This is a genomic window from Streptomyces sp. MK7, from assembly GCF_032658145.1.
Taxonomy (GTDB): domain Bacteria; phylum Actinomycetota; class Actinomycetes; order Streptomycetales; family Streptomycetaceae; genus Streptomyces; species Streptomyces spiralis.
Map to the genome: position 1 here is coordinate 115343 of NZ_JAVACL010000004.1, position 56910 is coordinate 172252.

51 protein-coding genes, 1 pseudogene and 1 riboswitch (2 of these 53 only partly in view) are annotated in these 56910 nt (G+C 71.1%); of the genes and pseudogenes, 30 read left to right on the forward strand and 22 right to left on the reverse strand.

All coding sequences use genetic code 11. From position 1 onward, the window contains the following. Both R2S09_RS07255 and R2S09_RS07260 read left to right on the forward strand, forming a co-directional pair. On the forward strand, nt 1-1435 hold the 3' portion of the coding sequence (locus R2S09_RS07255) for an ABC transporter permease subunit (RefSeq protein ID WP_316740190.1). The gene continues 515 nt to the left of window position 1, outside the view; only the last 1435 of its 1950 coding nucleotides appear in the window; the start codon falls outside the window, past its left edge; its stop codon occupies nt 1433-1435. A gap of 1 nt (nt 1436) precedes the next feature. Continuing rightward, nucleotides 1437-2393, forward strand: coding sequence for an ABC transporter substrate-binding protein (locus R2S09_RS07260; RefSeq protein ID WP_306186385.1), 957 nt, complete (start codon nt 1437-1439; stop codon nt 2391-2393). 6 nt (nt 2394-2399) lie between these two features. Here the strand turns inward: R2S09_RS07260 and R2S09_RS07265 are convergent, their stop codons facing one another. The 3 genes from R2S09_RS07265 to R2S09_RS07275 are packed head-to-tail and all read right to left on the reverse strand — an operon-like array spanning nt 2400 to nt 4107. Then, the gene (locus tag R2S09_RS07265) at nt 2400-3143 is read right to left on the reverse strand and encodes an isocitrate lyase/phosphoenolpyruvate mutase family protein (protein ID WP_306186384.1); all 744 of its coding nucleotides are present in this window, start codon (nt 3141-3143) and stop codon (nt 2400-2402) included. Further along, a complete protein-coding gene (locus R2S09_RS07270; protein WP_316740191.1) occupies nt 3140-3586 on the reverse strand; it encodes a carboxymuconolactone decarboxylase family protein in 447 nt (148 codons plus the stop codon). Before R2S09_RS07270 ends, R2S09_RS07265 begins: the two co-directional genes overlap by 4 nt. Next, the gene (locus R2S09_RS07275) at nt 3583-4107 is read right to left on the reverse strand and encodes a carboxymuconolactone decarboxylase family protein (RefSeq protein WP_316740192.1); all 525 of its coding nucleotides are present in this window, start codon (nt 4105-4107) and stop codon (nt 3583-3585) included. Before R2S09_RS07275 ends, R2S09_RS07270 begins: the two co-directional genes overlap by 4 nt. Nucleotides 4108-4153: 46 nt before the next feature. On the opposite strand from R2S09_RS07275, the gene R2S09_RS07280 reads away from it, so the two are divergent. Continuing rightward, a complete protein-coding gene (locus R2S09_RS07280; protein ID WP_316740193.1) occupies nt 4154-5542 on the forward strand; it encodes a PLP-dependent aminotransferase family protein in 1389 nt (462 codons plus the stop codon). Nucleotides 5543-5599: 57 nt separating this feature from the next. Here R2S09_RS07280 and R2S09_RS07285 read toward each other — a convergent pair whose 3' ends face one another. Next, the gene (locus R2S09_RS07285; protein WP_316740334.1) at nt 5600-6541 is read right to left on the reverse strand and encodes a hypothetical protein; all 942 of its coding nucleotides are present in this window, start codon (nt 6539-6541) and stop codon (nt 5600-5602) included. Between the two features lie 143 nt (nt 6542-6684). Between R2S09_RS07285 and R2S09_RS07290 the strand changes: the two genes are divergently transcribed. The 3 genes from R2S09_RS07290 to R2S09_RS07300 all read left to right on the forward strand — a co-directional run bounded on the left by R2S09_RS07290 (nt 6685) and on the right by R2S09_RS07300 (nt 9890). Beyond that, the gene (locus R2S09_RS07290) at nt 6685-7029 is read left to right on the forward strand and encodes a hypothetical protein (RefSeq protein WP_316740194.1); all 345 of its coding nucleotides are present in this window, start codon (nt 6685-6687) and stop codon (nt 7027-7029) included. Between the two features lie 7 nt (nt 7030-7036). After that, nucleotides 7037-8221, forward strand: coding sequence for a glutathionylspermidine synthase family protein (locus tag R2S09_RS07295; RefSeq protein ID WP_306186379.1), 1185 nt, complete (start codon nt 7037-7039; stop codon nt 8219-8221). A gap of 69 nt (nt 8222-8290) precedes the next feature. Next, a riboswitch (ZMP/ZTP riboswitch) is annotated at nt 8291-8403 on the forward strand. A 41-nt stretch (nt 8404-8444) separates the two neighbouring features. Continuing rightward, nucleotides 8445-9890: a glycine hydroxymethyltransferase gene (locus R2S09_RS07300; RefSeq protein ID WP_316740195.1), complete on the forward strand. Its 1446-nt coding sequence runs from the start codon at nt 8445-8447 to the stop codon at nt 9888-9890. 30 nt (nt 9891-9920) lie between these two features. Here the strand turns inward: R2S09_RS07300 and R2S09_RS07305 are convergent, their stop codons facing one another. Next, nucleotides 9921-10577 (reverse strand): hypothetical protein, encoded by a 657-nt coding sequence (locus R2S09_RS07305; protein ID WP_306186376.1) that lies wholly within the window; start codon nt 10575-10577, stop codon nt 9921-9923. Nucleotides 10578-10709: 132 nt separating this feature from the next. On the opposite strand from R2S09_RS07305, the gene trpS reads away from it, so the two are divergent. Both trpS and R2S09_RS07315 read left to right on the forward strand, forming a co-directional pair. Further along, the gene (trpS, locus tag R2S09_RS07310; RefSeq protein ID WP_306186374.1) at nt 10710-11723 is read left to right on the forward strand and encodes a tryptophan--tRNA ligase; all 1014 of its coding nucleotides are present in this window, start codon (nt 10710-10712) and stop codon (nt 11721-11723) included. A gap of 150 nt (nt 11724-11873) precedes the next feature. Further along, on the forward strand, nt 11874-12455 hold the full coding sequence (locus tag R2S09_RS07315) for a 2'-5' RNA ligase family protein (protein WP_306186373.1): 582 nt from the start codon (nt 11874-11876) through the stop codon (nt 12453-12455). Between the two features lie 21 nt (nt 12456-12476). Here the strand turns inward: R2S09_RS07315 and R2S09_RS07320 are convergent, their stop codons facing one another. Continuing rightward, nucleotides 12477-13259, reverse strand: coding sequence for an SDR family NAD(P)-dependent oxidoreductase (locus R2S09_RS07320; protein ID WP_372337668.1), 783 nt, complete (start codon nt 13257-13259; stop codon nt 12477-12479). A gap of 86 nt (nt 13260-13345) precedes the next feature. On the opposite strand from R2S09_RS07320, the gene R2S09_RS07325 reads away from it, so the two are divergent. Beyond that, nucleotides 13346-14308, forward strand: a complete 963-nt coding sequence (locus tag R2S09_RS07325) for a YihY/virulence factor BrkB family protein (RefSeq protein WP_306186371.1) — start codon at nt 13346-13348, stop codon at nt 14306-14308. Here R2S09_RS07325 and R2S09_RS07330 read toward each other — a convergent pair. Then, nucleotides 14256-15539 (reverse strand): D-alanyl-D-alanine carboxypeptidase, encoded by a 1284-nt coding sequence (locus tag R2S09_RS07330; protein ID WP_316740196.1) that lies wholly within the window; start codon nt 15537-15539, stop codon nt 14256-14258. The genes R2S09_RS07325 and R2S09_RS07330 overlap by 53 nt on opposite strands. A 91-nt stretch (nt 15540-15630) precedes the next feature. Between R2S09_RS07330 and R2S09_RS07335 the strand changes: the two genes are divergently transcribed. The 3 genes and pseudogenes from R2S09_RS07335 (at nt 15631) to R2S09_RS07345 (ending at nt 18001) form a co-directional block, all read left to right on the forward strand. Next, entirely contained in the window at nt 15631-15870 is a 240-nt protein-coding gene (locus R2S09_RS07335) for an SCO4848 family membrane protein (RefSeq protein WP_306186368.1), read from the forward strand. Between the two features lie 213 nt (nt 15871-16083). Continuing rightward, nucleotides 16084-16221, forward strand: a pseudogene (locus tag R2S09_RS07340) (metallophosphoesterase); the annotation flags it as partial. 238 nt (nt 16222-16459) lie between these two features. Then, a complete protein-coding gene (locus R2S09_RS07345) occupies nt 16460-18001 on the forward strand; it encodes an ABC transporter substrate-binding protein (protein ID WP_316740197.1) in 1542 nt (513 codons plus the stop codon). A 12-nt stretch (nt 18002-18013) separates the two neighbouring features. Here the strand turns inward: R2S09_RS07345 and R2S09_RS07350 are convergent, their stop codons facing one another. From R2S09_RS07350 to R2S09_RS07385, 8 genes are all read right to left on the reverse strand, one after another. Continuing rightward, nucleotides 18014-18610: a Uma2 family endonuclease gene (locus tag R2S09_RS07350; RefSeq protein WP_316740198.1), complete on the reverse strand. Its 597-nt coding sequence runs from the start codon at nt 18608-18610 to the stop codon at nt 18014-18016. A gap of 89 nt (nt 18611-18699) precedes the next feature. Then, a complete protein-coding gene (locus R2S09_RS07355; protein ID WP_316740199.1) occupies nt 18700-19419 on the reverse strand; it encodes a TetR family transcriptional regulator in 720 nt (239 codons plus the stop codon). Between the two features lie 46 nt (nt 19420-19465). Then, nucleotides 19466-19876: a VOC family protein gene (locus R2S09_RS07360; RefSeq protein WP_316740200.1), complete on the reverse strand. Its 411-nt coding sequence runs from the start codon at nt 19874-19876 to the stop codon at nt 19466-19468. Nucleotides 19877-20109: 233 nt separating this feature from the next. Further along, on the reverse strand, nt 20110-20889 hold the full coding sequence (locus R2S09_RS07365) for a succinate dehydrogenase iron-sulfur subunit (RefSeq protein ID WP_316740201.1): 780 nt from the start codon (nt 20887-20889) through the stop codon (nt 20110-20112). After that, on the reverse strand, nt 20889-22643 hold the full coding sequence (gene sdhA, locus R2S09_RS07370) for a succinate dehydrogenase flavoprotein subunit (protein WP_306186358.1): 1755 nt from the start codon (nt 22641-22643) through the stop codon (nt 20889-20891). The genes R2S09_RS07365 and sdhA overlap by 1 nt, the downstream gene beginning before the upstream one ends. Nucleotides 22644-22667: 24 nt before the next feature. After that, a complete protein-coding gene (locus tag R2S09_RS07375) occupies nt 22668-23150 on the reverse strand; it encodes a succinate dehydrogenase hydrophobic membrane anchor subunit (protein WP_306186356.1) in 483 nt (160 codons plus the stop codon). Between the two features lie 5 nt (nt 23151-23155). Then, nucleotides 23156-23536, reverse strand: a complete 381-nt coding sequence (sdhC, locus tag R2S09_RS07380) for a succinate dehydrogenase, cytochrome b556 subunit (RefSeq protein ID WP_306186355.1) — start codon at nt 23534-23536, stop codon at nt 23156-23158. A 168-nt stretch (nt 23537-23704) separates the two neighbouring features. Beyond that, nucleotides 23705-24292 (reverse strand): 2-oxo-4-hydroxy-4-carboxy-5-ureidoimidazoline decarboxylase, encoded by a 588-nt coding sequence (locus R2S09_RS07385; protein WP_306186514.1) that lies wholly within the window; start codon nt 24290-24292, stop codon nt 23705-23707. A gap of 177 nt (nt 24293-24469) precedes the next feature. Between R2S09_RS07385 and R2S09_RS07390 the strand changes: the two genes are divergently transcribed. The 3 genes from R2S09_RS07390 to R2S09_RS07400 all read left to right on the forward strand — a co-directional run bounded on the left by R2S09_RS07390 (nt 24470) and on the right by R2S09_RS07400 (nt 27428). Continuing rightward, the gene (locus R2S09_RS07390; RefSeq protein WP_399143927.1) at nt 24470-26122 is read left to right on the forward strand and encodes a family 20 glycosylhydrolase; all 1653 of its coding nucleotides are present in this window, start codon (nt 24470-24472) and stop codon (nt 26120-26122) included. Between the two features lie 166 nt (nt 26123-26288). Then, nucleotides 26289-26849, forward strand: coding sequence for a hypothetical protein (locus R2S09_RS07395; RefSeq protein ID WP_306186354.1), 561 nt, complete (start codon nt 26289-26291; stop codon nt 26847-26849). A gap of 177 nt (nt 26850-27026) precedes the next feature. Then, nucleotides 27027-27428: a hypothetical protein gene (locus R2S09_RS07400; RefSeq protein ID WP_306186352.1), complete on the forward strand. Its 402-nt coding sequence runs from the start codon at nt 27027-27029 to the stop codon at nt 27426-27428. 127 nt (nt 27429-27555) lie between these two features. Here R2S09_RS07400 and R2S09_RS07405 read toward each other — a convergent pair whose 3' ends face one another. Continuing rightward, the gene (locus tag R2S09_RS07405) at nt 27556-30324 is read right to left on the reverse strand and encodes an FG-GAP-like repeat-containing protein (protein ID WP_316740202.1); all 2769 of its coding nucleotides are present in this window, start codon (nt 30322-30324) and stop codon (nt 27556-27558) included. A 278-nt stretch (nt 30325-30602) separates the two neighbouring features. Between R2S09_RS07405 and R2S09_RS07410 the strand changes: the two genes are divergently transcribed. From R2S09_RS07410 to R2S09_RS07420, 3 genes are all read left to right on the forward strand, one after another. Further along, on the forward strand, nt 30603-31220 hold the full coding sequence (locus R2S09_RS07410) for an RNA polymerase sigma factor (protein ID WP_306186347.1): 618 nt from the start codon (nt 30603-30605) through the stop codon (nt 31218-31220). A 424-nt stretch (nt 31221-31644) separates the two neighbouring features. After that, nucleotides 31645-32307 carry an RNA polymerase sigma factor gene (locus R2S09_RS07415; RefSeq protein WP_306186510.1) on the forward strand — a complete coding sequence of 221 codons (663 nt, stop codon included), beginning with the start codon at nt 31645-31647 and terminating at the stop codon, nt 32305-32307. Continuing rightward, on the forward strand, nt 32307-33548 hold the full coding sequence (locus R2S09_RS07420; protein ID WP_316740203.1) for an extensin: 1242 nt from the start codon (nt 32307-32309) through the stop codon (nt 33546-33548). The genes R2S09_RS07415 and R2S09_RS07420 overlap by 1 nt, the downstream gene beginning before the upstream one ends. Nucleotides 33549-33787: 239 nt before the next feature. Here R2S09_RS07420 and R2S09_RS07425 read toward each other — a convergent pair whose 3' ends face one another. Then, a complete protein-coding gene (locus R2S09_RS07425; protein ID WP_306186337.1) occupies nt 33788-34720 on the reverse strand; it encodes a L,D-transpeptidase family protein in 933 nt (310 codons plus the stop codon). Between the two features lie 318 nt (nt 34721-35038). Here R2S09_RS07425 and R2S09_RS07430 point away from each other — a divergent pair, with 318 nt between their 5' ends. Together R2S09_RS07430 and leuE are read left to right on the forward strand one after the other, a co-directional pair. Beyond that, a complete protein-coding gene (locus R2S09_RS07430) occupies nt 35039-36619 on the forward strand; it encodes a methylmalonyl-CoA mutase (RefSeq protein WP_306186331.1) in 1581 nt (526 codons plus the stop codon). An 85-nt stretch (nt 36620-36704) separates the two neighbouring features. Further along, nucleotides 36705-37361 carry a leucine efflux protein LeuE gene (gene leuE / locus R2S09_RS07435; RefSeq protein ID WP_306186327.1) on the forward strand — a complete coding sequence of 219 codons (657 nt, stop codon included), beginning with the start codon at nt 36705-36707 and terminating at the stop codon, nt 37359-37361. 250 nt (nt 37362-37611) lie between these two features. Here the strand turns inward: leuE and R2S09_RS07440 are convergent, their stop codons facing one another. Then, nucleotides 37612-38949, reverse strand: coding sequence for an alpha-2,8-polysialyltransferase family protein (locus R2S09_RS07440; RefSeq protein WP_316740204.1), 1338 nt, complete (start codon nt 38947-38949; stop codon nt 37612-37614). After that, entirely contained in the window at nt 38946-39935 is a 990-nt protein-coding gene (locus R2S09_RS07445; protein ID WP_316740205.1) for a glycosyltransferase family 2 protein, read from the reverse strand. The genes R2S09_RS07440 and R2S09_RS07445 overlap by 4 nt, the downstream gene beginning before the upstream one ends. A gap of 199 nt (nt 39936-40134) precedes the next feature. On the opposite strand from R2S09_RS07445, the gene R2S09_RS07450 reads away from it, so the two are divergent. Genes R2S09_RS07450 through R2S09_RS07465 form a run of 4 tightly spaced genes read left to right on the forward strand, consistent with a single transcriptional unit; the run spans nt 40135 to nt 44818 of the window. Continuing rightward, nucleotides 40135-41502, forward strand: a complete 1368-nt coding sequence (locus tag R2S09_RS07450; RefSeq protein WP_306186313.1) for a DUF6716 putative glycosyltransferase — start codon at nt 40135-40137, stop codon at nt 41500-41502. A 20-nt stretch (nt 41503-41522) separates the two neighbouring features. Next, on the forward strand, nt 41523-42740 hold the full coding sequence (locus R2S09_RS07455) for an N-acylneuraminate cytidylyltransferase (RefSeq protein WP_316740206.1): 1218 nt from the start codon (nt 41523-41525) through the stop codon (nt 42738-42740). Nucleotides 42741-42752: 12 nt separating this feature from the next. Then, nucleotides 42753-43691, forward strand: coding sequence for an N-acetylneuraminate synthase family protein (locus R2S09_RS07460; protein ID WP_306186301.1), 939 nt, complete (start codon nt 42753-42755; stop codon nt 43689-43691). A 50-nt stretch (nt 43692-43741) separates the two neighbouring features. Further along, nucleotides 43742-44818 carry a hypothetical protein gene (locus R2S09_RS07465; RefSeq protein ID WP_306186295.1) on the forward strand — a complete coding sequence of 359 codons (1077 nt, stop codon included), beginning with the start codon at nt 43742-43744 and terminating at the stop codon, nt 44816-44818. A gap of 13 nt (nt 44819-44831) precedes the next feature. Here R2S09_RS07465 and R2S09_RS07470 read toward each other — a convergent pair whose 3' ends face one another. Beyond that, entirely contained in the window at nt 44832-45896 is a 1065-nt protein-coding gene (locus R2S09_RS07470) for a Tat pathway signal sequence domain protein (RefSeq protein WP_306186289.1), read from the reverse strand. Nucleotides 45897-46246: 350 nt separating this feature from the next. Here R2S09_RS07470 and R2S09_RS07475 point away from each other — a divergent pair, with 350 nt between their 5' ends. Further along, nucleotides 46247-52687, forward strand: a complete 6441-nt coding sequence (locus R2S09_RS07475) for an RHS repeat-associated core domain-containing protein (RefSeq protein WP_316740207.1) — start codon at nt 46247-46249, stop codon at nt 52685-52687. A 17-nt stretch (nt 52688-52704) separates the two neighbouring features. Further along, nucleotides 52705-52983 carry a hypothetical protein gene (locus R2S09_RS07480; RefSeq protein WP_306186268.1) on the forward strand — a complete coding sequence of 93 codons (279 nt, stop codon included), beginning with the start codon at nt 52705-52707 and terminating at the stop codon, nt 52981-52983. A gap of 29 nt (nt 52984-53012) precedes the next feature. On the opposite strand, the gene R2S09_RS07485 is transcribed toward R2S09_RS07480, so the two are convergent. Next, complete coding sequence (locus tag R2S09_RS07485; protein WP_306186262.1) at nt 53013-53204, reverse strand: DUF397 domain-containing protein; 192 nt, start codon at nt 53202-53204, stop codon at nt 53013-53015. Between the two features lie 8 nt (nt 53205-53212). After that, complete coding sequence (locus tag R2S09_RS07490; protein ID WP_316740208.1) at nt 53213-54049, reverse strand: helix-turn-helix transcriptional regulator; 837 nt, start codon at nt 54047-54049, stop codon at nt 53213-53215. A 204-nt stretch (nt 54050-54253) separates the two neighbouring features. Here R2S09_RS07490 and R2S09_RS07495 point away from each other — a divergent pair, with 204 nt between their 5' ends. The 4 genes from R2S09_RS07495 to R2S09_RS07510 all read left to right on the forward strand — a co-directional run. After that, nucleotides 54254-54676 carry an ATP-binding protein gene (locus tag R2S09_RS07495; RefSeq protein WP_306186252.1) on the forward strand — a complete coding sequence of 141 codons (423 nt, stop codon included), beginning with the start codon at nt 54254-54256 and terminating at the stop codon, nt 54674-54676. 33 nt (nt 54677-54709) lie between these two features. Beyond that, entirely contained in the window at nt 54710-55639 is a 930-nt protein-coding gene (locus R2S09_RS07500; protein ID WP_316740209.1) for a hypothetical protein, read from the forward strand. After that, nucleotides 55636-55890 carry a hypothetical protein gene (locus tag R2S09_RS07505; protein ID WP_306186244.1) on the forward strand — a complete coding sequence of 85 codons (255 nt, stop codon included), beginning with the start codon at nt 55636-55638 and terminating at the stop codon, nt 55888-55890. The genes R2S09_RS07500 and R2S09_RS07505 overlap by 4 nt, the downstream gene beginning before the upstream one ends. A gap of 421 nt (nt 55891-56311) precedes the next feature. Next, on the forward strand, nt 56312-56910 hold the start of the coding sequence (locus R2S09_RS07510; RefSeq protein ID WP_306186508.1) for an amidohydrolase. It continues 724 nt past the right edge of the window; only the first 599 of its 1323 coding nucleotides appear in the window; the start codon lies at nt 56312-56314; its stop codon lies beyond the right edge, outside the window.

Consider the following 56910-nt stretch of genomic DNA (forward strand, 5'->3'; position numbering starts at 1 on the left):
CATGGACCGCGCGCTGCGCCCGGTGCTGGACACCATGCAGGTGCTCCCGGCGTTCGCGTACCTCCTGCCCGTCGTCCTGGTGTTCGGCATCGGGGTGCCTGCCGCCGTCCTCGCCACCGTCGTCTACGCCGCCCCGCCCATGGCCCGTCTCACCGCGCTCGGCCTGCGCGGCGCCGACGCCGAGGTGCTGGAGGCCGTCGAGTCCCTCGGTGCCACCGCACGCCAGCGCCTGCTGACCGCACGCGTCCCGCTGGCCCGGAAGGAACTCCTGCTCGGCCTCAACCAAACGATCATGATGGCGCTGTCCATGGCCGTCATCGCCTCCGTCATCGGCGCCGGCGGCCTCGGCGACCGCGTCTACCAGGCGCTCGCCTCGGTCGACGTGGGCGCCGCGCTGGCGGCCGGCATCCCCATCGTGCTGCTGGCCGTCGTCCTGGACCGGGTGACCGGCGCGGCGGGGGAGCGTATCGGCGACGGACCCCGCACGTCCGCCGTGTGGTGGCTGCACGGCGCCCTCGCCGCCGCCGTCGTCGCCGTGGCGGTGGCCGTCCGTCTCGCGGCCCGTCCCGACTGGCCCACCGGCTGGACGGTGAACATCGCCGAGCCGGTCGACCGCGCCGTCGACTGGATGACCGCGCACCTGTACTCGGGTGTTCCGTACATCGGCGGCACCGCCGACTGGGCGGGCCACTTCACCACCTGGATCCTGGACCCCGTGCGGGCCGGACTGCAGTGGCTGCCCTGGTGGTCGGTGCTGCTGATCGTGGCCGCCCTGGCGTGGCTGATCGGCACCTGGCGCACCGCGCTGACCGCCGCGGGCGCCATGGCCGCGGTCGGGGCGCTCGGGGTGTGGAAGCCGGCCCTGGACACCCTGTCCCAGGTGCTCGCCGCCGTCGCCGTCACCCTCATCGCCGGCTTCGCGACCGGCATCGCCGCCGCCCGCAGCGACCGCTTCGAGAGACTGCTGCGCCCGGTCCTGGACGTCTTCCAGACGATGCCGCAGTTCGTGTACCTGATCCCGGTCGTTGCGCTGTTCGGCGTCGGCCGCGCCCCGGCCGTCGCCGCGGCCATCGTCTACGCCCTGCCCGCCGTCGTCCGGATCACCGCCCAGGGGCTGCGCCAGGTCGACCCGGCCGCCCTGGAGTCGGCCCGCTCGCTCGGCGCGACCAGGGGACAGCAGCTCCGGCAGATCCAGCTGCCGCTCGCCCGCCCGGCGCTGCTGCTCGCCGTCAACCAGGGCCTGGTCCTCGTCCTCGCCGTCGTCGTCATCGGCGGCCTGGTCGGCGGTGGCGCGCTCGGGTACCAGGTCGTCTTCGGCCTCGCCCAGGGCGACCTGGCGACCGGACTGGTCGCCGGCGTCGCGATCGTCTGCCTCGGCCTGATGCTCGACCGGGTGACCCAGCCCACCGCGCGGGGCGCGCAGAAGGGAACGTGACATGCGACTTCGTACGACATCCGTGGTGGCCGGCGCGGCCGCGCTCATGCTGCTGACCGGCTGCGGCGCCGCCGACATGACCAAGCAGGCCTCGCCGTTCGCGGGCGCGCGGGGCGCGAGGACCGTGACGCTGTCCGTCCAGTCCTGGGTCGGCGCCCAGTCCAACGTGGCCGTCGCCCAGTACCTGCTGGAGCACGAGCTCGGCTACCGCGTCGACACCGTCCAGGTCGACGAGGTCCCCGCCTGGGACGCGCTCAGCCAGGGCCGGGTCGACGCCATCCTGGAGGACTGGGGCCACCCCGACCAGGAGAAGCGGTACGTCCAGGACAAGAGGACGATCGTGCGGGGCGGCGACCTGGGGGTGACGGGGCACATCGGCTGGTTCGTGCCGACGTACCTCGCCAGGCAGCACCCGGACATCACGGACTGGAGGAACCTCGACAAGTACGCCTCCCTCTTCCGCACCGCGGAGAGCGGCGGCAAGGGCCAGCTGTTGGACGGCTCCCCGTCGTACGTCACCAACGACAAGGCCCTGGTGAAGAACCTGAACCTGAACTACCAGGTGGTCTTCGCCGGTTCCGAGGCGGCGCAGATCACGCAGATGAAGCAGTTCGCCAAGGAGAAGAAGCCCTTCCTGACCTACTGGTACTCACCCCAGTGGCTGTTCGAGAAGATCCCCATGACGGAGGTGAAGCTGCCGCCGTACAAGGCGGGCTGCGACGCCGACGCGGCCAAGGTCGCCTGCGCCTACCCGCACACCCCGCTGCAGAAGTACCTCAACGCCGGCTTCGCGAAGTCGGGCGGCAAGGCGGCGGCCTTCCTGAAGAGGTTCAGGTGGACGACCGAGGACCAGAACGAGGTCTCCCTGATGATCGCCGACCAGAAGCTGTCACCGCAGGAGGCGGCGAAGAAGTGGGTGGACAGCCACCCTGCCGTGTGGAAGCGGTGGCTGTCCTGAACCGCCTCAGCGCATCGGGCCGGCGGCTCGGCGCACCAGGCCGGCGGCGATGTCGCCGAGTGCCTGTGCGGCACGCCGCTGGAGCCCTGGCCCGAACGTGATCCTCGTGGCTCCGAGCTCCCCGAGTTCGGTGGGCGAGGGTCCCGTGCCGTCCAGCCGGGCCAGCATGTTCAGCGGGCCCTGGATGCCTGCCCTCAGCAACGGCAGTACGTCCGCCGGGGCGAGGATCGGGTACACGCAGTCCGCGCCCGCCGCCGTGTACAACGCGGCCCGCTCGACGGCGCGTTCGGGATCGCCGTCGCCGTGGGCGAAGACGTCGACGCGGGCGTTGAGGAAGAGCCGGTCGGCGGCGGCCGAGCGGACCTCGGCGAGGAAGCCGGCGTGCTCCTGCGGGTCCTTCAGCGTGCCCCCGCTCGAGTCCTCCAGGTTGCAGCCGACGGCGCCCGCCTCCAGCAGCCGCTCCACCAGCTCCTTCGGGGCGAGCCCGTAGCCGTCCTCGATGTCCGCCGACACCGGCACGTCCACCGCGCGTGCGATCCGGGCCACCGCCGCGAACATCTCGTCGGCCGGGGTCCTCCCGTCCTCGTACCCGAGCGAGGCGGCGACCCCGTGGCTGGGTGTCGCGAGCGCCGGGAACCCCGCCTCGGCGAAGACACGGGCACTGGCCGCGTCCCACGGACCGGGCAGGACCAGGGGGTCGCCCGGGGCGCGCCCCCGGTGCAGCGCGCGGAAGGCCTCGGCGCCGCTCACCACTTGGCGCTCCCGGCGGGGATCCGGCGGCTGACCATCAGGCGGTTCCAGGTGTTGATGACGCTGATCAGCGCGATCAGATGGGCCAGCCGGGGCTCGTCGAAGTGCTCGGCGGCCTGCTCGTGGACCGCGTCCGGCACGAAGCCGTCGGTGAGGACGGTGACCGCCTCGGTCAGGGCCAGCGCCGCCCGTTCCCGTTCGCTGAAGACGTCTCCGGCCTCCTCCCAGGCGTCCAGGAGATCGAGCTGCCGCTCGCTCACGCCGTGCTCGCGGGCGAGGGCCAGATGCATGTCGAGGCAGAACGCGCAGTGGTTGAGCTGCGAGGCGCGCACCTGCACCAGCTCGGCCAGGACGGGCTCGCCCAGGCCCCGCTTGGCGGCGGCGCCCAGTGACCGCAGGGCGCCGCGCACCGCGTCGTCCAGATGGGTGGTCCGGGCCGTCACTTGTACTGCCCCGGCGTGTAGTGGCCGGGGACGGCGCGGGTGGTCACGCCGAACCGGTTCCAGGCGTTGATCACCGCGATCGCGGCGATCAGCTGGGCGAGTTCCTCCTCGGCGAAGTGCTTGGCGGCCTTGTCGTACACCTCGTCCGGCACGAAGCCGTCGGTGAGGACCGTGACCGCCTCGGTCAGCTCCAGGGCCGCGAGCTCCCGCTCGGTGTAGAAGTGCCGGGACTCCTCCCAGGCGCCGAGCTGGATGATCCGCTCCACGCTCTCGCCGGCCGTGAGGGCGTCCTTGCTGTGCATGTCCAGGCAGAGCGCGCAGTGGTTGATCTGCGAGGCGCGGATCCTGACCAGCTCGCGCAGCCGCGGCTCCAGACCCTGCCCGGCGGCCGCGTCCAGCCGGATCATCGCCTTGTAGACCTCGGGGGCGTGCTCGGCCCAGCGCATCCGGGGGCTCTGCTCCGGGGCGTACTCGGCGGTCGTCTCGCTCGTCGTCCCAGGGGTGTTCCGGGTCGTGGTCATGATTCGATCATAGGCGCGAAGCAGCCCAGCGGTATGGTCCATTTCCATGGCGAGGACATGGGCCACTCTGGGCGTCGACCTGCATCTGGAACCGGCCGGACCGCGTGTGCGCCGAGGGCTGACCGACGCCCTGCGCGAGGCGGTCCGCTCCGGCCGCCTGGCCCCCGGCACCCGGCTGCCCTCCTCCCGTGTCCTCGCCACCGACCTGGGCGTCGCCCGCAACACGGTCGCCGACGCCTACGCCGACCTGGTCGCCGAGGGCTGGCTCACCGCCCGCCAGGGCTCCGGCACCCGGGTCGCCGACCGGGCGGTGGCCGCCCCGCCCGCCGACGCGGCCCAGCCGCCCCGCGCACCCCGCCGCCCCGTCTTCGACCTGCGCCCCGGCACCCCCGACCTCGCCTCCTTCCCCCGTGCGGAGTGGCTCAGGGCAGCCCGCCGCGCCCTGACCACGGCCCCGAGCGACGCCCTCGGCTACGGCGACCCGCGCGGCCGGCCCGAACTGCGCACCGCCCTCGCCGGCTACCTGGCCCGGGTGCGCGGCGTACGCACCACCCCGGAGCGCATCGTGGTGTGCTCGGGCTTCTCGCACGGTCTGAGGATCCTCGGCGAGGTACTGCGGGCGCGCGGCACGGCCACGGTCGCCGTCGAGTCGTACGGCCTGGACCTGCACTGGGGCCTCCTGACCCGGGCGGGACTACGCACCCTCCCCCTGCCCCTCGACGAACGCGGCACCCTCACCGGCGAGTTGCCGGACGTCGGCGCGGTCCTCCTCACCCCCTCCCATCAGTTCCCGATGGGTGTGTCCCTGCATCCGGACCGGCGCGCGGCCGTGACGGACTGGGCGCGGCGCACCGGCGGCCTGATCCTGGAGGACGACTACGACGGCGAGTTCCGCTACGACCGGCAGTCGGTCGGCGCGCTCCAGGGCCTGGACCCCGACCGCGTGGTCCACCTGGGCACGGCGAGCAAGTCCCTGGCCCCCGGTCTGCGCCTGGCCTGGATGGCGCTGCCGCCGTCCCTGACCGAGGAGGCCGCGGCGGCGAAGGGACCCTCCGACACCTGCGGGGTGCTCGACCAGCTGACCCTGGCGGAGTTCATCACCTCCGGCGCCTACGACCGCCACGTACGCTCCGCCCGGCTGCGCTACCGGCGCCGCCGCGACGCACTGGTCGAGGCGCTCGCCGCCCGCGCCCCCGACGTCCGCCCCACCGGGATCGCCGCCGGACTGCACGCCGTACTGCGGCTGCCGCCCGGTGCCGAACCGGCCGTGGTCCAGGCGGCGGCCTGGCAGGGGCTCGCCCTCCACGGTCTGTCCCGCTACCGGCACGAGCAGGCCGCCGTCAGCCCCGTGGACGGCCTGGTCGTCGGCTACGGCACCCCAACGGACCATGCCTGGGCGGCCGCCCTGGACGCGCTGTGCCGGGTCCTGCCCTGACCGAGGCACACCGGACGGCCCCGCACCACGCGGCCTGGTTCGCGCGCGCCGTGCCGCTCAGCCCCGCTCGGCCGGTTCCGCCCCGGCCGCAGCCGCCCCGTCAGCCGTCGCCCCCTCCGGTGCCGTCCCGTCCGGTGCCGTCCCGTCCGGCGCCGTCCCGTCAGCCGTCGGAGCCGCCGGTGCCTCCCCGAACCGTGCCAGTGCCAGCGCGCCGGCCACCGCCACCGCGAAGCCCAGTAGCGCCAGCCAGCTCAGGCCCTCCCGCGTGCGGTCGCCCAGCCACACCACGCCGATCGCGGCGGGGCCGATCGTCTCGCCGATCACCATGCCGGCGGTGGCCGTCGTCACCGAGCCGCGCTGGAGCGCCGAGGTGAGCAGCAGGAACGCGGCACCGCCGCCCAGCACGAGGGCGTACGAGGCCGGGTTGGTGAACAGTTCCGCGGGGCTCAGCGAGTCGATCAGCCGCACCGTCACCTCGACCACACCGAAGCCGAGGCCCGCGCCCAGGCCGAGCAGCAGGGCCCGGCCGCGCTCGGGGAGACGGCCGGCCATCCCGCCCAGGGCCGGCACGGCCAGCGCCGCCGCGAGCATCGCCCACCTCAGAACCGTGGAGCCGTCCCGGCCGCCCTCCGTCCCCGAGGCCAGGCCCAGCATCGCCAGGCCGGCGCAGACCACGCCGACCGCGGCCCACTCCGTCCCGCTCAGCCGCACCCTCAGCAGCCGCGCCGCGGCCACCGCCGTCACCGCGAGGCTGGACGCCAGGGCCGCGCCCACCGCGTAGATCGGCAGCGACCGCAGGGCCGCGATCTGCAGCAGGAAGCCCAGCCCGTCCAGGGCCAGACCCGCCAGATACCGCCACTGCCGCAGCGCCCGCAGCAGCAGCGCCGCATCGGCGCCGCCGCCCTGCGCGCCACCCGGCTCCGCGGCCGCCCGGGCGGCGACCGCCTGGAGCACCGTCGCCGTACCGAAACACACCGCCGCGCCGAGTGCGCACACCATTCCCAAGAGCACGACCCGACTGTAGGTGAGCGGCGGCGTTCCAGGGGCCCCTGAGCGGACGCTCACACCTGTCTCTAGGCTGTCCGTCGGAAAACCGGCCGGCCACACCCGGCCGGCAGCCGACGACAACGGGGGAGACGTACATGGCGGACACTCGGCGGCAACTCAGGTCGGGCGCGGTGGTCCTCGGCGGGATGGGACTGCTCGCCTCGGCGCTCACCGCCTGCTCCTCCGACCCGGACAAGCGCTGCGTCGACCGCGACAGCTACACCTTCTCCAAGGGCTACAAGGTCGTCTCCGACAAGAACTGCAAGTCCGCGAAGACCTCCGTCGACGGCGCCTGGTACTACGGCGGCAAGAAGAAGAGCGGCTGGGTGGACGGCGGCTCCTTCACCAGGCCCCACAAGAGCTCCGGCGGGTCCGGCGGCAGCCACGGCGGGGTCGACCGCGGCGGCTTCGGCAGCGGCCACGGCACGTCCGGCGGCTGAGCCGGGCATGGAACGCCGCACCGTCGAGCCCCGCCCCGGCTGGCAGCGGACCGTCGAGGCACAGGGCCTGATCTACCCGCTCACCCGCTACCCCGACGACTCCCTGCGCCCCTACTGGGACGAGAGCGCGTACTACGTCTTCTCGCTGCCCGAGGTGGAGGCGCTGGAGGAGACCGTCGAGGAACTGCACCGCATGTGCCTGGCCGCCGCGGACCACCTCGTCACCACGGGGCGCTTCGCGGACCTCGGCATCACCGACCCCCGAGTCGCCCATGCCGTGGCCGAGTCCTGGCGGCGGCGCGCCGAACTCCCCTCCGTCTACGCCCGCTTCGACCTGCGCTACGACGGCACCGGCCCGGCCAAGCTCCTGGAGTACAACGCGGACACCCCCACCTCCCTGGTCGAGGCCGCCTCGCCCCAGTGGTTCTGGATGGAGGAACGGTTCCCCGGCGCCGACCAGTGGAACTCCCTGCACGAACGGCTCGTCGCCGCCTGGAAGAAGCAGGCCGGCCTGCTCCCGCCGGGCAGTCCGCTGCACTTCGCGCACTCCGCCGCCGACGAACTCGGCGAGGACCTGATGACGGTGGCCTATCTGAAGGAGACCGCCGAACAGGCCGGCCTCGACACGGACTGGATATCCATGGAGGAGATCGGCTGGGACCCGCTCTCCGGCCGGTTCGTCGACAACGGCCTCCGCTTCATCCGCAGCATCTTCAAGCTGTACCCGTGGGAGTGGCTCACCACCGACCGCTTCGCCGGCCACGTCCTGGACACCCTCGACAACGGCGGCGGCACCGGCTCCACCCTGTGGATCGAGCCCGCCTGGAAGATGCTGCTGAGCAACAAGGCACTGCTGGCGATCCTCTGGGAGCTCTATCCCGGCCACCCCAACCTGCTTCCCGCGTACCTGGACGGGCCCCGCGAGCTGGCGGACGGCGCCGGCTGGGTGGCCAAGCCGCTGCTCGGCCGCGAGGGCGAGGGAGTGACGGTCCACGAACCGGGGACCGAGCCCGTCGTGCGCGACGAACCCTGCTGCTACCAGGAGCTCGCCCCGCTGCCCGCCTTCGACGGCAACCACGTCGTCCTCGGCGCCTGGGTCGTCGAGGACGAGTCCGCGGGCCTCGGCATCCGGGAGTCGGCCGGGCTGGTCACCGACGAGTACGCTCGCTTCCTGCCGCACGTGATCCTCTGACGGCCCTGCTCGGCCCGGCCCGCATGGTGGACGTGGCAGAGCCCCCGGGCAGGCCAACCGGTAGGCTGACGTGCGGGCCGTGACTGGCGCGTCAGGTCCTGGCGAGGCCAGGACCCAAAGATGGGACCGACCATCGGGGAGCGGCCCGAGCAGCGAGTGTGCCGTGCGCCTGGGCCGTACCGTGAACGCCGAACGCCGAACGCCACGCCCGGAGGTCCCCGAGATGTCTGCGCCCCTCTCCCACGAGTCCACCGCCTTCCGCGCCGCCCTCGACGTGATCCGCGCCGTCGAGCCGCGCGTCGCCGACGCCATCGGCCAGGAGGTCGCGGACCAGCGCGCGATGCTCAAGCTGATCGCCTCGGAGAACTACGCCTCCCCGGCCACCCTCCTGGCGATGGGCAACTGGTTCAGCGACAAGTACGCCGAGGGCACCGTCGGCCGCCGCTTCTACGCCGGCTGCCGCAACGTCGACACCGTCGAGTCCCTGGCCGCCGAGCACGCGCGTGAACTCTTCGGCGCCCGCCACGCCTACGTCCAGCCGCACTCCGGCATCGACGCCAACCTGGTCGCCTTCTGGGCCGTCCTCGCCGACCGCGTCGAGGCCTCCTTCCTGGAGAAGGCCGGCGCCCGCCAGGTCAACGACCTGACCGAGTCCGACTGGGCCGAGCTGCGCCAGGCCTTCGGCAACCAGCGCATGCTCGGCATGTCCCTGGACGCCGGCGGCCACCTCACCCACGGCTTCCGCCCCAACATCTCCGGCAAGATGTTCGACCAGCGCTCCTACGGCACCGACCCGGCCACCGGCCTGATCGACTACGACGCGCTGCGTGCCCAGGCCCGCGAGTTCAAGCCGCTGATCATCGTCGCCGGCTACTCGGCGTACCCCCGTCTGGTGAACTTCCGGATCATGCGCGAGATCGCCGACGAGGTCGGCGCCACGCTCATGGTCGACATGGCGCACTTCGCGGGCCTGGTCGCCGGCAAGGTCCTCACCGGCGACTTCGACCCGGTCCCGCACGCTCAGATCGTCACGACCACCACGCACAAGTCCCTGCGCGGCCCGCGCGGCGGCATGGTGCTGTGCGACGACTCCCTCAAGGACCAGGTCGACCGCGGCTGCCCCATGGTCCTCGGCGGCCCCCTCCCGCACGTCATGGCCGCCAAGGCGGTCGCCCTCGCCGAGGCCCGGCAGCCCACCTTCCAGGACTACGCCCAGCGCATCGTCGACAACTCCCGCGCTCTCGCCGAGGGCCTGATGCGCCGCGGCGCCACCCTCGTCACCGGCGGCACCGACAACCACCTCAACCTGATCGACGTCGCCACCTCCTACGGCCTCACCGGCCGCCAGGCCGAGGCCGCCCTCCTCGAGTCCGGCATCGTCACCAACCGCAACGCGATCCCGGCCGACCCCAACGGCGCCTGGTACACCTCCGGCATCCGCATCGGCACGCCCGCGCTCACCACCCGCGGCCTCGGGACGGCGGAGATGGACGAGGTCGCCGGCCTGATCGACCGCGTCCTCACCAGCACCGAGCCCGGCACCACCAAGTCCGGCGCCCCCTCCAAGGCCGCCCACGTCCTCGACCCGAAGATCGCCGACGAGATCTCCCACCGCGCCACCGACCTGGTGGCCGCCTTCCCGCTGTACCCGGAGATCGACCTGGGCTGACCCGGCCAGGGGGTGTCCCGCCCGGGGAGCTCAGAGATCGATCAGCTCCTGACGCGGCTCCTCACGCGGCGGTCCGGCCTTGCGCCGGGCCGCCGCGCGGCATGTCAGAAGCGTCCCGGCGACCCCGGCGGCGAGCCCGCCGGCCGCCCACCACACACCGTCCCGCTCTCCGCCCTCGCGCGCGCCGGCCGGCGTCCCGTCGAGCCCGAGGAAGCCGGCGCCCGCCAGCTCGTCGTAGACCCGCCGTGGCGCCCGGTGCCAGCGGATGTCGTCGTCCGGCAGGTCAGGCGCCGGGTCGGTGCGCACCCACGGGCTGCCGTCCTCGCCGACGAACAGCTGGTCCTGGCGCAGCATCGCCACGTCACCGCCGGGCGCCCGGTTGGTCTGCGGCCAGCCGCCGACCCCGGTCAGTCCCCACATCACCGTGAACCGCACCGGCGGATACCGGCCCTGCGACCAGGCCTCCGGCACTCGTTCCGTGCCCGTGTACGACGGGTCCAGCAGCCACCGCAGCCGGTCGAATTCCGTCTCCCCGGAGTGCCAGGACTCGGTGCGCCCCTCGCCGGCCGTCACCACCACCGCCACGTCGGGTTCCTCGGGAGCCGCCCGGTCCGTCGCCCGCGCCCCTGAGCCACCCGCCAGCACCGCCGCCGCCGTGGCCACCGCCGCACAGACCAGCCGCCGCATCGCGCCCCCTCACCCGCCCGTGTCACGCCCCCGGGGTCACCCGCCCCTTGTTACACCCCCGGGGACGGATCGCATCCCATCTGTTTCCGGCCAGTTCCGGAACGGGGCCCCGGACCTGAGAGAATAATGAGCATGGCCACAGACCGACCTCGCGTGCTCTCCGGAATCCAGCCCACCGCAGGCTCGTTCCACCTCGGGAACTACCTCGGCGCCGTCCGCCAGTGGGTGGCCCTGCAAGAGACCCACGACGCGTTCTACATGGTCGTCGACCTGCATGCGATCACGGTCCCCCAGGACCCGGCCGAGCTGCGCGCCAACACCCGGCTCGCCGCCGCCCAGCTGCTGGCCGCCGGGCTCGACCCGGAGCGGTGCACGCTCTTCGTCCAGAGCCACGTCCCCGAGCACGCCCAGCTCGCCTGGGTCATGAACTGCCTCACCGGCTTCGGCGAGGCGTCCCGGATGACCCAGTTCAAGGACAAGTCCGCCCGGCACGGCGCCGAGCGCACCTCCGTCGGCCTGTTCACGTACCCGGTGCTCCAGGTCGCCGACATCCTGCTCTACCAGGCCAACGAGGTGCCCGTCGGCGAGGACCAGCGGCAGCACATCGAACTCACCCGCGACCTCGCCGAGCGCTTCAACGCACGCTACGGCGAGACCTTCACCATCCCCTCGGCGTACATCCTGAAGGAGACGGCGAAGATCTACGACCTCCAGGACCCGACGATCAAGATGAGCAAGTCGGCGTCCACGCCGAAGGGCCTGGTCAACCTGCTCGACGAGCCGAAGGCCACCGCGAAGAAGGTCAAGAGCGCGGTCACCGACACCGACACCGTCGTCCGCTTCGACCCGGAGACCAAGCCGGGTGTCAGCAACCTCCTGACGATCTACTCGACGCTCACCGGCACGGGTGTCGCCGAACTGGAGGAGAAGTACGCCGGCAAGGGCTACGGTGCGCTCAAGACGGACCTCGCCGAGGTCGTGGTCGAGTTCGTGACGCCGTTCAAGGAGCAGACCCAGCAGTACCTGGACGACCCGGAGACGCTGGACTCGATCCTGGCCAAGGGAGCGGAGAAGGCGCGCACGGTCGCCGCGGAGACCCTCTCCCGGGCGTACGAGAGGGTGGGCTTCCTGCCCGCCAAGCACTGAGGCGCACCACCGCACACACGCCCCCGGGGGCAGAGCGCTGCACATCACTGTGCCTGCGCCTGCCCTCGGGACGGTCGTGGACGTACAGTCGATAGCCGGACGGCTGAGAACGAAACAGACAACTCACCCGACACGACGACAGGAGACGACGTGGGGACCGTAACGATCGGCGTGTCGATCGCGGTCCCGGAGCCCCACGGCAGCCTGCTCCAGCAGCGGCGCGCGGGCTTCGGCGACGCCGCGGCTCACGGCATCCCCACGCATGTCACCCTGCTGCCGCCGACCGAGGTGGACACCGCCGAGCTGGCGGCCGTCGAGGCCCATCTGACGGAGGTGGCCGCGGCCGGCCGGCCCTTCATGATGCGGCTGTCCGGAACGGACACCTTCCGGCCGCTGTCACCGGTGGTGTACGTCCGGGTCGTCGACGGCGCCGAGGCGTGCACCCGGCTTCAGGAACGGGTCCGCGACGCCTCGGGACCGGTGGCACGTGAACTCCAGTTCCCCTACCACCCGCATGTCACGGTGGCGCACGGCATCGACGACGCGGCGATGGACCTCGCCCTCCGCGAACTCGCCGGCTACGAGGCCGAGTGGTGGTGCACCGGCTTCGCCCTGCACGAGCAGGGGCCGGACGGAGTCTGGCGCAAGCTGCGGGAGTTCGCCTTCGGCGGCTCCACGGTGGTGCCCCCGCAGGCGGCCCCGGTGGACACCGGCACGCTGCCCGCGCGGTAGCGGGCGGCAGGCCGCACGGCCTCACAACGGCAGTCGCCGGTACAGCGCCCGCGGCAGGTGCCGCAGCACCGCCGCCACCGGCCGGAGGACCCCCGGCACCCACACCGTCTCCGAGCGCCGCCGCAGCCCCAGCTCGACGGCGGTGGCGACCTCCTCCGGCGTGCTCGCGAACGGGGGCACCGGCCGCCCGGCCGTCGCCGCCGACCGCACGAAGCCGGGGCGTACGGCCATGACGTGCACGCCCGTGCCGTACAGCGCGTCGCCCAGACCCTGCGTGAAGGTGTCCAGCGCGGCCTTGCTGGAGCCGTAGATGAAGTCCGTGCGGCGGGCCCGCTCGCCGGAGACCGAGGAGAGCACGACCAGCGAGCCGTGCCCCTGGTTCTGCAGCTCCCGCGCGGCCACCAGGCCCGAGGACACCGCTCCGGTGTAGTTGGTCTGCGCGACCCGCACCGCGTTCAGCGGCTCGCGTTCGTCGTAGGCCTGGTCGCCGAGGACGCCGAAGGCCAGCAGCACCATGTCGATGCCGCCCTCGGCGAACACCTTGCCCAGCGCCTCCTCGTGGGACGCCGGATCGAGCGCGTCGAAGGCGACGGTGCGCACGTCCGCGCCCAGGGAGCGCAGCTGCCCGGCGGCCTCCTCCAGGGCGGGCGAGGGGCGGCCCGCCAGCCACACCGTGCGGGTGCGGCGCGCGATGAGCCGGCGCGCCACGGCCAGCGCGATCCCGGACGTTCCGCCGAGGACGAGCAGGGACTCGGGCAGCGTGGACAGCCGGAGCAGACGGGCGAGACCGGAGGCATCCTTCACGGCAGACGACTGTATCGTCCGGTTATGGACGTTCTGTCGTAGAAACGCGGTGTTGGCGGGAGCCCGGAGCGGGCACAAGTCGGATCATGGACTGGCTGAAGAACCTCCCCGTCGTCGGCCCCTGGGTGGCGCGGCTGATGCTCACGCACGCCTGGCGGTCGTACGAGCGTCTGGACCGCGTGAAGTGGACGCGGCTGGCCGCCGCCATGACGTTCGTCAGCTTCGTCGCGCTCTTCCCGCTGCTGACGCTGGCCGCCGCGCTCGGCGCCGCCACGCTCAGCGCCCAGCAGCAGCGCACGCTGGAGCACAAGATCACCGAGCAGTTCCCCGGCCTGGGCGAGCAGCTGCACATCAGCTCCCTGGCGCAGAACGCGGGCACCGTCGGGGTCATCGCGGGCGCCCTGCTGCTGTTCACCGGCATGGGCTGGGTCGGCCAGATGCGCGACTGTCTGCGCGCGGTCTGGGAGCTGCCCGACGCGGAGGAGAACCCGGTCCTGAACAAGGTGAAGGACGGGGGCATCCTCATCGGCCTCGGCGGCGCGGTGCTCGTCACCCTGGCCGTCTCCACGGTCGCCTCGGCCGCCGTCGGGTGGCTCACGCGCCAGATCGGCCTGAGCGAACACGGCTGGGGCAGCGTCGTGTTGCAGGTCGTCGCGTTCCTCGTCGCCGTCGCCGCCGACTTCCTGGTGCTGCTGTACGTCCTCACCCTGCTGCCCGGCGTCGAACCGCCGCGCCGCCGGCTACTGGTCGCCGCGCTCCTCGGAGCGGTCGGCTTCGAACTGCTGAAGCTGCTGCTGAGCGGCTACATCCAGGGCGTGGCGGCGAAGAGCATGTACGGCGCGTTCGGCGTCCCCGTCGCCCTGCTGCTGTGGATCAACTTCACCGCCAAGCTCGTGTTGTACTGCGCCGCCTGGACGGCGACACGCGTCGAGCCGGGTCCGGGCGGCGAGGGCGAGGGCGTGGGCGGCGACGGGGAGGGCGGGCCGGGGGACCGGCTCACGGGCGGGGGCGGCGGCGCACCAGGTCCGGCAGCGGCCAGCGGCGGTTGACCAGATAGGCGCCGGCCGCGAGCAGCACCACGACTCCGCCGGCGATGCCCAGGGCGATCCCCATGCCGCTGGAGCCGCTCCTGACCGAGGCGCTCGCCACCGGCTTTGCCGACGAGCCGCCGGCCTGACCGCCGCCCGCCTGACCGGCCGAGGCCGTCGGGCCCGGCCGGGCGCTCGCGGACACGGCGCTCTTCGGCGGCACCAGCTCGCCCACCGGCTGCACCTTGCCGACCGCCTGGAAGCCCCAGTCGAAGAGCTTGGCGGTCTCCCGGTAGACGTCGTTGTGCTCCTTCTTCTCCGGATTCATCACCGTCACCAGCAGGACGTGGCCGCCGCGTTCCGCGACGCCGGTGAAGGTGGCGCCCGCGTTGGTGGTGTTGCCGTTCTTCACCCCCGCTATCCCCTGGTAGACGGAGAGGTCGTAGTCACCGCTCAGCAGCCGGTTGGTGTTCTGGATCTCGAAGGAGGTCCGGGTCTTCTTGCCCTTCTTGTCCTTCTTCGTCTCGCCGGGGAACTCGGCCCGCACCGTCGAGCAGTACTCCCGGAAGTCCTTCTTCTGCAGCCCGGAGCGGGCGAACAGGGTCAGGTCGTACACCGAGGAGACCTGGCGGGGGGCGTCGTAGCCGTCCGGGGACACCACATAGGTGTCGAGCGCCTGGAGCTCCTGGGCGTGCGCGTTCATGTCCTTGACGGTCTGCTCGACGCCGCCGTTCATCGCGGACAGCACGTGCACCGCGTCGTTGCCCGAGCGCAGGAAGACGCCCAGCCACAGGTCGTGGACCGTGTAGGTCTCGTTCTCCTTGATCCCGACCAGGCTGGAACCGGCGCCCATGCCGGCGAGGTCCTTCGCGGCGACCTTGTGCTCCTGCGTCCCGGGGAGCTTGGGCAGCAGGGTGTCGGCGAACAGCATCTTCAGGGTGCTGGCCGGGGGCAGCCGCCAGTGCGCGTTGTGCGCGGCCAGCACCTGGCCGGACTCGGCGTCGGCGACGATCCAGGAACGGGCCGTGAGGTCCTTGGGCAGGACCGGTACGCCACTGGCCAGGTCGACCTGTGTGCCGGCCTGGCCGAGGCGGGCGCCGCCCACCGTGGACATGTCCGCCGGGGGAGTGGCCGACGGGCTCGTCTTCGGGGCCGGGGCCGCCAGGGCGGCGGGCGCGGTCAGGGACACGGACAACAGGGCGGCGGAAGCGACCAGAAGGGATCGCTTGGTGGTCTTCTTGGGTGCGGGCACGGTCGGAAACGTACCTGCCGTGACCGGCGGCGCCCCATACCCCCTCCCACCCCGGGGCGGGAGCGAGGCGTCCGGCAGCGATACTGGACGCATGAAGCTCAGCCGCCCCCTCTCCTGGTTCCTGCTCGCCTTCGGGGTGTGGAGCTGGATCATCTGGGTCACTTTCGTCAAGAATCTCGTCAAGGACAGCAGCGGGCTGGCGTTCGATCACGGGGATCCCACGGCGTACTTCTGGGTGCACCTGGCGCTGGCCGTCGTCTCCTTCGTATTGGGGACGGTCATCGGGGTCGTCGGGTTGCGCGGACTGCGCGCACTGCGCCGGACGTCATAGCGTTCCGGACACGGAAGGGACGGGCGGCATGGTGGTCGTCTTCGTCCTCGGGGCGCTGCTCGCCCTGACGGCCGTCGGGGCGGCCAACTGGTATGTGCGGCGCCGCCTGTTCCGCGACACGACCGCCGGCCCGGTGCCGGCCTCGGCGCGCGGGCACGCTGCTGATCGCCGGGGGCCGGGCGCCGGCGGTGGCCGCCCTCGTGGCCGAGCGTGCCGACCGTCGCGGGCCTGGAGCGGTACGGCGACACTCAGTTGCACGTGAGCCGGGGAGCCGGGGCGTGGGGACCGCCGACGCGTGTGGGCGCTCCGTCCGGCATCACCGTCATCCAGCCGGCCTCCCGGCAGGCGTGACAAGGGCGGCCGGAGAAGTGGATGAAAGGTGCATTTCCCTCAACTCAGGGGACTGGCTGAGAAGTTCCTGTGAAACAAACTGAAAACACTTCTTCATAACGTCTTTTCATCCTCTCCAGAACCCTCTTCCCCGAGGTGAAACACCTGTGATTAGGTGACCGCGCCACTCAGGGGTGTGGCATATGCACAGCGGCCCGCGGAGGGCCTGGGGAGGGCATCACCGATGCGATCGGTTCGCATGCGGATTCTGTTGGCGCTGCTGGTACTGGCCATTGTGGGCGTGGGCGGCTGGCAACTGCTTCCGTCGCAGGACTACAAGAACAAGACGATCATCGTCGGGACGACGGACGCCGTCACCTCGCTCGACCCGGCCGGCGCCTACGACGCCGGATCCTGGGCCCTGTACAGCAACGTGTTCCAGTCCCTGCTGACCTTCGATCCGGACGGCGCCACTCCCGTGCCGGACGCGGCCAAGAACTGCGGCTTCGAGGGCGGCGGACTGCGCACCTACCGCTGCGAGCTGCGCCCGGGCCTGAAGTTCCCGAGCGGCCGGGCGATGACCGCCGAGGACGTGAAGTACTCCTTCGACCGGGTCAAGAAGATCAAGTCCGACGTCGGTCCGGCGCCGCTGTTCTCCACGCTCGGCTCGGTGGACGCCGAAGGCATGGTCGTCACCTTCCATCTGTCCACGCCGGACGCCACGTTCCCCTTCAAGGTCGCCACCGGAGCCGGCTCCATCGTCGACCACACCCGCTACCCGATGGACGCGCTGCGCACCGGCAGCCAGGTCGACGGCACCGGGCCGTACCGCCTGACGGGCTACACCAAGGACAAGAGCGCCGAGCTGAAGCCGAACAGCTCCTACCAGGGCGCCGTCGACGGCACCGGGCACCCCATCGACCTGCGCTACTACCCGCAGGCCAGCGCGCTCGACAAGGCCTGGCAGGACAAGCAGATCGAGGTCGCCACGCGCACGCTGCCGCCCAAGGTGCTCGCCGCGCTCAACCCGAGCGACCCCGACCAGCGCGTGTCGGAGTCCGACAGCTCCGAGACCCGCAACCTCTACCTCAACACGCGTTCCTCCTCGCCGCTGCACGACGTCCGCGTCCGCCGCGCCATCGCCTGGCTGATCAACCGCGAGCAGCTGGCCGGCAGCGTGTACGACGGGACGGTGGACGCGCTGTACTCCCTCGTCCCGGCGGGCATCACCGGCCACACCACCTCGTTCTTCGACACCTATCCGGCCCAGGACGCCAAGAAGGCGCGGAAGCTGCTCACCGAGGCCGGCGTGTCGATCCCGGTGCGCTTCACCTACGGCTACGGCGAGGGGCGCGGCGCGGGTGCCGAGGAGGCCATGGAGATCAAGCGGCAGCTGGAGGCGAGCGGCCTGTTCAAGGTCGACGTCAAGGGCTACGAGTGGACCGACTTCCAGAAGCGCTGGGCGGGCGGCAAGCTCGACGCGTACGCGGTCGGCTGGGTCGCCGACTACCCGGACCCGGACACCTTCGCCGGCCCGCTCGTCGGCACCGGCTCCACCATGAACACCGGCTACAGCAGCAAGGCCGTCGACCGCCTCATCACGGACAGTCAGCAGTACGCCGACCGCAGCCGGGTCGCCGCGGACTTCCGCACCCTCCAGGCGGAAGTGGCACAGGACGTGCCGCTGATCCCGCTGTGGCAGCAGAAGGAGTACGTCGTCAGCACCGAGGACGTCGGCGGCGGCCAGTACCTCTCGGACGGCACGGGCGTGTTCCGGCTGTGGAAGCTGGGGCGGCTGTGAGACGGGGGCCGGTCAGCCGGTCTTCGGCTGACCGGCCTTGAGGATCCGGGTCACGTCGAGGGTGACTTTGCCTCCGACCGAGTCGGGGAGCGTGACGAGTTCGCCGGGGATGTGGATCCGGTGGGTCTCGTAGCGCTCGCCCTTCGGGTCGGTCAGGACATGGAGGCGGTGGTGCCGACGGTCGATGACGACGTACACGGGGATCCGGGCCTTGGCGTATGCGGCCACTTTGTCACGCAGGTCTGTCTTCCAGTTGCTGGAGGTCACCTCCATGACGAGACGGAAGCAGACGGGGTCGTAGCAGCTGTTCTCCACCAAGTGGTCGCGGTAGTCGTCATCGACTACGGACAGGTCGGGAATCGCGTAGTCCTCCGGACCGCTGGGCAACCAGAGACCGATGCCTGGGAGTGCCCGCACCAGGCCCAGCTGCAGGAATGGGGCTGCGAAGAGCATCAGGGCCTCGGAATGAGGTCCGTCGAGCGCTGGACTCACGAGAATCTGGTCTCCGATGATCTCGACGCGGAGGCCGGGAATGCTCTCCATGATGTGGTTCGCTTCGGCGATCTGCGACTGCTCCTCGTGCGGCCGCTCGACGGCTGCTGCGGACATCACGTGCCTCCCGTGGCTGGTGTCGAGAGCATCATCGTAGGCAGCACGCACTCCACGTGTGCCGTCGTGACCCGATCACCCGAAAGTGATCATGCCCCCTTCCGGCCCTTGATCACCGGATCCGGCAGCATCCTCGTCATCCCCGGCAGGAAGTCCGTGAACAGCTCGTGCACCTCCAGCACGAGCGGGCGCAGCACCCGGAAGCGGGCCAGCGTCACGCCGCGCGCGGTGAGGCGGGCGCCGCGCTCGGCCAGCCGGTAGCTGCGCGCGCGTCCCTCCGTGCGGTCGAACACCCAGTACAGGACGAGCCCCATCTGGGCGAGCCACATCAGCTCGGGAAGCACCTCGCGCAGTTCCGCCGGCACCTTGGTCCGCGCCCCGCGCAGCACCTCCTTGTGGACCCTGATGGCCTCCGCCCGCGCGTGCTCGGACTCGGGGGAGAAGGGACTGAGCGGGCTGTCCGGGTCGGCGGCGTTCTTGAAGAACTGCACCGCGAACTCGTGGTACGGCGTGGCGATGTCCAGCCACGCCTTCAGCACGCCGGCGAGCCGGGCCTCCAGGTCCGTCTCCCGGGCCAGGACCTCCCGGACCGCCTCCTGGTGCTCGGCGGCGATCCGGTCGTAGAAGCCCTGGATCAGGTGTTCCTTGCCCTCGAAGTAGTAGTACGCGTTGCCGACGGAGACCCCGGCCTCCTTGGCGATGGCCCGCATGGTCGTCTTGTCGTAGCCGCGCTCCTGGAACAGCCGCATGGCCGTCTGAAGGATGAGCGCGCGGGTCTGCTCGGACTTGCTGGTGGTCTTCTCGGGCACGAGGAGAGCCTAGGGGGTGTCTCGCCAGGCCCCGGCCGACGGTGTCTCAGGGGCGGCGGCCCAGCTCCCGGCGCTTGGTGTAGTCCGTGAAGCCGAGGACGTTGCCCCAGGGGTCGGCGATCTCGACCGTCCAGCCGGTCACCACGGCGGACGGCTCGTCGAGCAGCGCGATCCCGGCCGCCGTCAGCTCCCTGGCCGCCACCCGGGCGTCGGGGACCTCCAGCCACACCCGCGGCGACGCCCACGGCGGCGTGCGGTGCCCCAGCGCCTCCTCCTGGCGCAGCAGGATCCCGGGCGTCTCGCCGCCCACCTTCAGCAGCGCGATCCCCGCCTCGTCCAGCCGGAACGCCACCGCGAACCCGGCCCGCCCGTAGAACTCCACGGCCTCGCCGAGATCGCCCACGGCCAGCAGCACGTTGTCGAACCCGAGCAGCTCGTACGACTCGTCATCTGACATGCGATCAGATTAGGTACGGACCCGCCGGGCACCCCCGCCCACACCCGGCGGGCCGGTGGCGAGGTCACCCGCCCGGCCCCAGGTCCTGTCGTCACATTCCCGCCTGCCCGGCGGCGTCTGGCACGCCCTTCGGGCGGACGACGGGAAGGTGACGACAGGACCTGGACGCCGAGGGCCCCGCTCTTGGGGAGCGGGGCCCACAGGCAGGTACCGGAAGCGACCGGACGCTCGGCTCAGAACCGGCGCGTGATCAGCGCCCGCTTGACCTCCGCGATCGCCTTCGTCACCTCGATGCCACGGGGGCACGCGTCGGTGCAGTTGAAGGTGGTGCGGCAGCGCCAGACGCCGTCCTTGTCGTTCAGGATCTCCAGACGCTGCTCGCCCGCCTCGTCACGGCTGTCGAAGATGAAGCGGTGGGCGTTGACGATGGCCGCCGGGCCGAAGTACTGGCCGTCGTTCCAGAACACCGGGCAGGAGGAGGTGCAGGCCGCGCACAGGATGCACTTCGTGGTGTCGTCGAAGCGCGCCCGGTCCTCGGCCGACTGAAGACGCTCACGCGTCGGCTCGTTGGTGTCCTTGGTGACCAGGAAGGGCATCACGTCCCGGTACGCCTGGAAGAACGGATCCATGTCCACGACCAGGTCCTTCAGGACCGTCAGGCCCTTGATGGGCTCGACCGTGATCGGCTTCGCGGGGTCGATGTCCTTGATCAGCGTCTTGCAGGCCAGACGGTTCTTGCCGTTGATCCGCATGGCGTCCGAGCCGCAGATGCCGTGCGCGCAGGAGCGGCGGAACGTCAGCGTGCCGTCCAGATCCCACTTGATCTTGTGCAGGCCGTCGAGGACGCGCTCCTTGGGGTCGATCTCCAGCTGGAAGTCTTCCCAGGTCGCCTCCGCCGAGACCTCCGGGTTGAACCGGCGGATCCGGAAGGTGACGGTGATGTAGGGGGAGTCGGCGAATCCGGGCTCGGGCTTGCCGGCCGCTTCTTCCTTGTCCAGAACAGGTGTAGCCATCAGTACTTACGCTCCATCGGCTGGTAGCGGGTCTGGACGACCGGCTTGTAGTCGAGACGGATGGATTCGGTCCCGTCGGCGCCGACCTCGCGGTACGCCATGGTGTGGCGCATGAAGTTGACGTCGTCGCGGTTGGGGTAGTCCTCGCGGTAGTGACCGCCGCGGGACTCCTTGCGGGCCAGGGCGGAGACCGCCATGACCTCGGCCAGGTCCAGCAGGTTGCCCAGCTCGATGGCCTCCAGGAGGTCGGTGTTGAACCGCTTGCCCTTGTCCTGGATCGCCACGTTCCTGTAGCGCTCGCGCAGCTCGGCGATCTTCTCGACGGCCGTCTTGATCGTCTGCTCGGTGCGGAACACCATGACGTTGGCGTCCATGGTCTCCTGCAGCTCGCGGCGGATGGTCGCCACCCGCTCGCTGCCCGTGGAGGTGCGCAGCCGCTCGATCTGCTCGACGACGAGGGACTCCGGGTTCTCCGGAAGCTCCACGAAGTCCGCGGTCCTCGCGTAGTCGGCGGCGGCGATGCCGGCCCGACGGCCGAAGACGTTGATGTCCAGCAGCGAGTTGGTGCCCAGGCGGTTGGCGCCGTGCACGGACACGCACGCCACCTCGCCGGCCGCGTACAGGCCGGGGACGACGGTGGTGTTGTCCGCCAGGACCTCACCCTCGACGTTGGTCGGGATGCCGCCCATCGCGTAGTGCGCGGTCGGCTGGATCGGGATCGGGTCCGTGTAGGGCTCGATGCCGAGGTAGGTCCGCGCGAACTCGGTGATGTCGGGCAGCTTGGCGTCCAGCTGCTCCGGCGGCAGGTGGGTCAGGTCGAGGTACACGTGGTCGCCCTCGGGACCGCAGCCGCGGCCCTCGCGGATCTCCGTGTAGATCGAACGGGACACGACGTCGCGTGACGCCAGGTCCTTCATGACGGGCGCGTACTTCTCCATGAAGCGCTCGCCGTCCTTGTTGCGCAGGATGCCGCCCTCACCGCGGGCGCCCTCGGTGAGCAGGATGCCCATGCGCCAGATGCCGGTCGGGTGGAACTGGAAGAACTCCATGTCCTCCAGCGGCAGACCCCGGCGGTACACGGCAGCCTGGCCGTCACCGGTGAGGGTGTGCGCGTTCGACGTCACCTTGAAGAACTTGCCGCAGCCGCCGGAGGCGTAGATCACGGCCTTCGCCTGGAAGATGTGGATCTCGCCGGTCGCCAGCTCGTAGGCGACGACACCGGCGGACCGCTTGACGCCGTCCACCTCGGTGATCAGCTGGTCCAGGACGTAGAACTCGTTGAAGAACTCCACGCCCTCCTTGACGCAGTTCTGGTACAGCGTCTGGAGGATCATGTGGCCGGTGCGGTCGGCCGCGTAGCAGGAGCGGCGGACCGGGGCCTCACCGTGGTTGCGGGAGTGACCGCCGAAGCGGCGCTGGTCGATGGTGCCGTTCGGGGTGCGGTTGAACGGCAGGCCCATCTTCTCCAGGTCGAGGACGGAGTCGATGGCCTCCTTCGCCAGGATCTCGGCGGCGTCCTGGTCGACCAGGTAGTCACCGCCCTTGACCGTGTCGAAGGTGTGCCACTCCCAGTTGTCCTCCTCCACGTTGGCCAGCGCGGCGGCCATGCCGCCCTGCGCGGCACCCGTGTGGGAGCGGGTGGGGTAGAGCTTGGTCAGGACCGCGGTGCGGCTGCGCTTGGTCGCCTCGATGGCGGCACGCATACCGGCGCCGCCGGCGCCGACGATGACGGTGTCGTACTTGTGGATCTTCATCAGGATTTACCTCGGTCCCGGGGCCTAGCGGATGTTCGGGTCGAAGGTGAAGATCACCAGCGTGCCCAGCAGGATGGTCCACACCGTGGCGGTGTAGAGCAGCGCCTTCAGCCACAGCCGCGTGTTGGCGCGCTCCGCGTAGTCGTTGATGACCGTGCGCAGGCCGTTGCAGCCGTGCAGCATCGCCAGCCACAGCATCAGCAGGTCCCAGACCTGCCACCACGGGGAGGCCCAGCGGCCGGCGACGAAGGCGAAGCCGACCTTGGAGACGCCGCCGTCCAGGACGAGCTGGATCAGCAGGTGGCCGAGGACCAGCACGACCAGGACCACGCCGGACAGCCGCATGAACAGCCAGCCGTACATCTCGAAGTTGCCCCGGGTCGACTTCGGGGTCTTCTTGGTGCGCTTGCGCGGGGCCTCGATGACCGGCGCCGGGTTCTCGACGCTGTAGCCGGGGGCGCCCTCGACCGGGCCGATGCCGGCAGCGGTGGTTTCAGTGGTGGACATGCGCCTCAGCTCCCGAAGACGACTCGAGCGGCGTGGCCGAGGACGGGGTAGATCGCCCCGAGCATCAGCAGGACCCAGAGACCGACGACGCTCCAGAGCATCTGCTTCTGGTAGCGGGCGCCCTTGGCCCAGAAGTCGACGGCGATGACACGCAGGCCGTTGAGCGCGTGGAAGAGGATGGCGGCGACGAGGCCGTACTCCAGCACGGCGACGACCGGCGTCTTGTAGGTGGCCACGACCTTGTCGTAGTCCTCGGGAGACACGCGGACGAGCGCGGTGTCCAGCACGTGAACGAACAGGAAGAAGAAAATGAGGACGCCGGTGACTCGGTGAGCCACCCAGGACCACATTCCTTCCCGGCCGCGGTACAGCGTTCCAGCCGGCACGGAAGAACCCTCCGGGAGCGGGGACTAGGGCCGCGCCGGCTTGTCGTGTCGGTCGGGCCCGGCCGGGTACGGTCCACCGGCCCCCAGCATGGTAGCGACGTGTGCCTGCGGCGCTGACAGGGGGCCTGCCTGTGTGATCAAACTTGCACTCAAAGGTGCACGGACGGGTTAGCGGGGGCGGCTGCCGGGGAGGGCGGTGCCGCTGTCTGCCGAGTGCGGGTGCGTTGGGGCCGGTCGCGCCCCGCGGCGGCCCGCCGACAGGTACCGCCCCGCGCCCCTCAGGTATCTCACCAGCCGTTCTCTCGCGAGGCGCCGGAGTTCCTCTGCCGCCACGATCCGTTCGTCATCCGGATCGTTCGTCAATCGTGATCGGATGGCCGCCAGTACACGGTCGAGTGATTCGCCGGCGGGTACGCCGTCCAGGCAGATGACGAACGCGTGTCCGAATTTGGCCTCGTAGGCCGCGTACGCCGCGCCCAGGGCCATGGAGGCCGCCGTGTACGTGGCCGCCGGCAGTGCGGGCAGCGGCTCTTTCTCCAGGGCCTCCGCAAGGTCCCGCGGGCCCAGGTCGTACGCCGCCTCGTCCGCCGCGGCCAGGAGGGCCGGGAGGTCGGGGTAGGGGCGGTGGGTGGTGATGCGGTGCGCCCAGCGCGGGCTGCGCAGGCAGGTCAGGAGGGCGTGGTGGGTCTCTTCGGGCGGGGCGGTGTTGAAGTGCTCCAGGTTCTGCGCGGGCAGCGTGGGTCCTCGGCGTGGGATGCGGCGGCGCCTGTGGGCGCGCCGTGTGTGTCGGCAGGGGATCTTGTGGGAGATGTGCCGTTACGTTATCGGGCGTGCTCATGATGTGTCCGGTCGATGCCCGGATTTCACTCGGACGGCAGAGTTTGAGAACGCTTCGTGGACGCTCCGCTTGTGGGCGGGCCGTAGGTTGGCTGTGTGAGTCAGCACAGGCGGCGCCGGGCTCCGGCGCGAAAGCCGCAGCACAGGTACGCGCTGGCCGGAGGGGCGTTCGCCGTGACGGTCGGGCTCGGTGTCGGACTCGGCCTGTGGGCCTCCGGCGGTGACGGGACCCCCGCGGGTTCGGCGCGCACCGCGTCACGGGCGCCGTCCCCGCCCTCGGCCCCGGACTCCGGGGGCACCAGCCCCAGCCCGAGCCGCAGCTATCCGCTGTCCCAGGCGCCGCGCACCATCCCCGCCGTGCGGTCCCACACCGCGGCCCGTGGCCCCGGCTGGCGTCCGGCCCACGGCGAGCGGGTCGTGGTGAGCGACGCGTCACTGGCCGACGAGGGGAAGCTGATCGCGGGCGAGCTGGGCCTGACCTACGCCGGTGAGAAGAACGACGTGCGTTCCGGGGACGTACGACTGGCGCTGAGCGGCGGCGAGGGCGGCAACCCGGAGTCGTACACCATGACGGTGCGCGGTGGCCGGGTCACCATCAGCGCTCCGGCCGACGCGGGCGTCTTCTACGGCACCCGCACCCTGAAGCAGGAGGTGCACGGCGGCGGCACGGCACCGGAGGGCGTCGTGAACGACGCGCCGGCCAAGCCGCGGCGCGGCTTCATGCTGGACATCGCCCGCAAGCCGTACACGGTCGGCTGGATCGAGGACCGCGTACGCGAGCTGGGCGACCTGAAGTACAACGAACTCGGCCTGCACTTCTCCGACGACCAGGGCTTCCGGATCCAGTCCGACACCCACCCGGAGATCGTCTCCGCGAACCACCTCACGAAGGCGCAGGTCAAACAGATCGTCGACCTGGCCACGAGCCGGCACATCACCGTGGTGCCGGAGATCGACTCGCCCGGTCACCTGGGCGCGGTGATCGCCGCCCACCCCGATCTCCAGCTGCGCAACGCGAGCGGCGTGCCGACCCGCGGCGCGATCGACATCTCCAAGGACGAGTCCGCGCAGATCGTCGACGACCTCCTGGACGAGTTCGCGGGCGTCTTCCCCGGGGGCTACTGGCACCTCGGCGGTGACGAGTACCAGGCGCTGACCGTGCGGGACCCCGCCGCCTCCTACCCGCAGCTGGCCGCCGCCGCGCGCAAGGCCTACGGCCCCGGCGGCACCGTCGCCGACCTGGCCACCGGCTGGCTGAACGACCGCGCCGCCACCGTCCGCAACCACGACCGCACCCCGCGCGCCTGGAACGACGGCTTCTTCCGGCACACCTCGGTGCAGCCCGCCAAGGACATCGAGGTCGCCTACTGGACCGGCAAGGAGATCGGTGCCCGGCCGCCGGCCGAGTACCTCGCCGCCGGCCGCAAGGTGATCAACTACAACGACGAGTTCCTCTACTACGTCCTCGGCCAGCCGCAGACCTTCGTCTACCCGACCGGACAGCGGATCTACGAGCAGTGGACCCCGCGGGTGCTGCGCGGCACCCAGGCGGTCCCCGCCCGCTACGACGCCCAGATCCTCGGCGGCACCTTCGCCGTCTGGGGCGACCGCCCGAACGCCCAGACACAGGACCAGGTGGCCGCCGGCATCCGCATGCCGCTGCGGGCGACCGTCCAGAAGCTGTGGGACCCGGGGAAGCCGGAGCTGTCCTGGACGGACTTCAAGGCGCTGGCGGGCCGGCTCGGCTGACTGCCGCGGCCGCGGTCGCCGTTGGCCGAAATCTTTTCTTCCGCAGCTCCCTCGACTGAGCGTGACGCCCGTGTGACACTACCGGGCGGTCGCACGCAGTAAGGGGAAGAGCGGGTTCCGTGGCCGGAAAGAGCCTGGGGCGACGCTCTGGCGAGGGAGGGGCTGGATGAGCCTGGTGGAACTGATCGCGCAGGCCGACGAGCGCGGACTGGCCGCCAGCGGGCTGGCTTGTCTGGACCGGTGCGTACCGCTGCTCGGCGGGGACGACGAGGTGCTGCGGCCGCTGTGGGGCACCCTCACGGAGGGCCGCGACGGCGACTGGGCCGGCCGGCTGGAACAGGCGCGCGGCGCGCTCGACGCGTCCGGCCCGGAGGGGCCGGACGAGGACGAGGCCGCGCTGCTGGCCCGCCGCATGCTCGCCGCCGCGCCGGCCGGCCGGACCGCCGGAGAGGTACGGCAGTGGGCCGATGCCTGCTCGGTCGCCTCCCTCCAGATCCACCGGCTGCTGGACCCGGCCGAGGACCCCGCCTCCGTCGACTCCCGCCGCGAGGGCCGCACGGACGGCATGTCCCCGCTGGTCGCCGCCGAACTCCGGCGCCAGATCACCGTCCTCGAACTCCTCTCCGGGCACGGTCCCGCAGGGCTGCGCCGGGCCCTGGAGGTCTCCACCGAAGGGCGTCGTGTCCTGCGGGCGGTGGTCTCCCGCCGCGCCCGCGGCCGGGTGTGAACCGCTGACAGGTTCCGACAGGCCCTGACGGCTCCTGACGGGTCCCTCGCCCTGTGAGCGTCGTGCGGGTGCGGTGCGGGGGCTCTGCGGGGGTCGTGCGCCGGTTGCGGGAAACGAGCGGATCCGGGTGACGGAATCCGTGCCGCCCTCGCTCTTCCGTATGTGACAGCGCAGCATGTGACGACTCAGCAGCAGACCAGGCCGCACGCCGCCACCAGACCGGTGCGGTGGGCGGCGGACACCGTGGCGGCGATGCGCGAGGGCGCCCGGCTGCGCCTGGACTACTCGGCGCGGAGCCTGTGGCGGGTCGACCGGGTGATCGAGGAGCTCCGCCGCGAGGGCACGCCGTACCCCGCGGTGGAGAGCGTGCTGCGCGGTTTCGGGGCGTACGCCGGTGAGGTGATCGTCCGCGAGGCCGGGGCCGAGTGGTGGGCCTCCGGCGGCGAGCACTGGATCCGCACCGTGGACGGGCGGCTGTGGGACCCGATCGACGAGTCCCGCCGCTGCTTCTCGGGCAACGGGTCCCTGCGGCTGCTCTGCCTGGACGCCATGGCGGGGCGCGGCGGCCCGCGCGACTGACGGACCGGCCCGGCCCGGTCGACCAACCGGCCGGGGCCCGGCTGACGAACCGGCCGGGGCTCCGCGTGGTGCGGGGCCCCGGCCGGTCTGCGGTGACGGTTCCGTCAGCCGTCCGCGTGGCGGGCCGTCACGGCGTCAGCGTCTGACCGAGGTGGGCGCCCGCCGGGGTGCCCAGGGCGTTGCGGTCGTAGTAGACGGCCCCGCTGGTGCTGACGCCCGAGCTGCCGGTGTCCAGCTGGAGCAGGATGCCGTCGTAGTTGTTCTCCCCCTCGGCGCCCAGGGTGAGGTCCGCCCGGCCCCAGCCGGACAGGTCCTGGAGGACCACCGCGGAACCGAGCTTGTCGTTCGGCTCGGTCCAGCCGGCGATGCCGGAGGTGTCCTGGCTGAACGACTGCGCGCCGGAGCCGGTCAGCCCCGAGGAGGTGCCCTTGAGCAGCTCGGCCATGCCGGCGTTGGTCTCGTTGACGCCGCTTCGGGTGATGTCCTCGCCCGGCACGCCCGCCAGGACGTCGGCGTAGCCGTCGTCGTTGTAGTCGCCGACCGACACCGAGGCGCCCATCGCGTCGCCGGCCTCGGCGGCGCCCGGGACGCCGCTGGTGTCCTGGTGGACGGTGCGCATGCCGGTCGTGGTGAAGCCGGTCGAGGTGCCGGGCACCACGGTGACCTGGCCGCCGGTGTAGGCGCCGGACTCGGAGGCGTAGGGCTGGCCGATGACGATGTCGTCGTAGCCGTTGCCGTTCACGTCGCCCGCGGCGATGGACCGTCCGCCCTTCACCGACAGGACGCTGACCTTCACCAGCCCGGACTTGGTGCCCTTGAACCAGGTGACGCGGCCGGTGCCGGACTGGTCGAGGTAGTTCAGGGCGACGTCAGCGTACCCGTCGCGGTTGAAGTCGCCGGTGGCGGCGTCGAGGTACGCGACGGAGCCCGTGGCACTCGTGAGCTTGCCGTACTGGGTGGCGCCGCCGGTCAGACGGGCGTCCCAGGAACCGCCGTTGCCGGTGCCCGCGGCGAACACGTCGGCCTTGCCGTCGGCGTTGAAGTCGCCGACGGCGACGGTCGAACCGAGCCTGGCGCCGGTGGCGGTGACCCCGCTGTTGAAGTAGGAGTAACCGGAGTTCAGGCCGGGGCCGTACAGCACGGTGATCATGCCGCGGTCGGCGTGGCCGATCGTGTCGTCCTCGCCGGGCGAGCCGACCACCAGGTCGGCGCTGCCGTCGCCGTTCACGTCACCCCACGCGGTCGCGGCCCCGAAGCTGTCACCGGACTCGGAGGCGCCGGGGACGCCCGGGCTGTTCTGGGTGAGGTGGATCCGCGCGCTGCCCACCGGGCCGTCGGTGCCGCCCGGTACGACGACCAGTGCGCCGGCGCCGCTCGACTCCCTCGGCACACCCGCCACCAGGTCGTTGACGCCGTCACGGTTGAAGTCCGCCGTGGGGATCGCGGAGTTCGCGCCCGGGCTCGCGGCGTAGCGGCGGATCTCGCCGAGCTTGCCGTACAGGTTGGTGCCGGGGCACTCGGTGGCGAACGCGTCGCGGTGGCCGGAGATGGTGTTGAGAGTGGCCTGCTGGCCCTTCTTCCACACCCCGGTGTCCTCCATGGCGGTCAGCGTGACCGTGCCGGTCGGGTTGCCGCCGTACTGGCCCAGCTTCCAGGCCGCGAGCCGCGCCACCGACTCCAGGGTGGCCCGGGTCGGCCGGCCCGCCGGGATGCCCTTGGCCGCGTCGCCCTGGAAGTTGCCGAGGACGGCGATGCCGGCGGAGTAGCTGTTGAAGCCGTAGGTGTGCGCGCCCATCACGGGCAGGTCGACACCTCCGGCGCGGCCCTCGAAGATCTGGCCGCACTTGTCGACGACGAAGTTGTAGCCGAGGTCGTTCCAGCCGTTGACCTGGATGTGGTACGCCATGATGCCGCGCACGATTGACGCGGACTGGGCGCAGCTGTAGCTGTTGGAGTCGGCCGTGTGGTGCACGAACACGGCCTGGATCTTGTCGATGTAGGAGGGCGGCTCCTGCACCTGCGACTCGTCCGCGCCCCACTGCGCCCGGCTGATGATGGGCGGCTCGGTGACGGTGGAGGGCGGGGCGGTGGGCTTGGTCGCGCTGGGCGACGCGGACGCGGAAGCGGAGTCGCCGGCGATCGGTGAGGTCTGGTCGGTCGGTGACACGGAGTCCGTCGGAGAGACGGTGTCCGTCGGGGACGCGGTGTCCGTGGCCGCCGGCGTCGTGGCGGTGTCGGTCGCGACCGGTGTGTCGCTCGCGGCCGGCGTGGCGGCCGGGTCGGTGGACGTGGCGGGGTCCGTGGCGCCGACGGCCGCGTCCGCGGCGAACGCGGCGGGCTGGACCCTGTCGCCGATGGACCGGGTCTCGGCGTCGGTCACGATGCCGGGATCGACGAGGTCGACCTTGAGTCCCTTGGGCAGTCCGGTGCTCGTGGTGCCGTCCTCGGCCACGACCTGGACCTCGACGCCGTCGGACGGACCGACCCACATCGGCTCGGAGGCGCCGCGCATACGGGAGGTGGGGCGCACCGCCGGATCGACGTCCAGCTCCAGGTTCCGCCAGTCGCTCCAGCGCCCGCTCTCACTGTCGCGCGTGCGTACCTGCGCGGTGCCGTCGAGCTTCTTCGCGGCGCCGGTCCACGAGACGCCGACCAGCGAGAACTCCTCGGTGCCGGTGCGCGGCAGCTCGCGCTTGGCGTTGCCGGTGCCCTTCAGATCGATGCCGTAGACCTTCACCGGGCGCTTGGCCCGGACCGCGGTCCCGCCACCGTCGGACGGGCCGGCCATGGCGTAGCCGACCACGCCTCCGCCCCCCAGGACCACCGCACCGAGCGTCAGCCACGCCCTGCGCTTGAGGCTCAGTGGTCTGTACGCGTGCGACGTACGACGACTCAAGACGTATCCACCCCAAAGAAGAAAAACGAACCCGAAGAAGAAAAACGAAGCGGGAGCCGGTCGGTAGACCGCTCCGAGAAGTCACGTGAGGCACGTCCGTCACAGGACTCCCCTGTGCAACACAGCGCCGCGCGCCCGCGAAACATCACCCTCCCGCTTCCTGTGACACTTCTGTGCGCACCGACGCTGATGACCATGGGCCGTGCGCACGGCCGGTCGTGTGGCGCGACGCGGGTTCGGCAGAGCCCGTGCCGCACTGGGTGCGAACGAGGTCAGTGTTGGGCCAGGGAGGGGAACCCCGCCGCGCGAGGGCGCACGACGGGGAGCTGGGCGCGGCCGTGGCGCGCGCCCAGGAGGGTGACGAGAGCGCCTTCGCAGTGGCGTACCGGATCGTGCAGCCCGCACTGCTCGGCTATCTCCGCGGGATCGTCGGCGACGAGGCCGAGGACGTGGCGTCCGAGGCGTGGCTGGAGATCGCCCGGGACCTGGGCCGGTTCAAGGGGGACGGGGCCGGCTTCCGGGGATGGACGGCGACGATCGCCCGGCACCGCGCCCTGGACCATCTGCGACGCCGGCGCGTACGGCCCCGGTCCACGGCGCTGGAGCAGGACGTGCTGGACCTGCCCGGTCCCCAGAACACGTACGAGCAGGCGTTGGAGTCCCTCTCCACCGAGCGCGCCCTCGAACTGGTCCGTTCTCTGCCGCGCGACCAGGCGGAGGCGGTGCTGCTGCGGGTCGTCGCCGGCCTCGACGGTCCCTCGGCGGCCCGTGTCCTCGGCAAGCGCCCCGGCGCGGTGCGCACGTCCGCACACCGGGGACTGAGACGGCTGGCCACCCTGATGGGTGCGCCGGCAGCGACGAAGGGCGATCCCCCGGCACCGGGAGAGCCGGAATGAACGGCGCGCCGCACAACCGTCGACACGCCGACGGTGGATCCCCGTGGCGAGGGTGGTGACGTGCGGGCCGGTAGATGCGTTGGGGACAGTCGAACGGGCCGTGGCAGGCCGGGCTGGCGCTGTGTCCCTGCCGTGTTCCGTGCCGCCGAGGCAACGGCCGGGGCCGCCACCCCCCACAGGAGAGGCCCCGGCCGTCGCGCGGCACGGGCCGCGCGGCGGCCCGTACTCCCTACAGCGCCGTGAGTGCGTTTTCTGTCACACCGCACACCCGATCAGTTAGTTGCGCGTTGTACCGTCATGGACGAGAGGCGGTTTCAGGCCGTAACGTGCCTTTCGCGCCGGGCGCGGAAGATGCATGATCACCGCACACAACGTCGGCCGCGATGCCGCAACGATCCTGCTCGATCTACTGAGGAACCACGGGGTGCTGGGGGACGACGCGGAGATGACCGCCGCGGTGCTTGCGGCACAGGACGGAGACGAGACCGCGTTCCGGACTGTGTACCGTGCCGTGCACCCGCGGCTGCTCGGCTACGTACGCACACTGGTAGGCGACCCGGACGCCGAGGACGTGGCGTCCGAGGCCTGGTTGCAGATCGCCCGGGACCTGGAGCGCTTCAGCGGAGACGCGGACCGCTTCCGCGGCTGGGCCGCCCGGATCGCCCGCAACCGCGCACTGGACCACATACGCATGCGTGGCCGCCGCCCGATGATAGGCGGCGACGAAACGGAATTGACCGGCAAGGCCGCCGAGTCGGACACCGCGGGGGAGGCCATGGAGTCCCTCGCCACCGGCCGCACCCTCTCGCTCATCGCCCGGCTGCCCCAGGACCAGGCCGAGGCCGTCGTGTTGCGCGTGGTCGTGGGCCTGGACGCCAAGACCGCCGCCGAGACGCTCGGCAAGCGCCCGGGCGCCGTACGCACCGCCGCGCACCGCGGCCTGAAGCGCCTCGCCGAACTGCTCGGCGACGATCCGGAATCCGTCGGCGCGCTCGACGCACTGCCACCCCCACGAGAACCGCGCGGCCCCGCGGTGACGTCCGCCGGTGTGACGCATGTGCGCACCCGGACGCAGAAGGACATGTGATGGCCGACGAGCAGTACCACTGGCTGGACCCCGACACGGCGGAGCGTCTGCTGCGCGGGGAGCCACTGGACACCGTCGACGAGACCGTCCGTGACCAGGCCGAACGCCTCGCCGCTGCACTGTACGCACTGGCCGCCGAACCGCAGGCCGAGCCGCCGTCCGCGGCTGACGCGGAACTTCCCGGCGAGGCCGCCGCGCTCGCCGCCTTCCGCAAGGCGCGCGCCGAACAGGCCGACGCCGGAGCCGTCCGTGTCGATCGCCGCGATGCGCACGCGCGCACCCCGGCAGGCAGCGGTCACTTCCGGCAAACCAGGCGCAACGGACATACCGCGCAAGCTGGTCGCCGGAGTTGGGGCCGCCCTCTGCGCCTCGCCTTGTCCGGCGCGCTGGTCGCGGGAGCGGTCGGCGGGGTCGCGGCGGCCACGACCGGTGTGCTGCCGACCCCGTTCGGAGGCGGCGAGCCCACCCCCGCCGCGTCCGCCTCGGACCGGGCGACGCATGACGGTCCGTCGGCCTCGTCCTCGCCGGACGGCTCCCCCGGCGGCGTCCCGGGTGACGCGCAGGGCGGTGGGCCGGGCGCCTCGACACCCGCCGGTTCCCCGGCCGGCCCGGCCGGCCCGTCCGGTACCGACGCCGGGAACACCGGCCGTGACGGCGACAGCATCCCCGGAACCGGCGCCGCCGCCGGGCCGGGCGGCGGGCGGGGCGCCGGCTCGGACAGCCGTTTGAGCCGTCTCGCCTCCGACTGCCGCGACCTGCGCGACGGCAAGGACCTGGACGCCGACCGCAAGCACGCCCTGGAGGGAGCGGCCGGCGGCTCCTCGCGCGTGTGGACGTACTGCAACGGCGTCCTCAAGTCCGCCGACGGCGGCGGCTCCGCCCAGGGAAGCGGCGGCAGCGGCCAGGACGACAACGATGGCGGCGGCGGGAAGGGCCGCACGGGCGGCAAGGGCGGCACCGGCGGCACCGGCAGTGGGAGTGGCCAAGCCGGCCAGGACGGCCGAGGCGGTCAGGGCGGCAAGGGCGGCACGGGAGGCAAGGGCGGTGACGGCGACGGCGGTCACATAGGCGGCGGCCGACCCGCGACCGGCGCCGTCGGCTACGCGCCCCTGCGCCCGGCGGAGCAGACCCGTACCGCGTCCCCGGCCCCGACCGCACCTCCGGCGGAGACGGCGGCCCCCGCCCCGGCCGCGTCCGCCGCTGCGCCCACCTCCTCCGCGGCGTCAGCCGCACAGCACTGACCTGCGCTTTCGTACTCTCTGAAAATTTCTCCCCGCAGGGTGTGACGTTTTCGGCGGTCGCGGCGCAGTACTGAGTGAGCCGACTGGTCATCGGCCGTCGCACGGAGCCGGGGTTCCCCCCGTACCTACGGCTCGTGCATGTGGCGCGGGCGGGACACGTTCCCCCGGTCCCGCCCGCGCCCCGCCTCACTCCTGGCACTCTCCGCACGTTCGGCGACGTGTCGTCGGCCTCTCCGGCGTCACCAGTGCACGACGACCTTGTCCCCCACCCTCACCTGTGCGAACAGCTGCGCGATCGCCGCCTCGTCGCGTACGTTGACGCAGCCGTGCGAGCCACCGGCGTAACCCCGGGCCGCGAAGTCGTAGGAGTAGTGCACGGCTTGGCCGCCGCTGAAGAACATCGCGTACGGCATGGGGGAGTGGTAGAGCGTCGACACATGGTGGCGTGACTTCCAGTAGACCGTGAAGACACCTTCCCGGGTGGGTGTGTACTGCGTGCCGAACCGCACCGACATCGTCGAGAGCGTCCGCCCGCCGACCATCCAGCGCAGCGTCCGGCTGGTCTTGTCGATGCACAGAACCCGGCCGGTCAGACAGCGCGGGTCCGGCGCGCCGGCCGGCTGACCGCCCATCAGGTACAGCTCCCACTTGCCCGGCTCGTGCGTCATGGCGAGCAGTCGCTGCCAGGTGACGGTGTCGGTCCGTCCTGTCGCCGGCAGGCCCCGCTTGCCCTGGAAGCCCTTGACCGCCTGCTCCGTCAGATCGTCGTACGTGCCCGTCGGGCCGTCGAACAGCCAGGCGACCTGACGCAGGCGGGCCTGGAGCTCGCGGACGCCGCTGCCGCTGTCACCGCGGGACCACAGGACGGGCGCGGGCGTGCCGGGCGCCCGGCCGGGCGTGGCGCCCGGTGCCGTGCTCGGTGCCGTGCCCGGTGTGGTTCCGGCTCCGCGGGCTGTGCCCGGAGGCGCGCCGCCCGGTCTGTCGTCGGTGGAGGCGCGGTCGCCGGGCGAGCCGGTGGCGGGGATCTCGATGTGCACCGGCCCGCGGTGCCCGCCACCGTCCCCGCCCGCGCCGGTTCCCGATCCGGACCCCGTGCCGGGGGTCTGCACCGTGCATGCGCACACCGCGGCCAGCGCCACGGCCGCCGCCACGGCGAGGCCCGGTCCCCTCATGCCTCCGATGCGCATACCGCCCCCCCCGTCGTGGCTGTCGAGTCGCCGTAGTCCGGACGTACACCGGATGTCTCCCCACGGGTGACGGGCCGTGAACCAGGGGGCACGCTGGAAGACGGAGCCTGTCCACGAAAGCGTGACGGGAGGCGTGGCGAACAACTGGCCGAACGGCGGGCCGGTCAGCGGGCCGAACAGGTCTGTGAGCAAGGTCCCAGCGTGGGGCACTCCACCCGGCGCACGGCCGCAGCTACAGTCCGTGGCGAGGATCGGGATACCGGCGGGTAACTGGCGAGTAACAAGAACGCGGAGGCACACACCATGGCGCGCGAGTCGGAGTCCGGGCTGCCCATCGAGCCGGTCTACGGGCCGGACGCCCTGGAGGGCTGGGACCCGGCGGCGAAGCTGGGCGAGCCGGGGTCGTTCCCGTTCACGCGTGGCGTGTACCCGACGATGTACACGGGCCGGCCGTGGACGATGCGCCAGTACGCCGGCTTCGGTACGGCGGCGGAGTCCAACGCCCGGTACAAAGAGCTCATCGCGCACGGCACGATGGGTCTGTCGGTCGCCTTCGACCTGCCCACGCAGATGGGCCACGACTCCGACGCGCCGATCGCGCACGGCGAGGTCGGCAAGGTCGGTGTCGCCATCGACTCGGTCGACGACATGCGGGTGCTGTTCGGCGGGATCCCGCTGGACAAGGTCTCCACGTCGATGACGATCAACGCCCCCGCCGCGCTGCTGCTCCTGCTCTACCAACTGGTCGCCGAGGAGCAGGGCGTGCCGGCGGACAAGCTGACCGGCACGATCCAGAACGATGTGCTCAAGGAGTACATCGCGCGCGGGACGTACATCTTCCCGCCCAAGCCGTCCCTGCGGCTGATCGCGGACATCTTCAAGTACTGCAGGGCCGAGATCCCGAAGTGGAACACCATCTCGATCTCCGGCTACCACATGGCCGAGGCGGGCGCCTCGCCCGCACAGGAGATCGCCTTCACGCTCGCCGACGGCATCGAGTACGTGCGTACGGCCGTCGCGGCCGGCATGGACGTGGACGACTTCGCCCCCCGGCTGTCCTTCTTCTTCGTGGCCCGCACCACGATCCTGGAGGAGGTCGCCAAGTTCCGTGCCGCCCGCCGGATCTGGGCGCGGGTGATGCGCGAGGAGTTCGGGGCGAAGAACCCCAAGTCGATGATGCTGCGGTTCCACACGCAGACGGCCGGGGTGCAGCTGACGGCCCAGCAGCCGGAGGTGAACCTGGTCCGGGTCGCCGTCCAGGGCCTGGCGGCGGTGCTCGGCGGCACCCAGTCGCTGCACACCAACTCCTTCGACGAGGCGATCGCACTCCCGACGGACAAGTCCGCCCGCCTGGCCCTGCGCACCCAGCAGGTCCTCGCCTACGAGACGGACGTGACCGCGACGGTGGACCCCTTCGCCGGGTCGTACGTCATCGAGAAGATGACCGACGAGGTCGAGTCCGCCGCCCTGGAGCTGATGTTGAAGGTGGAGGACCTCGGCGGCGCGGTCAACGCGATCGAGCACGGCTTCCAGAAGAACGAGATCGAACGCAACGCCTACCGCATCGCCCAGGAGACGGACAGCGGCGAGCGGGTCGTGGTGGGCGTCAACCGCTTCCAGCTCGACGAGGAAGAGCCCTACGAGCCCCTGCGCGTGGACCCCGCCATCGAGGCCCAGCAGGCGGAGCGCCTCGCCAAGCTGCGCGCCGAGCGCGACCAGGCGGCGGTCGACACGGCCCTGTCCGCGCTGAAGAAGGCCGCCGAGGGCGAGGACAACGTCCTGTACCCCATGAAGGACGCCCTGCGCGCCCGGGCGACGGTGGGCGAGGTCTGCAACGCGCTGCGGGAGGTCTGGGGGAACTACGTCCCGTCGGACGCGTTCTGAGCGACGGGGGCGGGGGGACGAGCCACCCGTCTCGCCCCCCGAAATCCCCACCCGGAGTGTCGTACCCCCGTGCGACACTCCTGCCATGTTCGGCGTCATCGATCTCCCCACCTACCTGGCAGGACTGGTCCTGATCGTCCTGCTTCCAGGACCCAACTCGCTCTATGTGCTGTCCGTGGCCGCCCGGCGCGGCATCCGGGCGGGGTACACCGCCGCGGCGGGCGTCTGGTGCGGTGACACCGTGCTGATGACGCTGTCGGCCGCCGGGGTCGCCTCCCTGCTCAAGGCGAACGCCGTGCTGTTCGGGATCGTGAAGTACGCCGGTGCCGGGTATCTGACGTGGCTCGCGATCGGCATGCTGCGGGCCGCGTGGGGGATGTGGCGGACCCGGCGCGAACGGGCCGCGGCGGCGGACGTCCCGGCCGAGGCCGGTCCCGCCCATGAGCGGCCCTACCGCCGTGCCCTCGTCATCAGCCTGTTCAACCCGAAGGCGATCCTGTTCTTCATCGCCTTCTTCGTGCAGTTCGTCGACCCCGGCTACGCCTACCCGGCCCTGTCCTTCGTGATCCTCGGCACCTTCGCCCAGCTGGCCAGCTTCCTCTACCTCAGCGCCCTGATATTCGGCGGCACCAAGCTGGCCGCCGCCTTCCGCCGCCGCAAGCGGCTGTCGGCGTGGGCGACCTCGGCGGCGGGCGCGCTGTTCCTCGGCTTCGCGGTGAAGCTCTCGCTGGCGAGCGCGTAGGGCACCGTCAGGTCAACGGCGGGCCACCGTCAGGGACCGACCCCGCGCGACCGGGCGGTCCGGACGACGAGCACGTACACCGGCCGGCCGCCGGCCGCCGACGGCCGCGGCCGGCGAGCTGCTCTTCGACGACCCCGCCGGTTCGAGGAGGGACCGGCGCCGGTGATCGCGGGCGTCGGGGCCCGCTACGGGATCGGCTGAGCCGCCGCCCCGGAGACCCGGTCGGTCGTCAGCGCCCCGCCCCCGCGCCTCAGCGCCCCGCCCCGCGCCTCAGCGACCGTGCCCGGCGGGCCACGCGCCGCACCGTCGCGTTGCGCCGGATGAAGGTCAGCTGCGCCGGGACACCGCCGGGCAGGGCCAGGGAGGTGAGGCGGCGGCGCTTGAAGTACCGCCGGATGTGCGGGTCCAGGTGGGTGGCGAGGTACCGCTCGGCGGCCGGGCGCAGACCCGGGTGGATCTTCGGCTGCATCGCGAAGGCGACCGCCCGGACCAGTTCGGTCAGCGCCTCGACGGCCATGCCCGGCCGCCGGCCCGTGACCGCCGCGCGGTCGTCCAGGTCGGGCAGGAGCGCGTCGACGATCGTCACCGGTATCCGGTTGCTGTTCTCGTACGGCGTCAGGCGCTCCAGGAGCGCGCCGGTGCCGGTACGGGCGACCGGCAGCCCGTACAGCGCGGAGGCGGTGAGCAGCGCGGTGGAGAAGCAGCCGACGACCAGCGCCGGACGCATCCGCTGGTACAGCACCTCGGCGAGCACGGGCGTGTCGAGCACGGTCAGCTCGGCGCCCAGTTTCTCCGCCTCCCGCTCCAGCGCCCGCGACCAGCGGGCCGGCGCCGAGGGGTGCGGCTTGAAGACGACGCGGGTGTGGCCGAGCGCGACCGCGCCCCGCAGCATCCGCACGTGCAGCGCCTCCTCCTCCTCGGCGGTGAGGATGTCCAGCGCGGACAGGTACTGGCCGAGCAGCAGCGCGGGTTCGTCCCCCGTCGCCGGAAACTCGCCGCCGGTGTCCGACAGTTCGGCCAGCACCTTGACGAAGGCGTCCGTCGGCACGATCTCCGCCTCGACGCCGAACTCGGTGAGCAGCACCGGCTTCAGGCCCGGCACCAGGTCCAGGTGCAGCACGCGGTCGATGCGGGTGCCGACCAGCGGGTCGATCTTGTTGCGGGTGGGGCCGTAGCTCATCAGGCCGTCGGCGTAGACGGTGATGGGCGCGCCGGTGAAGATCTGGCAGAAGCCGAGGGCCGGACTGACCTGGATGGACTCGACGGTCAGCTCGACGTCGTCGTCACCCAGGTTCCACAGCAGCCGCAGGTGCCGCTCCCACAGCGGGACGTCGTCCAGGCGCGGGCTCCAGCCGCCCGGGTGGAACGGCGCGATGGTCTCGTTCCACGACACCACGTCGTCGAACCTCTCCCGCAGCCGCTCGAAGCCGGGCAGCTCGTCCAGCGCCGGGGTGGTCTCGGGCGTCGCGGCGTTGTTGCAGACCAGCAGGATGCGGCGGTCGGCGGGGCCGAAGCGGTCGGAGTCGAGGGCGGCGGCGAGCGTGGCCGTGCCGTACAGCGTGGAGGCCAGGAAGATCTGCGTGGTCATGCGGAGGCCCCCGTCGAGGCCGGGGCCGAGGCCGGGCGGCGGCGCAACCGGCGCAGCCGGGTGGCCCGCTGGACGTCCATGGAGTCCAGCGCCTCGTCGAGGACGTCCTGCGGCATGCGCCGCAGGGCGGCCGCGCTCAGCGACTTCAGCTTCCGTGCCACCGCCGGTTCGAACCTTTCGATGGAACCCAGATGATGGGAGATGATCGCGCAGTACGTGCGCACCGCCTTGGGCAGCAGCCGCTCCGCGTCCCGGTCCTTCGCCGTGTCCTCGATGACCTGGTCGAAGGCGCGGATGAAGTCCAGTTGGCGCACGTCGCCGATCTGGGTGAGGGAGGAGGCCACCCCGCGCCGGTAGTGCACCCCGAGCAGACCCACCACGGCGAAGGACTCCGCCTCCCGGTGCAGCCGCCATATCCACGGCCGGTCCTCGGCCGTGCGCAGCCCGTCGGTGAAGTGCAGCAGGCCCTTCTCCACCAGCCGCCGGTGGTAGATGCCCGCCCAGGCGTAGGGGTAGTCGACCGAGGTGGAGCGGTCGGCGGGCAGGATCGCCGAGCGCGGGTCCAGCACCACCCCGCGCCGGCCGTGCGGAACCCGGTGGATCGTGCGCGCCCGGCCGGTGCACTGCACATGGTCGGAGCGTACGAAGTCGCAGCCCAGTTCCTCGATCGTGGCGAGGAGCCGCTGGTAGTGGCCGGGGGCCAGCCAGTCGTCGCCGTCCAGGAACGTCAGATACTCCCCGCGCGCCCTGTCGATTCCGGTGTTGCGCGCGGTCGCCAGCCCTCCGTTCCGCTCGCACCGGACGTGTACCGCGCCCGGCAGTTCACGCTCGGCCCGCGCGAGAATGTCCGGGGTCTCGTCGCGTGAACAGTCGTCGACCAGCACGAATTCGAAGTCGTCGCGCGCGTTCGCACGAAGACTTCGCAAGGTGTCGGGCGCGTATTTCTGCACGTTGTAGAACGGCACGATGACGGAGAGCTTGACCACGCATGTGACGTTAGGTCCCGGGCCCCGCCTGCGTCTTTACCTTCAGTTTGACCATGGATGAACGACGCGTGGCGATGCCGTGAACCGGGGCTTCTTCCATGGGTTTCCCGGCCCGATTCGCCGTTCGGCGGTGTGCTGTTAACCGTTTGTTGCGTTCGGGTTGGGCCGAACCTAGAAATGCCTTCCTACGGTCTTCGGCGTGCCAGCAAGTGCGATGAAGGCCCGGCGAGTCGCCGTTCTCGCGGATTCCGACACCCGGTGGAAATGGGGCGCGCTCACCGCGAAGCGCCTTGTCTCCGCCGAGCCCGACGCGTCGGACATCCACCTGGACGGCTACCTCCTGCGGGGCCGAGCCACCCCCACCGCCCGCCAGTTGACGGAGATCGGCGTCCGCGCGGACTCGCTGCGCGAGGTGACCGCCGTCGAGTTCCTGCGCGCGATGGACGCCGCGGGCGAGGACGCCGGCGGCGCGCAGCCGTACGACGTGCTCGTCCTCGCGCTCGTCGGCGGCGGGGTGCAGGCGATGCTGCACGGGCTGAAGCGGGTGTGGCAGGGGAGCGAGCAGCGTCCCGTGGTCGTCACCGGGTACGTCGGCGTCGTCTACGAGAAGCTCGCCGACGGCCTGCTGCTGCGGCACGGCGCCGACCTGGTGCTCGCCAACTCCCGTCAGGACGCGGACCGTTTCCGCGCCGTCTACGAAGGGGTGGGCGCCGACGCCTCGGCGGTCACCGAGGTGGCGCTGCCGTTCCTGGGCGGCGCCACCTACCAGGGCGAGAACAAGCCCTACACGGTGGTGTTCGCCGCCCAGCCCTCCGTCCCGGAGCGCCGCGAGGAGCGCACGTACCTGCTGGACCGGCTGGTGCGCCACGCCCGTCTGCACCCCGACCGCGAGGTGCTGCTCAAGCTGCGCTCCAAGCCCGGCGAGCACACCACCCACATCGAGGAACTGCCGTACCAGAAGCTGGCGCAGAAGACCGGGCTGCCGCCCAACCTCCGCCTGGTCTACGGCCACATGGGCGAGGTCCTGGACCGCACCGACCTGCTGGTCACGGTCAGCTCCACGGCCGCCCTGGAGGCCCTGCACCGCCGCATCCCCACGGTGATCCTCACCGACCTGGGCGTGCGCGAGGTGCTCGGCAACCACCACTTCGTCGGCTCCGGCTGCCTCGCCTCCTGGGACCAGCTGGACACGGGCCACCGCCCGGTGCCCGACGAGGAGTGGGTGGCCCGCCAGGGCGTCGCGACCGGGGATCCTTCCTCCTCCGGCGGAGGCTCCTACGCCACCGCCTTCGACACGGCCCGCGCCCGCGTCACCGAGCTGCTGGCGGCGCCCGGCGGCCTGCCGCCCCTGACCCCCTACTACACGCCCGCCACCGCGCCCGGCTATCTGCCGGGCGTCCTCGCCCGCCACCACCTCGGCCCCGACGGCACCCCGCTGCCGGGCGCCCCGGCCGGCGACAAGGAGCCCGGAGCCGTCCGGCAGATCGTCCGCCGCGCCGCCCGCGGCGCCTACCGCCACGGCGTGCAGCGCGTCGCCCCGGTGATCCGGCGGATGGGCGAGCTGTGACCCTTCAAGGAGAAGAGCCCATGTCCGAGACAGCAGCCGGGGTGAGCCGCGTGCTCGCGGTGATCCCCGCGCGCGGCGGCTCCAAGGGAGTGCCCGCCAAGAACCTGGCCTCCATCGGCGGCGTCCCGCTGGTCGCCCGGGCGGTCCGCGAGTGCCTGGCCGCCCGGCTCGTCACGGACGTGGTCGTCTCCACCGACGACCAGGCCATCGCGGCCGCGGCGCGCGAGGCGGGCGCCGAGGTCGTGCTGCGCCCGGCGGCCATCGCCGGCGACACCGCCACCTCCGAGGCGGCCGTCCTGCACGCCCTCGACACCCACGAGGCCCTGCACGGCGCCCCCGTCGACGTCGTCCTGCTCGTGCAGTGCACCAGCCCCTTCCTGGTCCGCGAGGACGTCGAGGGCGTCGCCGGCGCGGTCGCGGAGCAGGGCGCGGACACCGCCGTCACCGTCGCTCCCTTCCACGGTTTCGTCTGGCGTCACTCCGACGAGGCGGGCGAGGGCGGCTACGGCGTCAACCACGACAAGTCCTTCCGCCCCCGCCGCCAGGACCGGCCCCAGGACTTCCTGGAGACCGGCGCCGCCTACGCCATGGACGCGGCCGGTTTCCGCACGCACCGGCACCGCTTCTTCGGCCGCACGGAACTCGTCCGCACCGACCCCGCCCGGGTGCTGGAGATAGACGACCCGCACGACCTCGCCCGGGCCCGCGCCCTCGCACCCCTCTTCGACGCGGACCGCCCCGGCGCTCTCCCGACCGCCGACGACATCGACGCGGTCGTACTGGACTTCGACGGCACCCAGACCGACGACCGGGTGCTGATCGACTCCGAGGGACGGGAGTTCGTCTCGGTGCACCGCGGCGACGGGCTGGGCATCGCGGCCCTGCGCCGCAGCGGCCTGAAGATGCTGATCCTGTCCACGGAACAGAACCCGGTGGTCGCCGCCCGCGCCCGGAAGCTCAGGCTTCCCGTGCTGCACGGCGTCGACCGCAAGGACCTCGCGCTGAAGCAGTGGTGCGAGGAGCAGGGCATCGCGCCGGAGCGCGTGCTCTACGTCGGCAACGACGTCAACGACCTGCCGTGCTTCGCCCTCGTCGGCTGGCCCGTGGCGGTCGCGAGCGCCCACGACGTCGTACGCGGCGCCGCACGCGCGGTCACCACCGTCCCGGGTGGTGACGGCGCGATCCGAGAGATCGCCGGCTGGATCCTCGGCCCCGGTCTCGACTCCCTCCCCAAGTAAGGACATCCCCTGATGAGCACCAACTCCCGTCTGCGTACGTTCGGTTCGCGCGAGGTCGGCCCCGGCCGTCCCGTCTACATCTGCGGCGAGATCGGCATCAACCACAACGGTGAGCTGGAGAACGCCTTCAAGCTGATCGACGTGGCCGCCGCGGCCGGCTGCGACGCCGTGAAGTTCCAGAAGCGCACGCCCGAGATCTGCACCCCCCGCGACCAGTGGGACATCGAGCGCGACACCCCCTGGGGCCGGATGACCTACATCGACTACCGCCACCGCGTGGAGTTCGGCGAGGACGAGTACCGCCAGATCGACGCGTACTGCAAGGAGAAGGGGATCGACTGGTTCGCCTCCCCGTGGGACACCGAGGCCGTCGCCTTCCTGGAGAAGTTCGACCTGCCCGCCCACAAGGTGGCTTCGGCCTCCCTGACGGACGACGAGCTGCTGCGCGACCTGCGCGCCACGGGCCGGACCGTCATCCTCTCCACCGGCATGTCCACCCCGAAGCAGATCCGCCACGCGGTGGAGGTGCTCGGCAGCGACAACATCCTGATGTGCCACGCCACCTCGACCTACCCCGCGAAGGCCGAGGAGCTCAACCTCCGCGTGATCAACACGCTGGAGAAGGAGTACCCGAACGTCCCGATCGGCTACTCCGGCCACGAGACGGGCCTGCAGACCACGCTGGCCGCGGTCGCCCTCGGCGCGGCCTTCGTCGAGCGCCACATCACCCTGGACCGCGCCATGTGGGGCTCCGACCAGGCGGCCTCCGTGGAGCCGCAGGGTCTGGAGCGCCTGGTCCGCGACATCCGTGTGATCGAGGCGTCCCTGGGCGACGGCGTGAAGAAGGTCTACGACTCCGAGCTCGCCCCGATGAAGAAGCTGCGCCGTGTCGCCGGTGTCGTCGCCGAGGCGGAGATCGCCGCGGCGGCGGGCGAGCCGGTAGCGGTCTGAGTGTCCTGATCGTCTTACAGGTTCCTTCACGACGGGACGGTCGTACGCCGATGAGCCCCCGCACCCTCGCCTTCGTCGAGAGCCCGGTCCAGTTGCTGAACGTGCTGGAGTGGGCGCACCACCACGGCCTGCGCGGCCCGGCACCGGCAGGCGGGGAGCTCACCCTCGTCGTGCTGTCCCCGACCGACCCCATGACCCGGGGCCAGCTGCGCCGCATGGCCGACCTGGCCCGGGACGAGGGGTTCCGGGTGCGCTGGGAGGAGGCGCGGGGCGGCACGACCGCGCCCTTCCACACGATCGGCGGCCTGGCGGGCCCGCTCCGCCGGGCCGACCGGGTCGTCATGGGAGACCCGTTCTCCCGCTATGTCCAGCTGCTGCTGACGATCACCCGGGCCCGCGATCTGGTGGTGGTGGACGACGGCACGGCGACCATGGAGTTCGTCGCCCAGCTGGCCCGGGGCGAGCGCCTGGTCCGCTGGCACCGCAAGGGGGGCCGGCGTGGGCCGAGGGACCTGCTGTTCGCGCCCGTGTCCTCCTCCGCCCGGCGCCGCCTCACCCCGCGGGAAGGCCGCGGGGTCGAGGTCTTCTCGTCCATGCCGGTGACGGAGACCCCGGACGGCGTCACGGTCACCGCGAACGACTTCGCCTGGACCCGCGCCCGCTTCGGCCCGCCGCGCATCACCAGGGGCGCGGACCTGGTCGGCACGTCCCTGGTCGAGACGGGCGTGGTCGACGTCGGCCACTACCTGGAGGCGGTCCGCGCCCTGGCCAGGGCCCACGGTGCCACGCGCTACTTCGCCCACCGCCGCGAGAGCACGGAGAAGCTGCACAGGCTGGCGGGGGAAACGGGACTGGAGATAGTCCGCCCCGACCTCCCCCTGGAGCTGATAGCCCGCCGCGGCCCCATCGGCCGTACGATCCTCAGCTTCCCGTCGACGGTCGTGCACACCCTCCCGCTCGCCCTGGCGGGCACGGGGGTGAGGGTGGCGGTCTGCGACATCGATCCCGCCTGGCTGACGGAGACGGCGTCCCCGCGAGCACAGGGGTTCCTGTCGGGCGTCACGGGGACGGCACGGGACGTGCACCGCCTGGCGGCGGTGGGTCTGGCGCAGGGTGCCACCGCCTGACCGTCGCGACCGGTCAGACCAGCACGTCCTTGTAGTAGAAGCTGGCCTGCTTGGGCGCGGCGGCGTCCGCGCCCGAGGCGAAGCCCATGTGCAGCCGGACGGCCGCCATGTTCGACGTGTCGGGGATCTGGACGGCCAGGCCCTCGGGCTCACGGTAGGAGAGGCTGTATCCGGCCTTGGTCAGCTGGCGGTCCACCTTCGTGCCGGTGTTCCAGTCCACGCAGGTGATGTAGGTGTTGCCGGTCCCTTCGACGCTGCCGCTGGTGCCGTACGCGGTGCCGTCGATCGTGTACAGGTACTGGCCGTAGGTCGTGTAGCCCTGGAAGGTGACCCCGGTCAGGTCGGACACCTGGGTGATCGTGGTCAGCGGTGAGCCGCCGGACTTGAAGGTGGCGAGGTCGTACAGGGCGTACTTCCAGGTGCCGTTGAGGTTGTAGCGGTGGGCTATGCGGCTGTTGGCCGGGTCGATGGCCACGGTGGTGTTCGTGGAGCCGGCGACGGGGGTGTACTTCGTGAGCGCCGCCGAGGCGGTGGTGAGGACGGCGCCGTTGGCGAACTTGAACCGGGCGATCTTCGTGCCGTAGCGATTTCCGGAGCTGTCCGGGTTCTTCGTCATGTCGACATCGCACTCGGTCCACAGGTACGCGCTGTTGCCCGAGGGCTCGACGGCGATGGAGACGCCGTGCCCGAAGCCCTTCAGGTACATGCGCCCGATCTCGTTGCCGCCCCAGTCGAGCCGGGTGATGCACAGGTCGCCCTGCGCGGCGCGCGCGGCGCCGTCGTAGAACTGCGTCTCTCCGGGCAGCTCGCGACCGCCCTGCACCAACTGCGCCGTGTACAGGTGCTTGTTGGTGTTGTCGAAGGCGAAGGACTGCAGCACCCGGGTCTCCTGCAGGTCGATCTCCCGCAGGAACATGGTGGAGGCGGCGGTCAGATCGAAGTGCTTGGAGGAGGTGACCGCGGCGGCGCTCGCCGAGGAGGACGTCAGCATCACCGAGCCGAAGGCGCCGACGCCGACGAGGCCGCCGCCCCACTTCAGCAGCTGCCGTCGGCTCGGTGTGCGCATCTCGGCGTTCATGGCGGGGCTGCCCCTCCGGAAGATCCAGTGAAATCGGGGGATTGAAGCACCCGGGTGATCTCCGACGCCAGACCCGACGCCCATGACTTTGCCAGGGGTTGACACTCCGAATTAAATGTGACAAAGCTCACAGTCGAGTTGAGTGGCAGTTAGATGGTTGCGTTCCGCTTGCCCGGTTTCTCCGAGCTATCCGCGCGGACCGGGCGGCCATTACTGTCCCGCTGCCCCTGGCTACTTGGTCACTGCCTCTTGGTCGCCGCACGCGGCCCGATCACTGTCACGGTGGCACAGCCAGCTTTTGACGCGCAGGCCGGTGGCGCCGGTGGGGCAGTCGAGTGGGGAGTCACTCCTTGAGGTTCCAGGGTGTGGTGCGCGCGCGCACCGTGACGGCGACCGCGATAGGCGCGCTCGCGTTGGCGATGCTGTCCGGCCCCGTGCCGGCGGCAGCGGCGGCGCTCGTGGCCCCGCCGCCCAAGCACACGCAGACGGTGCACGCGCAGGACGCCGCTCCCGTGGCGAAGGACCAGGCCGACCCGACCCCGGTCAAGCCCGCGAAGGTGGTGTGGCCGAAGGCCGCGCACGCCGTCGTGGACCTCTCCGGCCGCAAGGCGGGCGAGGCCCGGGCGATCACGCCTTCCGGCACGGTCGTCGACGAGGGCCGTGCGGCCGGCCGGGACGCCGCGGTCGCCGTCGCTCCGGCGCCGGTCGACGCGCGGGACTGGGCCGACGCGACCGCGCTGTCGCCCGCTCCGGCCGGCGTGGACGTGCACGTCCTGGACAGGTCCACGGTCGCCCAGGCGGGCGGCGTCGGCCTGGGGGTGCAGCTGACCCGTACCGACAAGGTCGCCAACTCCGGCAAGGTCCAGGTCTCTCTGGACTACTCCGGCTTCAAGCACGCCTACGGCGGCAACTTCGGTGCACGGCTGCGGCTGATGAAGGTGCCCGCGTGCGCCGTGCAGTCCCCGCGGCCCAAGGGCTGCGTGCTCGGCAAGCCGCAGTTCGTGGCGGCGAAGAACGATCCGGCCAAGGGCACGCTCACGGCCACCGTGCCGGTCGGCGGCGACACCTCCGGCACCTGGCAGAACACCCTGAGCCCCACAGCGAACACGGCGAGCACCCCGCTGATGCTCTCCGCCCAGTCCACGGACACGGCGAGCACCTACGTGGTGGCCGCCGGCTCCTCCTCGGACGCCGGCGACTACCGGGCCACGCCGCTGAGCCCCTCCGGCTCGTGGAACGTCTCGCAGGGCTCCGGCGCGTTCACGTACAGCCTGCCGGTCCAGCTTCCGCAGCCGCCGACGGGCAGCGCGCCCAGCCTGGCGCTCACGTACAACTCCCAGTCGGTGGACGCCCTGACCTCCGCCGAGAACACCCAGGCGGGACAGGAGGGCCTGGGCTGGGACATGAGCGCCGGCTTCATCGAGCGTCGCTACCGCCCCTGTGCCTCCGACGGCATCCCCACCGTCGGCGACCTGTGCTGGGACTCTCCGAACACGGCTCAGGAGCCGGACGGGGCGATCTACACGATCAACCTCAACGGCCACAGTTCGACGCTGGTGCAGGACGGCACCGGCACGGGTTCCTATCACCTCCAGGACGACCCGGGCTGGCGGGTGCAGCACCTGACCGGCGGACACGGCGCCGACGACGAGTACTGGGTGATCTCCGACCAGGACGGCACCCGCTACTACTTCGGCTGGGGCCGCAGCGAGCGCGACAAGGTGCAGAACGGCACCGACGTCTACACCCACTCCGTGCTCACCGTGCCCGTCGCGGGCAACGACCCGGGCGAGCCCTGTCACGACCAGTTCCCCGAGCCTTGCCGGCAGGCCTGGCGCTGGAACCTGGACTGGGTCGTCGACAAGAACGAGGTGGAGAACACCTACTTCTACGAGAAGCAGTCCAACCGCTACCGCTCCTGGATCAACACGGACAAGGCCCGTGACTACGACGCGGCCTCCTACCTGGTGCGCGTCGAGTACGGCTGGGCCTCGCAGCTACCCGGCGCCCAGCTGCCCGCCAAGGTCGAGCTCACCCACGTGGGCCGCTGCGTGGAGCGGATGACCGACGACCCGCTGGCCCACGACCCCGGCGCCTGCCCGTCGATATGGACCCAGCCGTCCTCGTACCCGGACGTGCCGACGGACCTGATGTGCAACACGGGTGACGACTGCAGGTCGATCACCGGGCAGACGGCGTCGCCGACGTTCTTCTCCACCGACATGCTGTGGGACATCAAGACCTACGTGCGCGGCACGGACACCAACACGGTGGAGTCGCAGATGACGTGGGATCCGGCGATGCAGTACCAGATGAAGTACGGGCTGCCGGACCCGTCCGGCACCATCGGCAACCAGCTGTGGCTCGACTACGTCCAGCGCAAGGGCTACGGCGACGGCCCCGACATCACCCTGCCGACGATCAACTTCAACGGCGAGTGGCTGGACAACCAGATCGGCAGCTCGGTGCTGAACTTCCGCCGGGTGAACCAGGTCCACGGCGACCTCGGCTCGTTCGTCGACGTCACCTACGGCTTCGCCAACGCCTGCGACTCCACCAACCTGCCCAGCGAGTCCAACAACGACATGGACTGCTTCAAGCAGAGCTGGACACCGGAGAACGACACCACCGAGCACTCGGGCTGGTTCAAGAAGTACCTGGTCAAGCAGGTCCAGGTGGACCCGGGCGTGGGCAAGGGCGCCAATGACGACGGCGACCCGGTCATGACCACCACGTACGACTACAACGGCAAGCCCGCCTGGGCGTTCCCCAACGACCCGCTGACCCCGGACGACAAGGAGTCCTGGACCGACTGGCGTGGCTACCAGCAGGTCGAGATCCACTCCGGCACCAAGGCCAACGCCGCCTCCACGTACTACTGGCTCTACCGCGGCATGGACGGCGACCGCACCTCGAAGACCGACTCCTCGCAGACACGCAGCGTCAGCGTCACCGACGGCCAGGGCACCTCGTACACCGACAGCGCCTGGCTGAACGGCAAGGTGATCGAGAGCAGCCGGCGCGACGGCGCAGGCCAGTCGCACCAGCGCGTCTTCCACGACTACTGGGTGTACGACACCGCGACCTACGCCGGACTGCCGGACGCGCGCTTCGTCCGCGACCAGAAGACCACGACGGACGAGCTGGTCTCGGGCGGTGCCTGGCGTGAGCGGGTCGTCAAGGACGAGTACGACTCGACCGACCCGGTCAGCTACAAGTACGGCCTGCCGCTGCGCACCAACGACTGGGGTCAGGTCGACGTCGACGACAACCGCTGCACCACCTACGGGCGGGCGTACAACACCGACTACTTCCCCGGCTCCCAGGTCCAGCGCTGGATGGTGCTGCCGGACGAGACCCGGCACTACGCCGCGGACTGCGCTTCGCGGAGCTCGGCCAACCAGGACTCGTACGAGCTGACGCTGTACGACAACGCCACCGACGCCGCGACCGACAAGCCGACGGACGGCAACGTGACCAAGGTCCTGGAGTACGCGGACGCCTCCACCCCACGCGAGACCGACTACACCTACGACGAGGCCGGCCGGGTCAAGAGCACCACGGACGGCAAGGGCAAGACCACCACCACGGCGTACAACTCGCCCAACGCGTCCTGGCCCACCGACGGCGTCACCGTCACCAGCCCCGACCCGGACGACGGCGGCCCGCTGACCGCCCAGACGACGACCACTTGGTACTCACGGCTGTGGGGCAACCCCTACAAGATCGTCGACCCGAACGGCAACACCACGCGGATCGTCGACGACTCCGTCGGCCGTGTCTCCCAGATCTTCAAGCCCACGGAGATCGCCAACTACCCCGACGGCAACGCGTCGATGTCGTTCGACTACACGATCCCGACGTGGACCAACCCCGAGGGCGTGCCGACGCTGGCCAACGGCCCGTCGCTGACGACCACGAAGGTCTTCCAGGGCGGCTCGCTCTACGTGCCCGCCTACAGCTACGCCGACGGCCTGGGCCGGGTGCGCGAGCAGCAGACACCGGCCACCTCCGGCGGCGCGACGGTCGTCTCCACGCGGTACGACACCTCGGGCAACGTCACCGGCACCTCCGCCGCCTTCCACACGGACCAGGCGGCCGGATCCGGGATGGTGCTGCCGACCGTGGACACGATCCCCTCGTACACGGACCTGCTGATCGACTACGCCGGCCGCACGTACGGGTCGCAGATCCTGGTGAACGGAGACCCGCAGCTCCAGGGCCAGACGATCACCAACTACAACGGCGACTACACCACCACCGTGCCGCCGACCGGCGAGCGCACGAACACCTACTACGACGTCTTCGGGCAGGTCACCGAGGTCGTGGAGTTCGGCCCCTCGACCTACCACACGAAGTACGAGTACACCCGCTCCGGAGACCTGTCGAAGATCACCGACGCCAAGGGCAACGTGACGACGTACGGCTACGACTGGCTCGGTGACCGCAAGACCACCACCGATCCCGACACGGGCACCAGCTCGACCACGTACGACCAGAACGGCAACGTGGACACCACCACCGACGGCAACGGCACCGTCCTGACCTACGGCTACGACAACCTGCACCGACCCACCACCATCAAGCAGGGCAGCACGCTGCTGGCCGAGGCCAAGTACGACACCGTGTCCGGCGGCAAGGGCCAGCCCGCCTCCGCGACGTCCTACGACGGCGCGGGCAACGCCTTCACGCGCGCCGTCACCGGCTACGACGCCGACGGCCGCCCCACGGGCACCACGGTGACCGTCCCGGACGCGGGTGACGCGGCGGGCCTCGGCGGCACGTACACCATCGGCTACCACTACAACGCGGCCGACGCCCTGACCGCCGTCGACTACCCGGCCGTGGGCGGACTGCCCGCCGAGACGGTCACGACCAACTTCGACGGCCTCGGCCGGGTCCAGCGGCTGAGCAGTTCGCTGGCGACCTACGTGAGCGCCACCGACTACGACGACGTGGGCCGACTCGCCGGCCGCAGCTACGGCAGCACGAGCGACACGACGAACACCCCCTACACGGCCCGCCGGTCCTACGCCTACGAGGACGCCGACGGCACCGGCTGGCTCCAGAACATCACCACGACGCAGACCCACACCGGCACGACCAGCACGGTCCAGAACGACACCTACGCCCGGGACGCCGGCGGTCAGATCACCAAGACCACCGACAACCTGACGCAGCAGAACGAGTGCTTCACGTACGACGAGCTGAACCGGCTCACCCAGGCGTGGACCACTGCGATGGCCAGCTGTCAGAGCCCGACCGTACCCGACCTGACCAGCGCGAACGATCCGTACCAGCTGGCGTACACCTACGACGGCATCGGCAACCTCCAGAAGGAGACCCGCACCACCGCGAGCGGCTCGACCGTGCGCGACTACGTCTACCCGGGCTACTCCGCCGACCAGCAGACCTACACCCCCGGCGCTGCCCACCCGCACGCGGTGACCAGCATCAACACGCCGGGCGGAACGGACAACTACACCTACGACGACGCCGGCCAGCTCAAGTCCCGCACCGTCGGCGGGGTGCAGACCGACCTCACCTGGTCGTCGCTGCACCGTGTGACCTCGGTCAAGACCGGCTCGAACACGACGGACTACGTGTACGACTCCGACGGCAACGTGCTGCTGCGCAAATCGCCCACCGAGTCGGTGCTCTATCTGGACGGTCAGGAGGTGCGCAAGACCGGCACGTCGGTGCTCGCCACGCGCTACTACACGGCGGGCGACACGACGGTCGCGATGCGCACTGCCGACGGCTCGGGCGGCAGCGTTCTCACCTGGCTGCTGAGCGACGCGCAGTCCTCCACCCAGCTCCTGATCGCCGCGGTGGGCGGCACGGTGACACGGCGGCGCTACCTGCCGTTCGGCGCCCCGCGCTCCTCCGCCGACGCACTGCCGTCCACCACGGACCGCGGCTTCGTCGGCCAGCCGGAGGACGACTCCACAGGCCTGTCCCTGCTGGGGGCACGCATGTACGACCCGGCGCTGGGACGCTTCCTGTCACCCGACCCGCTGAACAAGCCGTTCTCGCCGCAGGAGCTGAACGCGTACAGCTACTCGGCCGACAACCCGGTCAACTACAGCGACCCGTCGGGCATGGAGATCGGTTCGAAGCCGAACTCGTGCCAGTACGACATCAAGTACTGCGACCAGAAGACCTGGGACGAGGTCGGCTACGACCCGACGACCGGCACCTCGGACTACACCAGGGGCTGTGCCGTCGGTGACTGCTCCATCAAGACGGGGCGGGAACACAAGAAGGCGGTCACCGGCAAGACGTACACCTGGGTGAAGAAGAACCTCGGCTACTCGGGCTCGCAGTACCTGACCGACACGGAGTACCAGAACTGGTACAAGAACGCGGACAAGAACGACAGGGACGCGATCCAGTCCTTCTTCGGCTGCATCAGGGGCGGCGCCAAGTCGCAGGCCGATTGCCGGCACGACGCCCAGAAGAAGATCAAGAAGGACGACGACGGTGGCGGCGGCTTCTTCGGCTGGGCGAAGGGCTTCTGGAAGAACCACCATGCCGAGATCATCGGTGGTGCCTTCGCGGTGGGGTGCAGCTTCCTGTCGGGAGGTACGGCGATTGCCGCCTGCGTACTGGGCGGCGCGGTCCTGACCGCCGAGTACGACTACCAGACGAACAACAAGAAGCACACTGTGGGCGGTTACGCGATGGCTGCCGCGGTACCTGTCGCCACCGCCGTCGTCACTGCGGGGCTCAGCAGGTTCGGGCCGATCGTCCGGGGAATCGTCCGGGACCGGGCGCTTCCGCTGGGCTGAGACCGGGAGGACGGCAGATGAGTAAGCGGCAACGGGCGTTCGCCGCCGTGGACAGGTTCCTCGGCGGCGACAAGCCCCCGACACGGGTGCAGCTGTTCGCGGCACGGCACCCTGTGCTCGTCGGGTTCTGCTTCGGCGTCGCGCTGTTCGGCTACGGCATGGCGTCGGGCCCCGGCGGCGCCGGGCGGGTGGCCCTCACCGCCGTCTGCGCGGCGGCGGTGGGGTCGTCGATGTGGTTCGCGTGCAGAGCGGAGCGGCGTCGCCACGAGCGGCTCGCCGCAGGACGCCGGCGATAGCGCCACCCGTCCGAAGGAGAGGCACGGCACTAGAGGTGCTGTGTCTCTTCCTCTTTCAGGGCTCCGATGAAGGAGGTGAAGGCCGTGGTGGGGAAGGTGAGGGTGGCCCTGGCGGGGGCCTTGGAGTCGCGGACGGCGGTGTGGGTGGGGGTGTTCGCGATCTCGACGCACTCGTTGCCGTCGCCCTCGCCCGAGTAGGACGACTTCCGCCAGTTGTCCATGGGGTGCCTCACAGCTCTTTTGCCAGCCGGTGGACGAAGTCACGGGACTGGTCAGGTTCGAGTGATACGGCCTCCATCGTACGGAAGCGCGTTCGATAAATGCTGAGTTGAGCCTCGGAATCGATGAAGACCGAGCCATGAGGCGCGTCCCGTGCCACTGTGTCCAGCTTGGGCAGGGGGCCACCCACATACGTCATCGTGCTGGAGGCTTGGGCGAAGCCGTCCAGGTCAAAGGGGATGACGCGCAGGGCGACGTGACCCGCTTCGGAGAGTTCGAGAAGCCGGGTGAGCTGGCCCCTTGAGGTGGCACGGTCACCGACCCTGATGCGAAGTGCCGCTTCGTGGATCACTGCCTCGTACGGGACGGTGATCTCCTGGCGCGCCTTTCGATGCCGGATGCGCAACTCGAGCTCGTCCTGGGTGAGTTCTGGCAGCCTGGACGAGAAGACGGCACGGGCATAGGCCTCCGTCTGGAGCAGGCCCGGGACGTACAGGATGGCCACGTGGCGCAGAAACCGGGCGTGGTGCTCCAACTCGGACAGGTCCAGGAAAGACGTGGGCAGCAGGCCTCGGTACTCCTCCCACCAGCCACGCGTTCGGTCAGTGGCCATCGCCACCAGCGCGTTGATGAACTGCTCGTCCGTGCAGGCGTAGTGCGACGCGAGACGGCGCAGTCGCTCCTCGCTCAGGCCCGCGAGTCCGGACTCGATGTGGCTGATCTGAACGCGGCCTGTACCGAGCAGCGCTGCCGCCTCCCTGGCGGTGAGTCCTGCCGCCTCGCGGAGTCTGCGCAACTCGACTCCCAGGCGCACCTGACGTGCAGTTGGTTCGCGCCTCAGGGCCATCGACAGCTCCTCGGTTCAACACGCCTGTTCCTGCGACTCGTTCGGGGTCAGGTTACGCGATCGGCTTGCTCGGTATGACAGGTTAGCCCTACCGTCGGTGACGCAACACACACGTAGCGGAAGCGCACCGTTCCGTCGCGCCATGACGGCTGCGGCAAGGCCACCGCGCGCCAAAACCCACTCACCGACCGGAGTCGATGACGCATGCCCGAGAACGAGCCGATCGAGTCCTGGGACTACACCCTCTATATCCCCAACGACCTCAGAGCGGTCACGGTCTGCCGCCGCACCCTGCGCCTGATCCTCACCATGCATGGACTGATCGGCCTGGTGGACACCGCGGAACTGCTGGCGACGGAGTTGGTCTCCAACGCCGTACGCCACACGAAGGGGCCGGCCGCGCTCAGGGTCCGCCGCACCTCAGAGGGGCTGGTGTGGATCGGGGCGTGGGATACGGACCCGGCCCCGCCGGACCCGCCACGACCGCTGGAGCGGGTCGGCGAGGCGGAGGAGGAGGGGAGGGGCCTCGGCCTGGTGACGGCCTGCGCGGACTACTGGGGCTGGCGCCCGTCGGCCCGCTTCGGAGATCAGGGGAAGTACGTGTGGTGCGAACTTGTCGCGGCGTAGCTCGTTGATCACGTCGTACGGAAAGGAGAGCTGATGGTCGGCTCGTCGCACGAGGCGCTGCACCGCATCTTCCAAAAGGAACCGGAACTGCTCACCAAGGCATTACAGCGTGTGCTGAACGTGCCGTTCCCCAGGCCACGGGAGATCGCCGCGCTGAACGTGGACCTGACGGAGGTCGAACCCGTCGAGCGCCGCGTGGACACGCTGCTGCGGGCGGAGACGGACGAGGGGACGTATCTCCTGGTGGTCGAGTCCCAGGGGAAGGTGGACGAGCGCAAGCGGGGCAGTTGGCCCTACTACCTGTCGTTCCTGCACGAGAAGTACCGCTGCGAGCCGGTATTGATCGTCATCACCCAGAGCAGCGCCACGGCACGGTGGGCGTCGCGCCCCATCCGGCTCGGTTTCCCCGGCTGGTACTCACTGACGGTCCGACCACTCGTGCTCGGCCCGGACAACGTGCCGGTGATCGCGGACGAGCAGCAGGCGAGGCAGGACCCACCCCTTGCGGTGCTCTCGGCCATGACACACGGGCGGGGCCCACGAGTCGCCGCCATACTGGAATCCCTGGTGGCCGGCCTGGAGGAGCTCGACCCCGACAGTGCCGCAGCCTTCGTGCAGTTCGTCGACTCCTGCCTGACTGACCCTCAGGCGAAGCAGATCTGGAGGGACCTGATGACCGCAACCCAGTACTTCTTTCGGCACCAGGTGGCCGAGCAGGTGCGCGAGGAAGGACGAGAGGAAGGGCGCGAAGAAGGGCGTGAAGAAGGGCTTGAGGCAGGGCTTGAGGCAGGGCGTCAGAGGCTCCGCGAGATGATCTTCCGCATTCTGGCGTCGCGCGGCGTCCCGGTGACAGACGCTGTCCGTGGGCATGTGGGTGCATGCCAGGACCTGGATCAGCTGGACGCGTGGGCGCAGCGAGCACTCAGTGTGGCGGATGCGGCTGAGTTGTTCTCCGAGGAGTGAGCGCGGATTCCAGCGACGTGAAAAGGGCGAGGACGCCGACCGATGACGAGGTTCTCGACTTCTGGCACAGGCAACAGCTCCTCAAGGCTGATCGCCAACTGGTCTTCGCCGTCCTGAAGTGGCGCGGCATCCCGGTCACCAACCTTGTCCGGTCGCGCGTGAACCTCTGCGGGAGTCGTGAACGGCTCGAACTGTGGATGCGGAGGGCCGTGCATGCCAAGGACGCTGCGGAGGTGTTCGCCGAAAAGTGACTGACTGGCCGGTCGGGCGTCACGGTCCGTGACACGTGCCGTATCGCCCGGACGGTCCAGACCGGAGGAGAGCCTGGTTCGGCCCTGTTCTCCCTAGGGCCGCCTGGTCAGCGGGCGTGCGGCGGGTCGTCCGGCGGCCGTCCGGGGGATGTCCGCCAAGTGAACAATTCGGGCGTGCTTCCCGTGAAGCGTGGTATGCCTGGAGAAAAGCACAGCGGGGTGGGTGCCAGGGACGTGGCGGTGTCACTGCTCCCGGGGATCCCGTGATCCACTCGGCCGGTCAAGGCGGACGAGTGTACCCATCCCAGTCGATACCTATGCGCCGACGGCCGGTTTTTCTTCCCCTGACGGGCTGAACTTTTGTTGATCGAGGGGCAGTTGACCGGCCCGGCGGCATACCCTTCAGAGGGTGAAGCAACTGATGTCCCCAGAGTCCGAGGCCGATCTCCCTGCGGAAGCCGCCCTGCCCGGCACCCTGCCGGAGGCGCTGTTCGCCGAACTCGTCGCGTTCCGTCGCGACCTGCACATGCACCCGGAGCTCGGCAACCAGGAGTTCCGCACCACCGCCGCGATCAAGGAGCGGCTGGAGAAGGCCGGGCTCGCGCCCCGCGTGCTGCCCAGCGGGACGGGGCTCGTCTGTGACATCGGCAGGGACGCCGGCGTGGACCTGGACGGCTACGGGGAGGAGCCGGACGACCTGGTGGGCGACGCGCCGGGTGACGCGGCAGGCGCTCCCCTGGGTGACGGGGTGAGCGGTGCGGTGCAGGGCATCCTCGCGCTGCGCGCCGACATCGACGCGCTGCCCATCCCGGACACCAAGAGCGAGTGCCCGTACCGCTCCACCGTGCCCGACCGCGCCCACGCCTGCGGCCACGACGTGCACACCACCGTCGTGCTCGGCACCGGACTCGTCCTCGCCGACCTGCACCGGCAGGGGCTGCTGCCCCGGCCCGTGCGGCTGGTCTTCCAGCCCGCCGAGGAGGTGCTGCCGGGCGGCGCCGCCGAGGCGATCAAGGCCGG

What these genes read in the sequence shown, in the direction of transcription:
- R2S09_RS07260 (WP_306186385.1), top strand. Translation starts at nt 1,437, where the DNA reads ATGCGACTTCGTACGACATCCGTGGTGGCCGGCGCGGCCGCGCTCATG.
- R2S09_RS07275 (WP_316740192.1), bottom strand. Translation starts at nt 4,107, where the DNA reads ATGACCACGACCCGGAACACCCCTGGGACGACGAGCGAGACGACCGCC.
- R2S09_RS07280 (WP_316740193.1), top strand. Translation starts at nt 4,154, where the DNA reads ATGGCGAGGACATGGGCCACTCTGGGCGTCGACCTGCATCTGGAACCG.
- R2S09_RS07285 (WP_316740334.1), bottom strand. Translation starts at nt 6,541, where the DNA reads ATGGTGTGCGCACTCGGCGCGGCGGTGTGTTTCGGTACGGCGACGGTG.
- R2S09_RS07290 (WP_316740194.1), top strand. Translation starts at nt 6,685, where the DNA reads ATGGCGGACACTCGGCGGCAACTCAGGTCGGGCGCGGTGGTCCTCGGC.
- R2S09_RS07295 (WP_306186379.1), top strand. Translation starts at nt 7,037, where the DNA reads ATGGAACGCCGCACCGTCGAGCCCCGCCCCGGCTGGCAGCGGACCGTC.
- R2S09_RS07300 (WP_316740195.1), top strand. Translation starts at nt 8,445, where the DNA reads ATGTCTGCGCCCCTCTCCCACGAGTCCACCGCCTTCCGCGCCGCCCTC.
- R2S09_RS07305 (WP_306186376.1), bottom strand. Translation starts at nt 10,577, where the DNA reads ATGCGGCGGCTGGTCTGTGCGGCGGTGGCCACGGCGGCGGCGGTGCTG.
- trpS (WP_306186374.1), top strand. Translation starts at nt 10,710, where the DNA reads ATGGCCACAGACCGACCTCGCGTGCTCTCCGGAATCCAGCCCACCGCA.
- R2S09_RS07325 (WP_306186371.1), top strand. Translation starts at nt 13,346, where the DNA reads ATGGACTGGCTGAAGAACCTCCCCGTCGTCGGCCCCTGGGTGGCGCGG.
- R2S09_RS07335 (WP_306186368.1), top strand. Translation starts at nt 15,631, where the DNA reads ATGAAGCTCAGCCGCCCCCTCTCCTGGTTCCTGCTCGCCTTCGGGGTG.
- R2S09_RS07345 (WP_316740197.1), top strand. Translation starts at nt 16,460, where the DNA reads ATGCGGATTCTGTTGGCGCTGCTGGTACTGGCCATTGTGGGCGTGGGC.
- R2S09_RS07350 (WP_316740198.1), bottom strand. Translation starts at nt 18,610, where the DNA reads ATGTCCGCAGCAGCCGTCGAGCGGCCGCACGAGGAGCAGTCGCAGATC.
- R2S09_RS07360 (WP_316740200.1), bottom strand. Translation starts at nt 19,876, where the DNA reads ATGTCAGATGACGAGTCGTACGAGCTGCTCGGGTTCGACAACGTGCTG.
- R2S09_RS07365 (WP_316740201.1), bottom strand. Translation starts at nt 20,889, where the DNA reads ATGGCTACACCTGTTCTGGACAAGGAAGAAGCGGCCGGCAAGCCCGAG.
- sdhA (WP_306186358.1), bottom strand. Translation starts at nt 22,643, where the DNA reads ATGAAGATCCACAAGTACGACACCGTCATCGTCGGCGCCGGCGGCGCC.
- R2S09_RS07375 (WP_306186356.1), bottom strand. Translation starts at nt 23,150, where the DNA reads ATGTCCACCACTGAAACCACCGCTGCCGGCATCGGCCCGGTCGAGGGC.
- R2S09_RS07395 (WP_306186354.1), top strand. Translation starts at nt 26,289, where the DNA reads ATGAGCCTGGTGGAACTGATCGCGCAGGCCGACGAGCGCGGACTGGCC.
- R2S09_RS07420 (WP_316740203.1), top strand. Translation starts at nt 32,307, where the DNA reads ATGGCCGACGAGCAGTACCACTGGCTGGACCCCGACACGGCGGAGCGT.
- R2S09_RS07425 (WP_306186337.1), bottom strand. Translation starts at nt 34,720, where the DNA reads ATGAGGGGACCGGGCCTCGCCGTGGCGGCGGCCGTGGCGCTGGCCGCG.
- R2S09_RS07430 (WP_306186331.1), top strand. Translation starts at nt 35,039, where the DNA reads ATGGCGCGCGAGTCGGAGTCCGGGCTGCCCATCGAGCCGGTCTACGGG.
- leuE (WP_306186327.1), top strand. Translation starts at nt 36,705, where the DNA reads ATGTTCGGCGTCATCGATCTCCCCACCTACCTGGCAGGACTGGTCCTG.
- R2S09_RS07440 (WP_316740204.1), bottom strand. Translation starts at nt 38,949, where the DNA reads ATGACCACGCAGATCTTCCTGGCCTCCACGCTGTACGGCACGGCCACG.
- R2S09_RS07455 (WP_316740206.1), top strand. Translation starts at nt 41,523, where the DNA reads ATGTCCGAGACAGCAGCCGGGGTGAGCCGCGTGCTCGCGGTGATCCCC.
- R2S09_RS07460 (WP_306186301.1), top strand. Translation starts at nt 42,753, where the DNA reads ATGAGCACCAACTCCCGTCTGCGTACGTTCGGTTCGCGCGAGGTCGGC.
- R2S09_RS07465 (WP_306186295.1), top strand. Translation starts at nt 43,742, where the DNA reads ATGAGCCCCCGCACCCTCGCCTTCGTCGAGAGCCCGGTCCAGTTGCTG.
- R2S09_RS07470 (WP_306186289.1), bottom strand. Translation starts at nt 45,896, where the DNA reads ATGAACGCCGAGATGCGCACACCGAGCCGACGGCAGCTGCTGAAGTGG.
- R2S09_RS07480 (WP_306186268.1), top strand. Translation starts at nt 52,705, where the DNA reads ATGAGTAAGCGGCAACGGGCGTTCGCCGCCGTGGACAGGTTCCTCGGC.
- R2S09_RS07485 (WP_306186262.1), bottom strand. Translation starts at nt 53,204, where the DNA reads ATGGACAACTGGCGGAAGTCGTCCTACTCGGGCGAGGGCGACGGCAAC.
- R2S09_RS07490 (WP_316740208.1), bottom strand. Translation starts at nt 54,049, where the DNA reads ATGGCCCTGAGGCGCGAACCAACTGCACGTCAGGTGCGCCTGGGAGTC.
- R2S09_RS07495 (WP_306186252.1), top strand. Translation starts at nt 54,254, where the DNA reads ATGCCCGAGAACGAGCCGATCGAGTCCTGGGACTACACCCTCTATATC.
- R2S09_RS07500 (WP_316740209.1), top strand. Translation starts at nt 54,710, where the DNA reads ATGGTCGGCTCGTCGCACGAGGCGCTGCACCGCATCTTCCAAAAGGAA.